This is a genomic window from Shewanella sp. ANA-3, assembly GCF_000203935.1.
GTDB lineage: Bacteria > Pseudomonadota > Gammaproteobacteria > Enterobacterales > Shewanellaceae > Shewanella.
The window spans coordinates 4896574-4954244 of the sequence record NC_008577.1 but is presented as its reverse complement, the minus strand read 5'-3'; the positions used below and the strand labels follow the sequence as shown (position 1 = coordinate 4954244).

The window sequence follows — 57671 nt, the reverse complement described above, 5'->3', positions numbered from 1 at the left end:
ATCTGGTTCGAAGAAAAACTCGAAGGTGCCCGTAATAAGCGCATTAAGTTAGATCAAATGCCATGGGGTTTCGACAAAATCTGGCGCAAAACGGCAAAACATACCGCATGGATTGTGCTTTCGCTCATCACGGCTATGACCTTTGTGTCCTATTTTGTGCCGAGCCGTGAAGTCTATGTCGACGTATTTACCCTTAATGCATCGGGTGCGATCTACTTCTGGGTTATCTTTTTTACCTTAGCGACCTACGGTAATGCGGGTTGGATGCGTGAAATCATGTGTATCCATATGTGCCCGTACGCGCGTTTCCAATCGGCGATGTTTGATAAAAACACCTATATCGTTGGTTACGATGCCAAACGCGGCGAGACCCGCGGCCCGCGCTCACGCAAAGCCGACCCCAAAGAAATGGGCTTAGGCGACTGTATCGACTGCGACCTCTGTGTCCAAGTTTGCCCAACGGGCATCGATATTCGTAACGGCTTGCAATACGAATGTATTAACTGCGGCGCCTGTATTGACGCTTGTGATCAAACCATGGAGCGCATGGGATACCCTCTGGGGCTGATTAGCTATACCACCGAAAATAAACTCGAAGGTATTAAAGAGAAAGTATTACGTCCTAAGCTGGTGGGCTATGGTGTGGTGTTAGCCGCGATGATCCTGATCTTTATCTATGCGAGCGCGACGATTGCCCCCGTGCGCATGGATATCATCCGTGACCGTAACCAACTCTATAGAGAAAACAATCAAGGGCTGATTGAAAACACCTTCACCCTGAAAATTCTCAACAAGACAGAACAAGCCCATGAATACACTATGAGTGTTGAAGGTCTCAACAACTATAAGTGGTATGGACCAACCTCAGTGACGATTGCGGGTGGAGAAGTATTAACTCTACCTATCAGTGTTGGGGTCGATCCGGTCGAACTTTCGCGTTCAGTGACTAACATTGAGATAAAAGTGAAAACCCATATCGATGGCGAAGAAGTCGAAGTCGAGCAAGAATCGCGATTCTTCAGTCCATAGTTACTGTTTCGTTAACCAAATGAATAAAAAAGGGGCTGTTTAGCCCCCTTTTTATTCATGTTGCTGGATATCTAGGCGTCTAGATGATTAAACGTAATTTTCTGACAAAAAGCCCTTGCACAAAAGTTTTCGGTGCCTATAATGCGCATCCACTGACACGGCAGACAGCGAAAGCGAATGCAGTTGCAGTGCGAATCGAATGCAAAATGTGCACTTGGTTCGAAAGCCTCAAGAAGTTTGCAAAAACGCCTTGACGCGATAGGGGAAATGCGTAGAATACGCAGCCCTGACCCGCTGAGCGGTAACGCGAAGTGAGTGGTCAAAATGCTCTTTAACAATCTAAACAAGAAATCTGTGTGGACACTCACAGGTGTTGAGTTAATCGAAATTACTCTGCCGTTTGGCGAGTAATCAAAATTTAAATCAATGAATGAGTGTTCATAGCAATATGTACAACGACTTATTAAGTTAAGTCGATTCAGAATTCATTGAGCCGAACCTTCGGGTTCACAAAACTTTTAATTGAAGAGTTTGATCATGGCTCAGATTGAACGCTGGCGGCAGGCCTAACACATGCAAGTCGAGCGGCAGCACAAGTGAGTTTACTCATGAGGTGGCGAGCGGCGGACGGGTGAGTAATGCCTAGGGATCTGCCCAGTCGTGGGGGATAACAGTTGGAAACGACTGCTAATACCGCATACGCCCTACGGGGGAAAGGAGGGGACCTTCGGGCCTTCCGCGATTGGATGAACCTAGGTGGGATTAGCTAGTTGGTGAGGTAATGGCTCACCAAGGCGACGATCCCTAGCTGTTCTGAGAGGATGATCAGCCACACTGGGACTGAGACACGGCCCAGACTCCTACGGGAGGCAGCAGTGGGGAATATTGCACAATGGGGGAAACCCTGATGCAGCCATGCCGCGTGTGTGAAGAAGGCCTTCGGGTTGTAAAGCACTTTCAGTAGGGAGGAAAGGTTAGTAGTTAATACCTGCTAGCTGTGACGTTACCTACAGAAGAAGGACCGGCTAACTCCGTGCCAGCAGCCGCGGTAATACGGAGGGTCCAAGCGTTAATCGGAATTACTGGGCGTAAAGCGTGCGCAGGCGGTTTGTTAAGCGAGATGTGAAAGCCCCGGGCTCAACCTGGGAATTGCATTTCGAACTGGCAAACTAGAGTCTTGTAGAGGGGGGTAGAATTCCAGGTGTAGCGGTGAAATGCGTAGAGATCTGGAGGAATACCGGTGGCGAAGGCGGCCCCCTGGACAAAGACTGACGCTCAGGCACGAAAGCGTGGGGAGCAAACAGGATTAGATACCCTGGTAGTCCACGCCGTAAACGATGTCTACTCGGAGTTTGGTGTCTTGAACACTGGGCTCTCAAGCTAACGCATTAAGTAGACCGCCTGGGGAGTACGGCCGCAAGGTTAAAACTCAAATGAATTGACGGGGGCCCGCACAAGCGGTGGAGCATGTGGTTTAATTCGATGCAACGCGAAGAACCTTACCTACTCTTGACATCCAGAGAATTCGCTAGAGATAGCTTAGTGCCTTCGGGAACTCTGAGACAGGTGCTGCATGGCTGTCGTCAGCTCGTGTTGTGAAATGTTGGGTTAAGTCCCGCAACGAGCGCAACCCCTATCCTTATTTGCCAGCACGTAATGGTGGGAACTCTAGGGAGACTGCCGGTGATAAACCGGAGGAAGGTGGGGACGACGTCAAGTCATCATGGCCCTTACGAGTAGGGCTACACACGTGCTACAATGGCGAGTACAGAGGGTTGCAAAGCCGCGAGGTGGAGCTAATCTCACAAAGCTCGTCGTAGTCCGGATTGGAGTCTGCAACTCGACTCCATGAAGTCGGAATCGCTAGTAATCGTGGATCAGAATGCCACGGTGAATACGTTCCCGGGCCTTGTACACACCGCCCGTCACACCATGGGAGTGGGCTGCAAAAGAAGTGGGTAGCTTAACCTTCGGGAGGGCGCTCACCACTTTGTGGTTCATGACTGGGGTGAAGTCGTAACAAGGTAGCCCTAGGGGAACCTGGGGCTGGATCACCTCCTTACCTATACGACTAACTCGATGTTTGTTGAGTGTTCACACAGATGGCTTGTTGAACTTCTCGAAAGAGAAGGGAGAGCGAAATGCACCGCTTGCCGGTAAGCATTGTTCTTTAACAATTTGGAAAGCTGATAGTAATTAATACAATGATGTCTGTCGTTGTGTTAATACGAAAAAAATTGAGTTCTTAAAACACTTTTTAAGTGTCTTGAATATTCAAGTCTAAGGCGAGTCCATCTTCTTGGTCGAAGATGAGACAAGTAAAACCAGCTGGTCGCAACGACGCAAGTGATGTGAAACTCATTTGGGTTGTATGGTTAAGCGACTAAGCGTATACGGTGGATGCCTTGGCAGTCAGAGGCGATGAAGGACGTAGTAACTTGCGAAAAGCGTTGGCGAGCTAGTAACAAGCATTTGAGCTAACGATGTCCGAATGGGGGAACCCGGCAGCATAAGCTGTCATCGTAACGTGAATACATAGCGTTACGAGGCAAACGAGGGGAACTGAAACATCTAAGTACCCTTAGGAAAAGAAATCAACCGAGATTCCCCTAGTAGCGGCGAGCGAACGGGGATTAGCCCTTAAGTCAGAGGGGTGTTAGTGGAATGGTCTGGAAAGTCCAGCGGCACAGGGTGATAGCCCCGTACACGAAAACTAACCTTTGATGAAAACGAGTAAGGCGGGACACGTGATATCCTGTTTGAATATGGGGGGACCATCCTCCAAGGCTAAATACTCCTGACTGACCGATAGTGAACCAGTACCGTGAGGGAAAGGCGAAAAGAACCCCTGTGAGGGGAGTGAAATAGAACCTGAAACCGTATACGTACAAGCAGTGGGAGCGGTTCTTGAGACCGTGACTGCGTACCTTTTGTATAATGGGTCAGCGACTTACGTTTTGTAGCGAGGTTAAGCGAATAGCGGAGCCGTAGGGAAACCGAGTGTTAACTGCGCGTTTAGTTGCAAGGCGTAGACCCGAAACCCGGTGATCTAGCCATGGGCAGGTTGAAGGTTGAGTAACATCAACTGGAGGACCGAACCGACTAATGTTGAAAAATTAGCGGATGACTTGTGGCTGGGGGTGAAAGGCCAATCAAACCGGGAGATATCTGGTTCTCCTCGAAAGCTATTTAGGTAGCGCCTCGGACGAACACCTTTGGGGGTAGAGCACTGTTAAGGCTAGGGGGTCATCCCGACTTACCAACCCTTTGCAAACTCCGAATACCAAAGAGTGCTATCCGGGAGACAGACGGCGGGTGCTAACGTCCGTCGTCAAAAGGGAAACAACCCAGACCGTCAGCTAAGGTCCCAAAGTGTATGTTAAGTGGGAAACGATGTGGGAAGGCTTAGACAGCTAGGATGTTGGCTTAGAAGCAGCCATCATTTAAAGAAAGCGTAATAGCTCACTAGTCGAGTCGGCCTGCGCGGAAGATGTAACGGGGCTAAACATACCACCGAAGCTACGGGTGCAATCCATTAGGGTTGCGCGGTAGAGGAGCGTTCTGTAAGCCGTTGAAGGTGAAGGGGTAACCCACACTGGAGGTATCAGAAGTGCGAATGCTGACATGAGTAACGATAAAGGGGGTGAAAAACCCCCTCGCCGAAAGACCAAGGGTTCCTGTCCAACGTTAATCGGGGCAGGGTGAGTCGACCCCTAAGGCGAGGCCGAAAGGCGTAGTCGATGGGAAACAAGATTAATATTTCTGTACTTCCGCTAACTGCGATGGAGAGACGGAGAAGGCTAGGCTAGCGCGGCGTTGGTAGTCCGCGTTTAAGGTGGTAGGTGGGTGACTTAGGCAAATCCGGGTCACTATACACTGAGAGCTGATGACGAGTCCCCAAGGGGATGAAGTAGTTGATGCCATGCTTCCAGGAAAATCTTCTAAGCTTCAGGTTAGCGGGAATCGTACCCCAAACCGACACAGGTGGTCGGGTAGAGAATACCAAGGCGCTTGAGAGAACTCGGCTGAAGGAACTAGGCAAAATGGTACCGTAACTTCGGGAGAAGGTACGCTGCTGTTGGTGATGGGACTTGCTCCCTAAGCTGACGGCAGTCGCAGATACCAGGTGGCTGCAACTGTTTATCAAAAACACAGCACTGTGCAAAATCGCAAGATGACGTATACGGTGTGACGCCTGCCCGGTGCCGGAAGGTTAATTGATTGGGTTATCGCAAGAGAAGCTCATGATCGAAGCCCCGGTAAACGGCGGCCGTAACTATAACGGTCCTAAGGTAGCGAAATTCCTTGTCGGGTAAGTTCCGACCTGCACGAATGGCGTAATGATGGCCACGCTGTCTCCAGCCGAGACTCAGTGAAGTTGAAATTGCGGTGAAGATGCCGTATACCCGCGGCTAGACGGAAAGACCCCGTGAACCTTTACTATAGCTTGGCACTGAACATTGACCCTACATGTGTAGGATAGGTGGGAGACTTTGAAGCGGGAACGCTAGTTCTCGTGGAGTCGTCCTTGAAATACCACCCTTGTAGTGTTGATGTTCTAACTTGGGCCCCTAATCGGGGTTAAGGACAGTGCCTGGTGGGTAGTTTGACTGGGGCGGTCTCCTCCCAAAGAGTAACGGAGGAGCACGAAGGTTGGCTAAGTACGGTCGGACATCGTACGGTTAGTGCAATGGCATAAGCCAGCTTAACTGCGAGACAGACACGTCGAGCAGGTACGAAAGTAGGTCATAGTGATCCGGTGGTTCTGAATGGAAGGGCCATCGCTCAACGGATAAAAGGTACTCCGGGGATAACAGGCTGATACCGCCCAAGAGTTCATATCGACGGCGGTGTTTGGCACCTCGATGTCGGCTCATCACATCCTGGGGCTGAAGTCGGTCCCAAGGGTATGGCTGTTCGCCATTTAAAGTGGTACGCGAGCTGGGTTCAGAACGTCGTGAGACAGTTCGGTCCCTATCTGCCGTGGGCGTTGGATGATTGAGGGGAGTTGCTCCTAGTACGAGAGGACCGGAGTGAACGAACCGCTGGTGTTCGGGTTGTCATGCCAATGGCATTGCCCGGTAGCTATGTTCGGAATCGATAACCGCTGAAAGCATCTAAGCGGGAAGCGAGCCCCAAGATGAGTCATCCCTTGGACTTTAAGTCCACTAAAGAGCCGTTCGAGACTAGGACGTTGATAGGTCAGGTGTGTAAGCGTTGTGAGGCGTTGAGCTAACTGATACTAATGACTCGAGAGGCTTAACCATACAACCCAGATGGGTTTTACTGAAAATGTTCCAGACATTTTCCAGTACTTCCTCCTTCCCTGGAGGTCGTACAGTTCTTAGCTTGAATACAAACACTTAAGAAGTGTAACTCAACCAGCTTTCCGAATTCATTTACTGCCTGCGACAATAAGACGGGTAGTGAATAACAAATTTGCTTGGTGACAATAGCATTGTGGTCCCACCTGATCCCATCCCGAACTCAGAAGTGAAACGCAATCGCGCCGATGGTAGTGTGGGGTCTCCCCATGTGAGAGTAGGTCATCGCCAAGCGCCTAATTTGATTTCACTTTTAAAAGTGAAGACAAACAGTCTCGAAAGAGAGCAGAAAGCCAGCTGAATAAGCTGGCTTTTTTGTTTTCTATTTTATTAACTTATTTTTTATTCTTCACTTTATCGCCTCGTTTGCTAGCGGTTCTTTCAATCGATTAGCGTATTTAGTCTAAAATAACTCCACTTATGTTAAGTCTTTTTGCTTAGTAACGGGTTTCCCGTTAGCATACTGGGCGTCCATCTTTTTATTAAAGACATTTGGCTACCCATGCTTCGCAAACTCTCGCTCGCAGTATTGATACCTGTCTGCATGCTGGCACTTTATTTAGTGTTGGTTACGGCTGAGTATTTCTATGAGAGCGAGCTGGTACGTAATGAACTGGCTGATCGCCAAGTGAGCCAGATAAAGCAGCAACTTTTACGTATGCAAACGATAGTGCAGTCGGCGCAAGCGTTACAAGATGTTGAACGTATCGAGCAGGAAGTCTCTCTGGCTACCTTAGATATGAATGTCATGGTTTATATCTTGCTGGATGCAAATAGTCGCATTCGCTTTGCGAATCATACTGTTTGGCGTGATAGCAATGCCATTGAAGTGATTGATGGTTACGATGTGGTCCGGCATCATGCCGTGGTGCAATCTGGACAGGCGAGTGTTTCAATAAATCCAGACCGATTATCGATTCAAGCCTATTATCCCGTCGATGCTCAATATCCTGGAGCGACAGAGCTTATCTATCTTGAGTCTGATCTCGCGCCGTTAGTGGCTAAAGCTTCAACCGAATTACAACAACGATTTATGCGTGTATGGGGGCTCGGAGCGCTGCTGTTAATCGGTTTCACCTTTGTTTTATATTACCTCTTGATCCGTCCATTCAAGATGTTAAGCGAATCGGCAAAGCATGTAGGCACTCCCGAGTTTTCGACCCAAGTGCCTTGGAGTGCCTCCGAGGTCTTGTCTCTACAAACGACACTGCAGCAGGTGCATGAACATCTAGGGCGTGCAGTTAAGCAGCTTAACGATAGTGAGCAACGTTGGTTGTTTGCGGTTGAAGGTTCACGCAATGGGATCTGGGATTGGAATATTCGTTCTGGCGAAGTGTTTCTTTCTGATCGTTGGAAGGAAATGATTGGTTATCAACCCGATGAGCTAGAGGAAGTGTTCCAGACCTGGGAAACGCGTTTGCATCCTGATGATAAGCAAGCCGTGTTGGACTGCCTGCAAGAGTATGTCAGCGGCAAGACTAAAGAATTTGAGAGTGTCCATCGCTTACAACATAGAGATGGGCATTATGTTTGGGTATTTGACCGTGGCATGTTAGTCGACTGGGATCACCTTGGTCGACCGACTCGGATGATCGGTATTCATGTCGATGTCTCTGAGAGTGAGCGAAACCATGCTGCGATTGCCGAATTAGTGAAGCAATCTGTGGCAGGGCCTAAGATGCTCCCCGAAACCTTTATGGCGCAGTTATCCCAATACCTTAATCAGCGAACCAGTGCGGGGTATTGGGGGGCTTTGTTATTACTCAATGTCGAAACCCTTGGAGCGAATGGCACTCTTACATCCCATGAGCTTGAGCGATTGTTGTCGCAATTAAGTGCAAGGCTTTCAAGTTATTTTGCTGAAAATATTGTCGTTGCTCATCTCGAATTGGGCCGGTTCGCCTTGTTAGCTAAGGAGTTGGCTGCCGATGCTAATATGGCCGGACGTCGAGCCTTGGCGTTGGCTACTGAGCTTAAACAAATCGCCACTCGTCCCTTCCATTATGGTGAACATGATTTTCGTTTAAATGCGAATATTGGGATTTGCTTATTAGATTCTGTGGATACGTTGGCGTCAGAACTCGCCGTGCGACGTGCCGAACTGGCGATGCAGCATGCTCAGTCTAGTGAACACGCAGGTTGCGCTTTCTATCACCCAGATTTAGAACGCTCGCAGGATCCTGAGTCGTCTTTATTGAACAGATTAGAGCGTGCGATAGCTGAAAATCAGTTGTCGTTAATGTTCCAGCCAGTGGTGGATATGCAAGGCAAGATAGTGTCGGCCGAGGTTCTGTCTCGCTGGCATTTAGCGGATGGGGAAATTGTCCCGGTCGCTAAATTTATTGATTTAGCCGAGCGCCATGGCTTGATTGCATCGCTCGATTTAAATGTGGCTACGCGCGTTTGCCAGTTGATTAAGCAATTTAAACAGCAGGGTATTAACCTGCCACGTTTAACTTTGAATATTAGTACCTTATCTTTCTGCCAGGCTGAATTTGTCGAGCAATTGGTTGCATTAACCCGTCGCTACGAGCTGGATGACAATCAGCTGGGAATTGAGTTAACCGAGAGTGCATTACTAACATCAGCCTCCTTTATTCTGCCGAGGATCAGTCTGCTCGCTGAGGCTGGGGTTGCGCTAACATTAGATAACTTTGGTGCGGGACAGGGCGCCTTGAGTTGCTTGCGTCACTATCCCTTGCGTGAGGTGAAGCTCGATTTACATTGTGCCGCCAATTTAACGAATGATGCGAGCTGGAGCCAAGCGCTGATTCAGTCGGTACACCCCTTTAACTTGCCTATCGTGGCCAAAGGTGTCGAATCACCGCAGCAACAACAGCTATTTAGCCGCTTAGGTTGTACCCACTTCCAAGGCTACAATATTGCTCGCGCCTTAAGTGTTAATGACTTTAAACAGCTTGTTTGTCCACGTCCCTTGTTGCGTAGCGTTTAAAAAAGTCGAGTGCGTAATTAAGCGCTTGATTACGGTAGCTATCTTTCTCCATAAAAATCTCATGGGCTGCCCCTGCAATCACTTTTAATTGGCAATTTGAGCTTACCGCCAGATTTTGGGCGGCATTGTCGACAATCTTATCCTCACTGGCTTGCAGGATCAGAATGGGCGTGCGGATATGTGCCGTGGCCAAAACACAGGCATCGGCCGCATCTAAGGATTCAGTCAACCAGCGGTTAGTCGGTGAGCCTAATTGCAGCTTCGGCGCCGCATCGTACAACTCTCGGTAGGCTTGATAACGGCTCTGGCAGTGGGTGAGATCATTTCCCTTAAAAGGAGCGGCCTTATAGTTTTGCCCGCTGAGGACATAGTTAGGCTCTCCGCCGTTGAGACTGGCATCGAGCTTACTCGCAAGCCAACGGACAAACCCTTTCGGCATAGGTAACTTAATGCCATACATGGGAGCTGAAAATGCCGCCGCCGTAAACACATCCGGATGTTGTTTGAGATACAAGGTACCGATGGCGCCGCCCATAGAATGCCCGAGCAAGAACAGTGGCGAAGTGGCATGTTTGAGCACAACGGTTTGCATAAACAGGGCAAAGTCGTCGATATAGTCGTTGAACCGCCGCACATGGCCTTGATGGGGATTGGCCGTCATGCGGCTCGATAATCCCTGGCCGCGGTGATCGATGGCAAATACCGAATAGCCTTGCTGGTACAAATCAAATACCAATTCTTGATACTTTAAGTAGGATTCAACCCGACCGCTGCTGATGACTATGCTGGCATGGGCCTTGGGATGCTTGACCATCATGTAGGCCAAGGTTAATCCATCGGGCGTTTTGAGAGTGTCTTGGACAACGGTTTGCCAGAAGGCTTGCTGTTCAGAAGTATTTAAATCGTGTTCCGTTGAAAAAGCTACCTTGGAAAACTCTTCCCTTGGAAAGTTTAGGGGCGTTTGGCTCATACTCTGTCGCACATCTCGGGCAAAAAGGTTTGCTAGAGTGTATCAGAGAACTGGGGGGGCAGGAAAGGGAGCAGGAAAATACCCGCTCCCTTGGGATGAGCTTAAATCGCGGCTTTTTGCGCTTCGATAAAGTCGTTTATTTGCTGCTCTAGCACCGACATAGGCACAGAACCATTTTCTAATACCGCGTCGTGGAAGGCGCGAATATCAAATTTATCGCCTAAGGCTTGCTCGGCTTTCGCGCGCAGGCGTTTAATGGTGAGCTCACCAATCTTGTAGGAGAGCGCTTGTCCTGGCCAGGTAATATAACGGTCAATCTCAGTCGTCACATTGTGGAGCGATAACGCCGTGTTGCTCGCCATAAACTCGATGGCTTGTTCTCGGCTCCAACCTTGGGCGTGCATCCCCGTATCGACAACGAGACGAGCGGCGCGCCACATCTCATAGGTTAGACGGCCAAAGTTACTGTATGGGTCTTGATAGAATCCCGCTTCTAAGCCTAAGTATTCGCTATACAATCCCCAACCTTCACCAAAGGCGGAAATATAGCTGTAGCGACGAAAATCAGGCAATGAGCTCAGTTCGGAGTTGAGTGAAATCTGCAGATGATGCCCAGGCACCGCTTCGTGCAGCGTTAGTGCTTCGAGTTCATAGAGAGGGCGCTTATCTAAGGCGTAGGTATTAACCCAGTAGTAACCCGGCTCGTCATCACGATTAGATCCTGAATAACGGCCTGAGGTGTATTTAGGAGCGATTTCAGCCGGCACTGGCGCGATACCATAGGGTTTGCGTGGTAATTTACCAAAATATTTGGGCAGCATGGCATCGGCTTTTTTGGCAATAAAGGCCGCTTCCTTCAGGAGCTGATCCGCACTAGTAGTATAAAACTGGGGATCGGTTCTTAAGAAATGTAAAAAGTCGGCAAAGCTGCCTTTAAAGCCAACAGACTTAATGACTTGCTCCATTTCCTGGCGGATACGTTTCACTTCTTTTAAACCAAGTTCGTGCACTTCGGCCGAGGTCATATTTAAGGTCGTGTAGTAACGAACGCGGTTCTCATAGAAGGCATCACCATCGGGTAAGCTGTTGGCGGCAATATTTTCCCGAGTGTTGGGCATATACTCCTGAGTCATAAAATCATAAAAAGCCTTATAGGTCGGGAGCACATTCTGCTCGACCGATGCTCGGCCTTCTTGGGTCAGTTGCGCTTTTTGCGCCTCAGTAAAGTGGCTTGGGTATTGAGTAAAAGGCTTGAAATAACTGCTTTTCTCTACCGGTAAGATGTAAGCACTAATGCTGTTTTCAAATCCCTTGAGCGTGGCTTTAGGCGGTGTAATGCCTTCCTTTAAGCCTTGTTTTAACCAATGGGTTTGCTGGGCAAAATAGGTCGGTAGTGCCTTGAGCTTACCTAGGTAGTTTTGGTAATCCTCTAGGGTATTGAACCGCCCTTGCGCAATGGAAGATATATAGGCGTGGAAGCCACTCTCTGCGGTGATCGGCAGGTAGTAATCCTTGTATTTATACAGGTCGACCTCATTTTGGATCTGATCTTCGAGGATTTGGGCGTTGATTTTATCCTCTTTACTCAGCTTGCTGCGATCCAGTGCTTTCAATTGGGCGAGAATGGCAATTTGTCCCTGATTGAGCTTAGCTAAGGCTTCGGGAGACAGATCTTGCAGTTTACCCGCAGCACTCTTATCCCCCATTCCATAGGCCATTTCAGGGCTGGCACTGAGTTGGAGTTGCCAACTTTGATCCACAATTGCTTGCAGTGCTGGGGCCATAGTCTTGGCCGTGGACTGCGCAACGGCTACCGTTGTTTGTTTGGTGGATTCGATTGGGGGCTGAACCGCGCTACAGGCACTAAGTGCGCAAATCAGTAAGCTTGGGGTAAAGAGTTTATGCATGATTTATCTCGGATATTTTCGTTGTTATTGAACTCATTATGCCTGAGGTTTACCCCAGATTGTTGTACGCATATTAAGCAGAATTGTGACTGAATGTGAATTTAAATCCCGCCCTTAGCTAAGTGCCACCAAAGAATGCGTGTTAAACTTAGGATCCGCCCTAGACCAAATAACAAAAGCATTGGCTGGGTAGTTCACATAGGGGTTAATTATGATCAATACATCCATTCCATTGGTGGATTTGCATCGTCACTTAGATGGTAACGTGCGAGTGAACACCATTTGGGAACTCGGACACCAACACGGCATTGCTTTACCTGCCGATTCTTTAGAGACTCTCGCGCCATTTGTACAAATTCAGGGGAAAGAAACCAGCTTAGTCGCCTTCTTGAAGAAGCTTGACTGGATGGTGGCAGTGCTAGCTGATTTAGATGCGGTAAAACGTGTCGCCTATGAAAACGTGGCCGATGCGGCGTTATCTGGCCTTGATTATGCGGAGCTGCGTTTTAGTCCATATTACATGGCGATGAACCATAAACTACCGATTGAAGGTGTGGTTGAAGCGGTTATCGACGGGGTGAAAGCGGGCCTGAAAGATTACCAAGTTAAAATCAATCTTATCGGAATTATGTCGCGCTCATTCGGCCAAGCTGCTTGTACTCAGGAGCTCGAAGGCCTGCTCGCCCATAAACAACATTTAGTCGCGATGGATTTAGCCGGCGATGAGCTAGGCTTCCCTGGCGAATTGTTTAACGAGCACTTTAAGCGAGTGCGAGATGCGGGCTTGGCCATTACCGCCCATGCGGGGGAAGCGGCGGGTTCACAAAGTATGTGGCAAGCGATTCAGGAGCTGGGCGCGACACGTATCGGCCATGGGGTGAATGCGATACACGATCCTAAGCTGATGGAATATCTCGCTAAACACCGTATCGGTATCGAATCTTGCCCAACCAGCAACCTGCACACGTCGACCGTGTCTTCCTATGCAGAACATCCCTTCAGAACCTTTATGGATGCCGGTGTGTTGATAAGCCTTAACACCGATGATCCAGGCGTGAGTGCGATTGATATCAAGCACGAATACCGCATTGCCAAGTCTGAACTGGGACTAAGCGATGCTGAGCTGGCTCAGGTGCAACGCAACGGGGTGGAAATGGCGTTTTTATCCGAGAGCGAGCGCAAGGCGCTATATGCGGCTAAAGCTTAAGTAAGCGGCTCTTTTGCCCAATAAAAAAATCCGACATTAGAGTCGGATTTTTTATTGGAGATGCGTCAGTGTTAGATCACACGGGAGAACTGTTGTTGACGCGCTTTTTGACGGTAGTAAAGGTCGAAGCACATACAGATATTGCGGATCAACAGACGGCCAGTGGGGCTGATAGTGATCTTTCTGTCGGTTACGTCGACTAACTTATCGTCGATAAAGGTTTGCAGCAGTTTTAAGTCTTCGGCGAAGTATTCCTCAAACTTAATACCTAGTTTTTCGTCCATTTTTGCCATATCTAAATCGAAGTGGCAGATCAGTTGTTTGATCACGACACGGCGAATTTCGTCGTCACGATTCAGGCTACAGCCTTTCCACAGTGCATGTCCGTCTTTGTCGATGGCTTCGTAGTAAGGACGAATGTCCTTCTGGTTTTGCGCATAACAATCGCCGATTTGGCTGATAGAAGACACGCCAAGACCAAGCAGGTCGCATTCTTCTTGGGTGGTATAACCCTGGAAGTTGCGGTGCAGTTTGCCTTCGCGTTGTAACTTAGCCAACTCATCATCGGGCTTAGCGAAGTGGTCCATGCCGATGTACTGATAACCCGCGCCAGTTAAAGTCTCGATTGTTTGATGCAACATCTCGAGTTTTTGTTTTGGCGAAGGTAAATGTTCATCTTTAATCTTACGCTGCGCGGCAAAACGCGCGGGTAAGTGGGCATAGTTGAACACAGATAGACGATCGGGCGACAGGTCTAACACGCGTTGCATGGTGGCGGCGAATGTTTCGGGTGTCTGATGTGGCAGACCGTAAATTAAGTCGATATTGGTTGAGACAAATCCCATGGCCTTGGCTTTGGCCATTAAATCGAAAATAAATTGCTCGTCCTGCTCACGGTTTACCGCGACTTGTACTTCTTTATTGAAGTCCTGTACGCCGATAGAAATGCGGTTAAAGCCCGCTTCTTTTAAGGTATCGAGCATTGAAAGCTCAATCTCACGCGGGTCAACTTCGATAGAGAACTCACCTTCAGCGGCAAAGTTAAAGTTAGCCTTAATTAAGTCGGTTAACTTCAGAATTTGCTCAGGATTTAAGAAGGTTGGAGTGCCGCCGCCCCAGTGCATTTGGGTGACTGTGTAGTGCTTAAACAGCGGAGCGCGCTTAATAATTTCGTGGCTTAAATACTCGATATATTGATCGGCCTTGTGGGCGTGGCGAGTGATAACTTTATTACAGCCACAGTAGTAGCAAAGTTTGGCGCAGAAGGGGATGTGAATATACAGCGACAGTTTGTCACTCTTACTGTTTTCAATCGCCGTTAACAGGTTTTGTTCAGTGAATGAATCATCGAACTCCAGCGCCGTTGGGTAAGAGGTGTAACGGGGACCGCTGTAGTTATATTTTTCGATCATCGACTGATCCCAGCTTATCTGAGTGGGCTGCTTCAAGGCGTGTCCTCCGAGGGTAAATTAGCAACAAGCGAAGTATGCAAGGTTCTTAGCCAAATAACCTTGATCTAGGTTGTAAAAATGATGTCTGTCCTTTTAGAAGTTACGCAATATCTATGAAAAAGGAGCTAATGTCTGTTGTTTTTTGGAGGTTTTGTGCACAGGCTCACGTGAAGCCGTACTCTGTGTGGGAAAAGAAATGCGGGAGCGATTGGGCCTCAAAGCCAAGGTTTTGGCCTTGAGGTTAATGTTGTCAGCTTAATGTGGGGCTTTTAATTGATAATTTGAGAGCTTTTTGGCATCGGCGGTAATACCTTCGGCCAGTTCAGCTTCAGATTTCATGCGGACAAAATCGAGCTTCATCCGTTCTTGCTTTGGCAGGGCTTGGCGAGCTTCCATAATCGGGTGATCTTTAATCAGCTCAAAGTGTTGGAAGAATGCCGGGAACTCAGGTGCCACGCGCTCGCTTAAGGATAAAATTTCAAATAAACGGCCAATCCTCACCACACCTTCAGAGATTTCGCAGCGGTCGTCAATCATGGCGGTGGCGATATAACGAATATCTTCTAGTACTTGGGCGCGCTTCGCGTTAGCCGCCGCTTCACGTTCGGCAGTGAGCGCCTGTTGGCGTTGTTTCTGTTGCTTGAGCTTGAGGAGTAAGAAAGTGGCGTAACTACTGAGGGCAACAATGATGATAAAACCAAGCAGGATAAGAGTGGTTGACACGTAAACTCCTTGTTTAGACTGCATAAAAACAAAGGCTGAGCGCTTTGTTTTTATGCATATTCTAAGATTTAAAACTTATCTTGATAATCTTTTAGTAGGTCGGCACCGGATTCAAAGCGATCGAACAGGTCATCATCTGAATCGACTTTAGATTTTTTCGCTGGCGCTTCATCTTCTAACTCATCGCTGATACCCAGTTTAATCATCAGGGCTTCAATCTTGTTCAGCTGCTGATCTAACCATTGTTGGTCGTCATTGCTTAAGTTACGGCCTTCTTCCAGCATATCGAGTAACTGGTTCAGTCTTGGATCTTCTTCTAACTTCAACAGTTTTTGCTCGTCGGTTAACTTGGGTTGCTTAACCTTTGGTGTGGCAGGTTTTTCTGTTGCAGTTGGTAAAGCCAATGCCACAGGCTTTTTGCTGCCATGGCGAGGATCTTTCTTCTGTGCAGCCTTTTTCTGTGGTGCTTGAGCCTGGATCAGCGCCTCATTATGACGACTGCCAGACTTGTTGCCCTTTTCGGCGCGCTTGCCAGTGACTTCTGCACGGTCCTGCTTTTTCACTCTTGGCTGTAATTTAGGGCTATTCTCGCCGCCCTTGCGTGTTTTCTTGCTACGAGACATGATTTTCTCAATTGTTTACAACGTGTGGCCTAGCCGATACGGGATCGACTCGGTACTAAATTCGGTCGGCTGTTATACCAGATTATGATGTTTTTTGCATCAAAACGAGGTCTTTCGCGGCAAATAATAGTTCAAAATCGCTATTACTCGCTAGGTATTCAAAGGTTTGTCTTTGGTAAAAACTCACGTGAGTGAGATTGTTTTTATAATGCCACTTAGCAAACCCTTCTAAATCAATTAATAAGGGTGTGCTAATCGCTAACCAGCCGCCCGATTTGAGTAAACGGGTCAGTAAACTCCATTCTCTACTGGGGTGCTGAAAATGCTCAAAGACTCGGTAGCAACAAATAAAATCATATTCTTGCTTAAGCGTTTCGTGGTCTGGTGCGAAGAAAGGATCATACTGCTTGAAAGTGTGTCCCGCCGATTCAATGGTCGCCAGACTGGTTTGATCTAACACGCGTCCAAAATTTAAGCCCGTGAGGCTCCCTTTCTGCTGCAATTGTATTTGTGTCAGTAGCGGTAGAATAAATTGCGAGAGTTGGCGCTGTTTGGCGGCAATTCGCGAACGACCATAACGCTGTTTTTCTGCCGCGGGAGGAAGATGACTGTTTGCGTCAGCAAAGGTGAGCCCGCATGTCTGGCAAACATAAAAACACCGTTTCTTGTCCTGAAGGAGCAACAGTGTTTGCGTGCTATGACAAAGGGAACATCTGCGCATTGAGTCAACTAGAAAAGTATTAAGGTCTTGATTGTAACAATTATATTGCGGAAGTGCACTTTCGGTGCTGGATGTATGCTGGTGGAGAATCACAAAGAAAAAAGGCGGCAGTTAAACTGCCGCCTTACAAACGGTGCATTTTGCACCCTATTCTGATTCCAAGTATCCTTACTTGCTATGCGACTTTCCCGGTCGGTATCCTTCTTTTTTTTACTGCTTTCCCTGCATCATTTTAGTTATCGGTCTTCCAGACACTTAATTAGTTTCTGTTGCCATCCAGACCACAGTTTCCGTAGATGGTCTCAAGACACATCTTTATTACAGCGTCATCAATGACGTTAAGTTAACCATCCATGTTGCTTGAAGTACCTTCCAGTGATAACAAGCTTCCAGCCAGTGCATCCAAAGCTATTAGCTTCCTTTGCTACAGTTTGAATCATTCAAACTGTGTCCTGATGGGGCAAGTTACCCTGAGTGTAAGGCGATTTGCTTATCGCAAATTGGCGTTATCGGCCATCCCTTACAAAAATGTACTGACCGGGATTTCAAGGCGAAATCACTGCTCTTATTATTATTAGAGAGTGGTCTTAGTTATATTATTGTTATTGAGAGTCTTTATTCTTATATCTTGAATGTTAATTATACCGAAATCTGCAAGTTATTATTAATTTATTTGTACAAACAGATGGGTTTATCTCGGTACGGGGCTTATTAAACCCAAATCTGTGATCTATGTCAAGCATGAATCTTTATCAGTTTACGTTAACGTAAACTTTGCGGCGATAAAAAAGGGTGACAGTGCACCCTTTTTTATCGCTAAAACCTATTTCAGGCTAGCAATGTACTTAGATAATGCTTCGATATCACTGTCGCTTAACTTTTTCGCGACATCTTGCATCATGCCGTTGAGGTCGTTGTGGCGACCTGCATCACGGAACTTAGTCAGTTGGATCTTGATGTAGTTAGCGTGTTGACCGGCTAATGCAGGGAAACCTGCTGATTCAGCACCTTTAGCATCTGGACCATGACATGCCATACAAGCTGTGATGCCGCGTGATACATCGCCACCTTTGTAAAGTTTTGCACCTAGCTCAGGAACATCTTTCGCTTCAGCAACTTGGATTGCTTGGCTAGAGAAATAAGCGCTGATATCAAGAATATCTTGATCGCTTAGAGGCATTGCCATACCACTCATGATAGGATCCATACGACCATCTTTACCGCCAGATTGCGCCGCACTACGGAAATCATGTAGTTGCTTTTGGAGGTATGTGGCGTGTTGGCCCGCAAGCTTAGGGTACATATCGATCATACTGTTACCGTCCATGCCGTGACATGCAGAACAAACGATAATTTTAGTTTTTCCCGCTTCAGCATTACCTTCAGCAATCGCAGGTGAAGATATGGCGGCAACTACAACAGACAGCGCAAGAGCTAACTTTTTCATGGCGTTCCAACTTCTGGTTAAGATTATTATCCTGAGCTTACTAGGGTGACCCGCAAGCGTGGTAAAATATGTTTAATGTGATCGGGGTAATATTTTACACGAAAACGTGGAAAAGTAAGCAATTCTTCATAAATTATGGTATTGCGCAGTAAATATATTGGAGTAAATAGTGACTGAATCTCATATAGATTTTCGCAGGGCGAAGTTTTTAATCAGTGCACCTGACATTGCACATTTGGATCAATATCTGCCCGGCGACGTTGGTGTTGAGATTGCTTTTGCTGGTCGCTCCAATGCCGGAAAATCGAGTGCGCTCAATGCATTAACTGAGCAGAAAAACTTAGCGCGTACCAGTAAAACCCCGGGGCGAACTCAGCTAATTAACGTATTTGAACTCGATGCGCAGCGCCGATTAGTCGATTTACCGGGTTACGGCTTTGCCCAAGTGCCTTTAGCCATGAAATTAAAGTGGCAACAATCCCTCGGCGAATATTTGCAGAAGCGTGCGTGCTTAAGTGGCGTTGTGGTATTGATGGATATTCGTCATCCGTTGAAAGATTTGGATATGCAGATGATCGAATGGGCGGTTGCGAGTGAAATTCCAGTACTCGCATTACTGACTAAGTCCGATAAATTGGCGCAAAGCGCGAAGATGAAAACCGTGAACGAAGTGCGTAAAGCGCTGGTTGAATTTGGTGATTGGGTACAGGTTGAGCCTTTTTCTGCGCTCAAAGGCACGGGCAAACCTAAAGTGCTGAGTATTCTAAATGAATGGTGTCATCCGCAATGGTTGGCCGATGAGTTAGAAAACCAAGACGACGCCGAGTAAGTCTTTTGCTTTATGGTCGGATGCCTTGAGTGCATTCGGCCATTTCTTTCTGCAATATCCCCTTATAAAACATCTATTTCACCCCGTAAATTTGGGGCAAAAAAATAGCCGATAACATTAGTCACCGGCCAAAATTTTAGCTCTTTTGGGGAGAAGCTAAATTCAACAAGACTCAAGCACCATCAAATTACCTTCAATGGTTCTCAATGAAGACAGCATACATCGAATTTACCTTTTATTAAAGTAAATACTCTAAAATTTACTCGCCTTTGTTGAAATCATCCCAACGCCGAAAAAAGAGCAAAAAAAAGCCCCAGCAAACAAGTTGCTGGGGCGCCAGAATTTGGCTCGTCACTATAAGTGAAATAAAGGTCTGAAAGATAGAACATCTTAACCTCTGTACCCTACGCAGAGAATAATACGCTATTTATCTCTAAATGGAAAACAGTTTTTTTGAAAAAGTGATAATTGTGTGCGGTAGATCTCAAGTTTTAGGTGAAAAAACCAGCGGTGTTTGATCTGATATTTTCACAAAAGACATTTAAACCACTGATTTCGCTAAATTGACCGTATTTTTAGTACAGAACTGATCAATTCTTCAGATTTAATGTTTTTACTCTATTTTGGTGATTGTTCTTGGTTGTATCCATCAGCGAACGATTGTTTAGGCTTGTATGGAGTGTCACGCGGATAGCAGGTTGTGCTTATGCCGGCGTTGAAGCTGCGAGAATTGAGGGGGGATTGTATTTAGTGACTGAGAACATTGTGCGGTGAGTCAAATGCTGCTTCCCATTCTTGAGGCGGTTTAGCCATCAGGGGATTCGCTTTAGTAAACAACCTCTCCTCATCTTGTTCTCTGCGGCGTCGAGTTTGCGGTACCGAAAACTCGCACCAAATATAAAGGCCCATCCTGTAAAGAATGAGCCTTAGTAAGTGTTAGCAACGAGTGTTAGAAGCTCAAGTCTAGAGCTTGAATGCTAGTGGGCTTGATCCCAGTTATCGCCAATACCAGCTTCTGCCAGAAGTTCCACGTCCAGATTGGCTGCTTTTGCCATGAGTTCACACACCTTGAGCTTGAGTGTTTCGGCTTTATCGGCATCGACTTCGAATACTAATTCGTCGTGGACTTGCATGATCATGGCGATTTCACCTTGGGTATCGGTTTTTATCCAATCGGCAATGCTGATCATGGCTTTTTTAATAATATCCGCGGCGGTGCCTTGCATTGGGGCGTTAATCGCGGCTCTTTCTGCTGCTTGGCGGCGCATTGCATTACGATCGCGAATTTCAGGTAAATAGAGACGGCGCCCAAATAGCGTAGAGACATAGCCAAGTTCTGCTGCACTGGCTCGTGTTTCTTCCATATACCTTAATACGCCTGGATAGCGGGCGAAGTAAGTGTCGATGTAAGTTTGTGCCTCGTTGCGGGGAATATCGAGCTGACGCGCCAATCCAAAGGCGGACATGCCATAGATAAGGCCAAAGTTAACGGCTTTGGCGCGGCGACGCTGCTCCGAGGTGACACTGTCAAAGTCGGTGCCAAATACTTCGGCGGCGGTGGCTCTGTGAATGTCTTTACCTTCGGCGAAGGCTTTAAGTAAGCCCGCATCTTGGGATAAATGCGCCATGATGCGTAATTCAATCTGCGAATAGTCGGCGGCCAAAATCTTACGTCCCTGCGGCGCAATAAAGGCTTGGCGAATACGACGACCTTCCTCGGTGCGGATAGGAATATTCTGTAGGTTTGGTTCGCTCGAGGACAAACGCCCCGTTGCGGCGTTGGCCTGATGGTAGCTTGTGTGTACCCGACCCGTTTTCGCGTTCACCATTAGAGGGAGCTTGTCGGTGTAAGTACTCTTTAGCTTGGTTAGGCTTCTATGTTCAAGGATCACTTTAGGCAGAGGGAAATCCAATGCCAACTCAACCAGTACTTCTTCCGCGGTAGAGGGGGCGCCCTTAGGGGTTTTTTTGATGACCGGATAACCCAGCTTTTCAAAAAACAGCACTTGTAGTTGCTTTGGTGAGCTTAAATTGAATTTTTCACCTGCAATATCATAAGCTTTTGTTTCTAACTCATCGATTTTGCGGGCAAGTTCATCACTCTGTTGGCCGAGCAACATACTATCGATAAACACACCTTGGCGTTCAATATCGGACAGTATTTGGATCAGCGGCAGTTCAATATCGGTAAAGACCGAGGCTAATTCGGTCTCTTTTTCGAGTCTTGGCCACAAATGTTGATGTAGACGTAGGGTAATATCGGCATCTTCCGCCGCATAGGGCGCAGCTGTTTCCAACGGAATTTGGTTGAAGGTCAGCTGTTTAGCACCTTTACCTGCGATATCTTCAAAGGCGATATTTTTATGGCCCAGATATTTTAGCGCCAACCCATCCATATCATGGCGTGAGGCGATCGAGTTAAACACATAGGATTCGAGCATAGTGTCGAATACCACGCCTTGGAGTTTTATGCCTGCATTGGCTAATACGCTGATGTCATATTTCAGATTTTGACCGACTTTTTTAATCTTGGCATCTTCGAGTAAGGGGCGCAGTTTTTCGAGTGCAGTCTGCTTATCTAATTGTTGAGGTGCGCCAACATAATCGTGGGCTAAGGGCAGATAGGCGGCTTTACCCGCTTCAACAGCAAAGGACAGGCCAACCAATTCCGCAACCATATAGTCGAGGCTGGTGGTCTCGGTATCTACGGCCATTAATGGCGCTTGTTTGAGTTTGGCAATCCACTCATCAAGCTGAGCTTCGGTCAGAATTGTATCGTATTGGGTTTCAATCGTGACGCTGGGCGCTGACTCTTCTTGGGTCTCTGTTGTTTCGGCTTTTGCTGCGACCGTCGCTGGCGCCTTATTATCTAAGACTTCGGCAAGCCAGCGTTTAAACTCCATCTCGCCGTAGCATTTGATCAGTTCGTCCCTGTCAGCGGGTTTGGCGGTGAGCTCATGCCAATCTTGTTCGAGTTCAACATCGGTTTTAATGGTGGCAAGCTCATAGGACAGCTTTAGCATGTCGGCATTGTCGATGATTTTCGCCGCCATGGTTTTTGCGCCCCTAAAGCCTAATTCGGTTACTTTTTCGGGCTCTGCAAGCAAATTGGCGACACTACCCGCCCCCGTGAGCATAGCTAATGCGGTTTTTTCGCCAACACCAGGTAAACCGGGAATGTTATCCGCCTTATCGCCCATCAGCGCTAAGAAATCGATAATTCTGTCTGGACCTACACCATATTTAGCCGCAACTTCTTCAGGGCCCATAATGGTATCTGTCATGGTGTTGATCAGCGTGATATTTTCATCAACCAGCTGCGCCATGTCTTTATCACCAGTGCTGATGAGTACAGCGCGGTTTTCGCGGCTCGCTTGGCGAGCGATTGTGCCGATAACATCGTCCGCCTCAACACCAGGAATAGAGATTAAGGGCAGGCCTAAGGCACGGATAATACGGTGTAGTGGCTCAATTTGTGAGCGCAGGTCATCCGGCATAGGCGGGCGATGTGCCTTGTATTCTTCATATAAGTCATTGCGGAAGGTTTTGCCTTTAGCATCGAACACCACAGCGATATGGCTAGGTTGATAACGGCTTAATAAGCTGCGGAGCATATTCACTACGCCATAAACAGCACCAGTAGCTTCGCCCTTTGAGTTTGTCAGGTGAGGAGGCGCATAATAGGCGCGATATAAATAAGAAGATCCATCCACAAGGACAAGTGGGTTATTGGCTATGGTAGGCATAAGTAATTTTCGTTTATCGATGACTTAGATGGCGGTAAGCATGCCACAGATACGGTATTTCAGCCACGGCAAATTGACTCTCAGCCTGTGGATAACTCTGTGAGTGAAAAAGTCAACTGTGAATAATGGCGATGTTTACGGCTTGGTGCGATATTTTTAAGTTGTTGATTTTTATGTTTTTAAAATATTTGTGTGAGTTCAATACTGTTTCTTGAAAAATCTTCCTGATTTGTGGATTTTTTCTTGACTCCGTAAAATACCTAAAGGCTGCGTTAATTTTCACCGACCCTTAGATTCGACGAACTAAGTTAGCATGATTTTTAAGCAGATCAACCATTTTGTTTACAGTTTGTTAAAACCAAATGACATAAGAAGGATATTTATAATGAAAAAAATCGCAGTATTGCTCAGTGGGTGCGGTGTTTTCGATGGAACAGAGATCCATGAATCGGTTTTAACGTTATTATCTCTGTCGAAAGCGGGGGCTCAATATCAATGTTTTGCTCCCGATATCAATCAGATGCATGTTGTTAATCACTTCACGGGCGAAGTAGACAAGACGGCGACACGAAATGTGCTGGTTGAATCGGCACGTATCGCCCGTGGCGAAGTAAAAGCAACCACCGAACTTGATATTACCGATTTCGATGCACTGGTTATCCCTGGCGGATTTGGGGCGGCGAAAAATCTGTGTAACTTCGCCACCAATGGTAGTGAGTGTGAAGTGAATCCACTCGTTACTGATTTTATTAATGAATTTATTCTAGCGAAAAAGCCTGTCGGCTTTATTTGTATCGCGCCTATGATGATCCCGCGTTTATATGGACACGGCGCTAAGGGCACTATTGGTAATGATGTGGATACGGTAGCAGCCTTTAATCTGATGGGCGGCCATCATCAGGCGGCGACTGTGCATGATATTGTGGTGGATGAGGCGAATAAGATTGTCAGCACGCCCGCTTATATGCTGGCGGGGAACATTGCCGAGGCGCACTCTGGCATCGAGAAGTTGGTCGCCAAAGTATTAGAGTTGGCCAAGTAACGGCACCTAAATGCAGCAGGGTAAGCCTTAAGGCTTACCCTGCTTTTTAATCGAGCATGGAAGCAATCGCGGTAAGTTAGCGAGTGGCTTTACTGCGACTATCGAACCAGCCTTGGGCGAGACCTATCAGTAATCCGCCAATATGGGCGCCATTCGCAACTGACACGCCTAAGAAATCCGTAAAGCCTAACATCAGCCAAATCAACATAAATCCCATGTAGGAGGGCGGTAAACCTATTCCTGCTGCGGGTTTACGGATCCCCATGACCCAAGTGTAACCGGCGACGGCATACACTACGCCCGACAGTCCGCCAAAGTTGGGGCCGCTAACATAGTATTGGACGACATTGGGTAAAGTACCGGCGACCAGTAGCAGGATTAACAGCGGGGCTGTACCTATGCGAGTCTCGATTTTTCCACCCAAATACCACCACCAGAGTAAGTTGAAGATGATATGCATGGCCGAAAAGTGCATCAGGCTTGGGGTAAACACGCGCCAGAATTGACTAATACTGGTGTCCGGCACCGCACCGAAATAGGAGAGTGTTTCATAAACCGGGCCGCCGAAGCCTAAATTCATCGCGGCATAAATCAGTACACAGAGGCCAAAGATGATAAGAGTAACTGGGCCTGCACCTGTGATAAATTGCGCAAAAAGCTGTAAAGAAGGGGCGCCATAGTCGAGCTTAGTATGAGTATCACCATGCTCCCACGAGGCTTGTAAGTATTTGTTATCGTAAGGATGAGCGATAAAATGGGCGAACTCTTTACGGGCTTGCTCGGCATCTTGATCGCGGATAACCAGAATAGCGACTCCCTGTGGCAATGGCTGAATCTGGCAGTCTATCTGTTCACCTTTAAGGTAATCGACAAAGGCCTGTGCGGCTCTGCTGTTGGGGAGTCTGCCAATCTCTATCATGCATTGGCCTCATGCCAAGCGCTAAAGCCACCATCTAGGCTATAGACATCATCAAAGCCTTGTTCACACAGATATTGCGCGGCATTTTGGCTGCTGATGCCATGGTAGCAAACCACCACTAAAGGACTATCCATATCCGCTTGGCCAATAAAGTGCGCCAGATTCTCGTTATTCAAATTAAATGCGCCATCAATGTGGCCGTTGTTAAAGCTGTGACCATCGCGAATATCGACGATTTGCACTGGCTTTGACTCGGTCATTTGCACTAATTGATTAACGCTAAGGTGTTTAAAGGAAGACATAATAAAACCTGAAATAACTGAAAAGGGATAAGCGATGGGATAAGTGTGCAACATGGGGCTGCATGTGTACAGCCCCGTGATTGGCATAGCTGAGAGAATTAATCCCAGCTGAGGATGACTTTACCTGATTGGCCCGAGCCCATAGCGTCGAAGCCTTTTTGGAAATCATCAATCTTGTAGTGGTGCGTGATGATAGGCGAAATATCTAAGCCAGATTGGATCAAGCTTGCCATCTTGTACCAGGTTTCGAACATTTCACGGCCGTAAATGCCTTTGATGACCAGACCCTTGAAGATCACTTTGCTCCAATCAATCGCCATTTCGCCACCTGGAATGCCGAGCATCGCGATTTTGCCACCGTGGTTCATGGTATCTAACATGGCGTGGAAGGCCGAAGGTACGCCTGACATTTCCAGACCCACGTCGAAGCCTTCGGTCATGCCGAGTTCTTTCATCACGTCTTTCAGACTTTCCTGAGCCACGTTAACGGCGCGGGTGGCGCCCATCTTGCGTGCCAGCTCTAAACGATATTCGTTAACGTCGGTAATGACCACATGGCGAGCACCAACGTGGCGACACACGGCCGCAGCCATAATACCGATAGGACCCGCGCCAGTGATTAACACGTCTTCGCCCACTAAGTCGAATGACAGCGCTGTGTGCACTGCGTTACCGAATGGATCGAAGATAGAGGCTAAATCGTCGCTGATATCATCGGGAATTTTGAAGGCGTTAAAGGCTGGGATCACTAAGTATTCGGCAAATGAACCTTCGCGGTTTACACCCACACCTGAGGTGTTGCGGCATAAATGGGTGCGACCAGCGCGGCAGTTACGGCAGTGGCCGCAGGTGATATGGCCTTCGCCAGAAACGCGGTCACCAATTTTAAAGCCACGAACTTCTTGACCGATATCAACCACTTCACCCACATACTCGTGACCTACCACCATAGGCACAGGAATGGTTTTTTGTGACCATTCGTCCCAGTTGTAGATATGCATGTCGGTGCCACAAATGGCGGTCTTTTTAATCTTGATCAGCAGATCGTTGTGGCCCATTTCAGGCTTAGGCGCATCGACTAACCAAATGCCTTTTTCGGCTTTTAACTTGCTTAGTGCTTTCATTTTGTAGGGTCCTAAATAATCGCCATTTCTTTAGCGATACGGGTAAAGGCTTCAATCGCTTTGTCGAGTTGCTCACGGGTGTGGGCCGCCGACATTTGAGTACGAATACGGGCTTGTCCCTTTGGCACGACAGGGAATGAGAAACCGATAACGTAAATATGTTCTGCTAATAAACGGTTAGCGAAATCGCTCGCCAGTTTGGCATCGCCAATCATCACAGGGATAATCGCGTGGTCGGCGCCGCCTAAGGTAAAGCCTGCCGCTGACATTTTTTCGCGGAAATAACGGCTGTTTTCCCATACGGCTTCACGCAGTGCTTGGCCCGATTTGAGCATCTCTAATACATGGATAGAGGCCGTTACAATCGAAGGCGCCAATGAGTTAGAGAATAGGTAAGGGCGAGAGCGTTGGCGTAACCAGTCGATGACTTCTTTTTTACCTGAAGTGAAACCGCCCGATGCGCCGCCTAAGGCTTTGCCTAAGGTGCCGGTGATAATATCGACACGGCCCATCACGCCACAGTGTTCGTGCGAACCACGGCCGTTGAGGCCAACAAAGCCCACGGCATGTGAGTCATCAACCATGACCAATGCGCCGTATTTATCGGCTAAATCACACACGCCTTGCAGGTTGGCGATGACGCCGTCCATTGAGAATACGCCGTCAGTGGCGATCAGAATATTGCGCGCGCCAGCGGCTTTTGCGGCGATCAATTGCGTCTCTAAATCCGCCATATCGTTGTTGGCGTAACGGAAACGTTTGGCCTTACATAAACGCACACCATCGATAATAGAGGCATGGTTTAGGGCGTCGGAGATAATCGCATCTTCGGCATCTAACAGGGTTTCGAACAGACCTGCGTTGGCGTCGAAGCAAGAAGAATACAGAATCGTGTCTTCCATGCCGAGGAATTCACTCAGGCTGGCTTCGAGTTGTTTGTGGATATCTTGGGTTCCACAAATAAAACGGACTGAAGCCATACCAAAGCCGTGGCTGTCTAAGCCTTGCTGTGCGGCTTTGATCAGTTCTGGGTGGTTAGCTAGGCCTAAGTAGTTGTTGGCGCAAAAGTTAACAACTTCTTGGTGATTAACTTGAATGGCAGTCTGTTGCGGTGAGGCAATAACACGCTCGCTTTTATATAAACCTTCGGCTTTAACATCGGCAAGCTGTTGATTAATCTGTGCGTAGAATGAGGTAGAGGCCACCTGATATCTCCTTAGTTAACTTTATTCTGATTCTGGGAGTTGCGGCATTCTAACGCTAAACCCTATCGGCCTACAGCCTTTTTTTCATGCAGGTTAGCTAGATAAATTAGTTTAGGGCTAAAGGGGTTGTTACATTATAAAAACTAATGTGCAACATGGTCGGCCTGTCGGTAGCATCACCGCCGAGGGCATAAATTGAGTCCGCATTTAGCACCTTTAACCTGTTGAGTTTAGTGCTAAATGCGACGGCGCGGGACGATTAGAGCGAATCTTGGGTCGCTAGCTCGTGATAATGTTGCTCTAAACGGCTAAAAGTTGCTTGAGACGTTGGGGTGGCGTAGGCCTTAAAAATCATCAATACCCGCAGTACACCTTCGTACAAAATGCCTTTCGTGATGGTGGAAGTGCTGGACTGGGTGAGTTGATAACCAATCCAAAAACTCACAATCATCTTAATGGTGTCGGCAAGTTGGGTGATTTTGTCATTGTCGATATTTAAAAAACCATCTTGCTTGAGTTTATCCAGCACATGGCTCGAGCGCGTTAATACTTGCTGCTGCGCCTGCAGATAACGGCTTTTTAATTCTTCATCGCGGGCGAGAATATCGGCCAGATTGGCGTACATAAAACGGAATTGCCACAGGGTATAAAACATCGCATCGAAATAGCCGATCAATTGTTCCACATTGACCTGCTCACCTTCATAGGGCTGGAATCCCGATTCGAGGTGCGCCTCGTAGAGACTGAAGATCGAGCGAATAATGTCTTCCTTATTACGGAAGTGGTAATAAAGATTCCCGGGACTCATATTCAGGTGAGCGGCAATATGATTGGTGGTGATATTTCGTTCGCCGTGCTCATTGAATAGATCAAGGCTGGCATAGATGATTTTGTCGCGGGTTTTCATATATTTTCCAAGTGGCTAGTGAACGCTACAAATTGATTAAAGAAGGCTAACCAACGACCGCTACACTGCTGGTAAATTATCCCTAATTTAAAATCGTATGGATTTATCCCAATGAACAACAATTCAATACGATTGATATGCCCAAACAATCTCAAGAGGCTGAAACTCTTATCTTGAGGTCGCTTGGGGATATTATGCTAACATTGCCGCTATTCATCAGGCAAAAACTCATAAGCACGATTTTTATGAATCGATTTTTTTACAGTGTGCTGCTTTATCTATTATCTCCTCTGCTCATTGTCTATTTGGCGTTCCGTGCCATTAAAAGCCCTGATTACCGTGGCCGCTGGGACGAACGTTTCGGATTAACGCGACTTAAATCGACGGATTTGCTGATCCACTCGGTTTCCATGGGTGAGACGCTGGCGGCGATTCCGTTAATCCGCCAGATCCAACAGGCGCATCCACAGCTTAAGATTACGGTTACAACCTCAAGCCCGACGGGTTCTGCTGAGGTGCGTAAAGCCTTTGGTGATCAAGTACAGCATTGCTATTTGCCCTTCGATTTGCCCTGGTGCGTGAACCGCTTTCTGCGTCAGTTATCCCCTAAATGGTGCATCATTATGGAGACTGAGCTGTGGCCGAATCTCGTGGCGCTGGCTGCTAAGCGCGGCGTGCGCTTGATGCTCGCTAATGCCAGGTTATCGGCCAAATCGGCGGCGCAATATGCCAAGCGTCCACACTTGAGTCGCCCCATGTTGCAACGCTTAGATGTGGTTGCGGTGCAGACCCAAGCCGAAGCGCAGCGGTTTATCGACCTTGGCGTGCCTGCTGATAGAGTCACTGTCTGCGGCAGTTTGAAGTTTGATTTGAGTATCACCCCTGAACGATTAACCCTAGCGCGAGAGTTAAGGCTGACTTGGGGGAAAGAGGCTGCGCCCGTGTGGGTGGCGGGGAGTGTTCACCCCGGTGAGTTTGATGCCATGCTGAGCGCCCATAAGCAGCTGCTCGCTAAATGGCCAGAGGCGTTATTGGTGATTGCCCCGCGTCATCCCGAGCAGTTTGCGGCGGTGGCCGATGTTGTTGCCAGCCAAGGTTTTGAATTTGTGCGCCGCAGTGATGCTCAAGCTATCACCGCCACGACGCAGGTGCTGGTGGGCGATACCATGGGGGAATTGTTAACCTTCTATGGCGCAGCCGATCAAGCCTTTGTGGGCGGGACGTTAATTGAAAATGGTGGCCATAATCCCTTAGAGCCCGTGGCCATGGGCGTACCTGTGATGGTGGGGCCGAATCATTGGGACTTTGCCCAAATTACCCAAATGTTGGCTGACGCGGGCGGCCTGCGAATTGTGAGTTCAGGCCAAGAGTTGGGTGAGAATTTAATTCAGTATTTTGAGCAACCTGCGTTACGCCAACAAGCCGCTGAAGCAGGCCTTGCTGTGGTAGAGGCTAATCGTGGTGCATTGCAGCGTCAGTTTGCTCTCGCCGAATCCTTACTCTCGCGCCAAACAACCTAACGCCGTTTAGTTGATTAGGCTTTGGGGGGCACTGAGTGATAGCCCGCTAGCAGACCTGTCCAGTCGGCGGGCGTAAAGGCGAGCGTAGGCTGTTTTCCTTGTTCTTTATTGAAGGAGCGTAGCAACCTATCAAGGTTCGCTTTCTGCCATTGGGCATGGGGGGTTTTGATTTCACCCCGGTCAAAATCAATCAGATAGAAACGCTCTTGTACGCCATCCGCTTGCTGTGGTTGCCACAAAATATTTTTCGCGTTTAAGTCGGCATGGTAAACGCCGCGGCGATGAAATTGGGCAATGGTGGCGCCGAGTGTTTGCCACTGCTCTGGAGTCATAGCGCCTTTGGTTAACTTAGCGACCAAGTCTTCGGCGCCATCGACTCGCTCGATAATAATGTCTGCACGGTAGAACAAGCCATCACGCACAATATTGGCGGCAATAGGTTTAGGCACCGCAAATTGCTCGCGGTAGAGCAGCTCGAGCAGCCTTAATTCGCCCATGGCGCGGGTATTTTCAAGCCCGGTATAGAAGTAGGCATCCTTACTGAATTTCTCCATCAGGCCACCACGCCAGTAATGTCGCAACACCCAATGACGCTCGCTAAAGGCCACAAACCAAGTGGTGTAACGTCCCTTGGATGATCCCACTACCGCGGCTTTTTCACGCCAGAAATCCACCGAAAACCAAGCCGGAGTAATGTCTTCAGGCGTATCTTGGCAAAGTGCCATATAGCCATCTGCGGTATTTATGATTTTGATTTGTGCGTTCATGGGAGATTTGTTGACTTAAGCGTGGCACCTGCGGCCATTCTACATTAAGATCCTTAGCTTGCGCCAAATAACCTTAAGAGCTATTCGCTTGAGTTTAAATCCCAACACCATGAATTCTCTCTGCCTGCTTAGGCTATCGGCTATCGGTGACGTCTGTCATGCCGTGGCTATGGTGCAGGCGATTCAACGCCAATATCCCCAGCTCAAAATCACTTGGGTGATAGGCAAGCTCGAATACCAACTATTAAAGCACTTGCCCGGTATTGAGTTTGTGATTTTCGATAAATCCCAGGGCTGGCGCAGTTACTTTAATCTGCATAAGGCATTGAAAGGCCGCCGTTTTGATGTGCTGCTGCATATGCAAGTGGCGCTGCGTGCGACCTTGGCCTCCCTCGCGATTTCGGCAAAGATTCGGGTCGGATTCGACCGTGCCCGCGCCAAAGAAGGTCAATGGCTGGTCACCAATCATAGAGTCGAACCTTTAGCTGAGCCCCATGTGCTGGACGGCTTTATGGGATTCGCCAAGGCGATTGGCGTTAGCGATATCACCCCGAGTTGGAATATTCCAGTCCCTCAGGCGGATACTGAATTTGCCCAGCGCCAGATTGCCGATGGCGAGAAGGTATTGGTTATTTGCGCGGCCGCCAGTAAAGCCGAGCGTAATTGGCTGCCCGAGCGTTATGCCGCAGTGGCACAACATGCGGTGAATAAGGGTTATCGAGTCATTCTCTGCGGTGGTCCAACAGCACTTGAAAATACATTGGCCAACGATATTGCCAATGCATGCTCTGCCAAACTCGATAACTTAGTCGGCAAAACCAGTTTGACTCAATTGCTGGCTCTGCTGAAACGCGCCAGCCTAGTGCTAGCGCCCGATACTGGCCCTGCACACATGGCGGTCACGCAAGGGACGCCAGTCATAGGTTTATATGCTCATTCTAATCCAGGTCGCACCGGGCCTTATTTATCGCAGCAGTATGTGGTGAGCGCCTACCAAGAGGCCATCGCCTTACAGCAAAGTGGTGAGGTGAAATGGGGTACCCGTGCTAAGGGTGAGCACCTTATGGCGCTAATTAGTGTCGAAGCCGTGATAGAGAAATTTGATCAGGTTATTCAGCAGACACACAGTTAACCACTGTTAGCCTGTCACCCTGAGTTTTAGATTATCGTTTAGGAGAAAAATCATGCGGATAGCCATAGCCATCGACAGTTTAGCGGGTGGTGGAGCCGAGAAGGTCATGATTACCTTGGCAAAGCAGTTTATTAGCCTAGGGCATGAGCCGCATTTTTTGGTCATGGAAGATAATCGTTATTACGAAACCCCAGACAATTTACCTGTTCATCAATGCTTTGCCGACAAAGATAAAGATTATGATCACTTCGGGCGCCTAGGGGCGTCGGTCGATAAGTTACGGGCCAAGATTGCCGAGATTGAGTCCCGAGTCGGTAAGTTCGATCTGTTTTTATCCAATCTTGATAAAACTAATTTGATGATGACCAAAACTGGGGTGACACCACTCTATGTGATTGTGCATTCGTCGGTTGAAGAAGAATTAAGTCGTCAGTTTAAGTTAGGCCCCTTCGCCTACTATAAGAAACTGCGGGCGAAAAAAGCGCTCAATGGCCAGCATTTGATCACTGTGTCCAACGGCATCGCCAAAGAGATTCAAGCTAAGGGACGCTTGCAGCCAGCATCCATGCGAACTATCTACAATCCATTTGAATTTAATGAGATTGTTGCTCAGTCACAGCAAGATAATCCGCAAATCCCTCAGGGTGACTATCTGATCCACGTGGGGCGTTTTGCTAAGCAGAAGCGCCACGATGTGTTATTTGAGGCCCTTAAACAGACCCAAAATCAGTTACCCGTGGTGCTGTTATGCCATAACCACAAGAAGGCGATTAAAGCGGCGAAGAAATACGGCATCGAGAAGCGTTTAATCATTCCTGGGTTCCAGAGTAATCCTTTTCCTTGGATCAAACGTGCGAAAGCACTGGTGCTGAGTTCCGATTTCGAAGGATTGCCGACGGTATTAATCGAATCCTTAGCCTGCGGCACGCCAGTGGTCAGTAGCGATTGCCCACATGGGCCGAATGAGATTTTGACTGGAAATTTGGCTCCCTATCTTGTTCCCCGTCGTAATCCTGCGGCCTTGGCCAAGATGATTGACGCCGTGGTCGCCCAGCCGCCATCCCTCGACAATGTGGAGATTTTAGCTAAGGTGGATGCGACTGCGATTGCCGAACAATATCTCGCGCTAGCGAAATAATTTACCCAAGGAGAAAGCGGTGGAAGCGCGTAAATCAAATAAAAGACGTTATTTGTTCTACATAGCACAGAACTATTCCTATGCGATGCTAAGGCCGCTGCAGCAAGTGATTCTGGCGCGAGGCGATGAGGCGTGTTGGTTCCTCGAAGGCCGTGAGGTCGACCCCAAATTCCTTAAAGCGGATGAAAAACGCTTACCCGATATCGATGCCGTTAAGGCATGGAAACCCGATGCCGTGTTCGTGCCGGGTAACGTAGTGCCAAGCTTTATCCCTGGAGTAAAAGTGGGGGTGTTCCACGGTTTTAATGCGGGCAAAATGAATCATAAGGGGCGAGAAGATCACTTCGAAATCCGCGATTGCTTTGACTTGTATTGCACTCAAGGGCCGGCGACGACGTTGCCTTTCCTTGAGCTAGAGAAAAAAATCGGCACTTTTACCGTGGCTGAAACGGGCTGGCCAGCGCTCGATCCTTTATTTATTGAAAATAAAGACAATCCTTACATTAAGCCCGATGATCCACGGCCCGTAGTGCTGTTTTGCTCGACATTCTCCCCCAGTCTGACCTGTGCGCCTGAGGTATTCGAGCAGATTAAAGCCCTGTCGCAAAAGAGCCAGTGGCGCTGGCTGGTACAATTCCACCCTAAGATGAAGCCAAGTATTGTTGAGCAATATAAGACTCTCGAAAATGACAATCTGCAGTTTGTGGAAACCGACAACGTGATCCCGCTTCTGCAGGCGGGTGATGTGATGCTCTGCGATACCTCCTCGATTTTATTGATGTTTTTAATGCAGCGTAAGCCTGTGGTGACCTTTAAAAATCAGTCTCCGAAGGCGCATTTAATCGATATTAACCGAGTCGAAGAGATTGAACCTGCACTCACTAGAGCGCTTAGCCGCCCCGATGATTTGATGGCGCATATCCATGATTATTGCAATCAAATCCACCCCACGGGAGATGGTCAGTCTAGCCAGCGTGTACTCGCGGCAACCGATGCCTTGATCGATAAGGGAACCGCTTGGCTGAAACCTAAGCCATTGAACCTACTGCGACACTTTAAAATGCGCCGCAAGTTAGGCTATTGGAGGTTTTGATAAAATATTGATTTATGATTAGTTTAAATTTATTTTGAGATAAAAATGAAAGAACTGACTTTTGTTGTGCAAGGACCTTACTTTCAGCATACAGATAGAAATCATATTTCTTCTGATGAATGCTTTAGAACTTTACGAAAATATTTTCCTGATTCCAAAATAATATATTCAAGGTCAGATAACGTCGTGATCCCTCTTGAAGTATTATCTTTGATAGATCTTATAGTTTGTCCTGATGACGTAGGTCCTAATCAGGCCGGATGTATCAACTCAATTCCAAAATTTGAGAATGTGAATAGACAAATACATGGTGTTGTAGCCGGATTGGAGTTAGTCGAATCTATTTATTGTTGCAAAGTTAGATCTGATTTTAAATTTATCAATAATAACTTGATAGATATTCTCCCTTCTTTATTGGTTAAAGCCAGTAGATTTAAAGGACGTTTGACCATATTGGATATATACAGTCGCACAGAGTACTTTAAATTTGGTGGAAGGAGTTATGTTGATTATCACTTAAGTGACTTTATATTTATAGGATATTCTGAAGATGTTATAAAGTATTGGAAAGGTGAGCTTTTTGGCGATACAGACAAAAATTATCTTCATTATGATGACTATAGGACTGTCGAACAAATGTTGGGGCGACGTTTTTATAAGAACTATTTTTCAAATATTGAAATAAATTCTGAGCGAAATGTTAGTCTTGAGGAGTGTTTGTTGGCAAAGTCAAGAATTCAAGAGGATTTTAATTTTTTGTCATTTAAAAAGCTAGGCTTAGATATTCCTCGTAGATTTAAACGACCTTATAGAGATCAGGCATACTTTATCAATGGAAATATATTTGGAAGATTAGTATATAATCTACATTTTATAAATAAATTTATTTTGAAAAAGTCTGGACTAAGAGATTTTTGGAATAAGTTAAAAAAATAAATTAAACCTACAATGCATGTTTTATGCATTGTAGGCTAAGATTTTTAATCATTTTTTGATAGAAAGTCTTTATATTCCGAAGGGACTCCGCAAAATATGACATCCTCTCTAGATATTAAATTATAATGTATTTTTTTATTTTTTCTTATGAGATAGTTATACAGCGGTGCTACATATAGCTCTCCCTTTTCCCATTCTTCTATAGGGAGACGTATGTAATTATCATATGCATCTATGTAATCTTTACTGCTTTTAAAATAATACAATCCAGTGCAGCATAATTTTGATATAGGTTTTTTCTCAGTAGTTAAGTCAATCAACGTTGTTTCATTGGAAATTGCTCTCACAAATGACCAGTTATCTCCTTCGCCCTGAAATACTTCTAAGTAGCCATCTCCGAGCGCTTCCAATTCCGGGTATATAAATCCTGGTCTAAATGTGTCTATATTAAAAATAGTGATTGGTTCTTCTGTTTTGTTAATCTCTTTTAAGCCGAGAAAAACTGTCTCAGCCTGTCCCTTTGTATTTTCATGAAGAACTATTATTTTGAAGTTTTTTATGCCTAGGATCTCTGATTTTTTTCTTACAAAATTAGGAGTTTCATAGCTATCTCGAACTATAAAAATAAACTCTTCGCTTTTGAAATATTTTTCAAAGCTTTTTACTGAGTGCTCAAACAGCGATAATCCATGGGCTAGTAGCATATATTTTGGTTGCTCATATCCTTCTTTAAAAAATCGACTACTTAGTCCTGCCATTGGTATTACAATCATTTTATAAGCTCCTTCATAATACTGTAAATTCTGAAAGCATTAGCAAATAGCCCTGATTGCCTATATTTATCATCAGAGTGTAATGTTAGCATGGATATGAAAAGTTGAATTTGCATGGCATATATATTTAACGGTGTTAGATTGTAATGTTTGCAAACCTTATTTAAAAATGACGATTTTATTTTATCGATTTTGTTATCGTTTGGTAAGGTTATTGATAATTCTCTTTTAGCGTGGTCTACACTTGTTTGATGGTAACCAGCAATAATCCAATCATACATTCCTAATACGGAGTGACTTAGCTTAGCTATATCATATAAAATATCACCATAAATGCTGATTTGTCCTTGATGTGTAATTCCTCTTGGGTCTATGACTTTTATCTTGTCAGCTCTGAAATCATACAAAATATTGCTAAAGCAAAAATCTCCATGCATTAATGTTGCGTGCTTACTTTCTGCTGGAAGATATTGTTTGCTTAGATCTAAAATATCTAAAATGCTACACTTGATGTTTTTGTTAAATGTCCACTTTTCGTCAATTTTTATTTTTTCACTCAAGAGATAATCATTTAATCTATCTTTTGTTTTTACGGTTAGTAATTCATTGAAAAATTTTTCATTTTTAACATTTTTTACTTCTTTACAATAGTCAATGAATTTTATGCAATGAGTGAAAATGTTATCCCAAATGCTAGTTGGAATCTCAGTGAAAACAAATAATTCATTCAAGGAAATGTTGTGAAGATATTCTAAAGAGTAGCAATAATTTCCTAGTTTATCTTCGGTGCAACCCAAATATTGTGGGGTATAAACTCTGAGCATTGGTGGTATTGATTCAAACCAGTTTGCTTCGGCAAGAATTTTATTATTATTTTTGCTAGATTTTGTAATCTGTGTTTGGTTTATTTTCAGATCATTGAAAGCTCTTTGTGTCGTAAATGCGGTTTTTGAGTGGTAATATGTGTTTATATGACCAAAATCATACCACTTTTTAACTTTAAAATTTGATAATCCATTTTCATTATTGTAACGATTTACTCCATTAATAAAGTCCCAGCGTTCAATTGTGATACATTTTATTAGTTTTTTTGGATGGGTGAAGTTAAAATAACCACATATAATTTGTTTGTTTTCTTTCCAGCTAATTTCGTTTTTTGTTGAGAAAGTGGACCATGTATAGTTATCTAGTGTATTAGCTGTTGCTATAATATCGCATTCTGTTGGATAACTCTCCAGTAATGTATCTCCAAAGAGAATGCTAAGTGAATTTGAAGACATTTCTTCTGCAATGTTTAAACTGGTGACAATAGCTTCGCCGATAGAAAGGTTTACTGGTGTACGAATAATGTTAATGTTATGGGCGGCTAGCCACGTATTGTCCACTTCAGGAATTTTATAAGAGTCTGGTAAGGAAAGATAAATACTCTTTCCCTTAGGAATTTTTTGTATTTGATGCTGAAATAGCCGTTTGTTACCTAAAGGTAGAAAGGCTGGTGGTATTGTTCCGAATTCAGCTTTAAGATCTTCGGTAACATATGCACCAGACATAATTAAAAACATATATTTTCCTTGTTTAGTAGACTTTTTATTTCACTTAAATCCATGCTTAAAAACTCAGATGGGCGAATAGCTTTATCATCAATATAAAATCCATCATTACCACACCAGGGTTTTCCTACTATAATTTCATCATAAGGAACTTCATGTTTATCTAGCCACTTTATTATTTTTGGTAAAGTATGTATGTTGATTTTTCCAATGTTTCCATCGTATGTTCGCATATTCCTTGCTGTTGCAATTACAATGCTAAATCCAGAGGTTTTATATTCTTTAAGTTTCTCAATTAACGCTATGTTAGGTAAAACTTTTTCATAGTCAGTAGTATTGGCTAGTGTAATAGTTCCGTCCAAATCGACAATTAATTTTTTCATATTAACTCCAAGTACTCTCATTGAGAATAATTTAAATTGTTAAATTAATATATTGAGCGGCAATATATTGGCTGTCTACGGCCTTTAATATTTCTAGATTGTCTAAAGCGGGTGGTGAGGCCAAACACTCCAGTGCCTTTTGTGCCAACAGCGCGGGTTGGCGAACGGGGACGAGATATTGTGCTAAATGCCCTGTGAGAATTTCATTGGGCCCATGTGGGCAGTCAGTACTGACGACAGGCGTACCACAGGCTAAAGACTCAATTACCACGGTCGGTAAGCCTTCAAAATCTGAGCTGAGTAACATCAACTCGGCCTTGGCAATCCAAGCGTAGGGATTGTGTTGAAACCCTGGTGTGATGATTCTGTGTTCGACACCGTATTTCTTAGCGAGTTTGCGTGCCTTCTTGGGGCGATTACACAGCAGGACAAGCTTAGGGGCTGTTGGCATATCCCTGAGTGCCTTAAACAAAATATCGTGGCGCTTTTGCCGTGTCACGCGGCCGACATGGATCATATAAGGCTCACTTGGGATCTCGGCAATTTCTTCCTGAGTCTTCTTGCGGATTTCCTCCAATCTAAAGGGATTATAGATTGTCTGAACGCTTTGTGGTTTGAGCCAGGAAGTGGCTCTGAGCTCATCGGCGATGCCATTGGAAACTGTAATGATCTTTTTGCCAATCAGTGCCTTAGCCTTTTTCCAGCGACGCCAGAAATGCACTGGACCACGCTTTAATTCCATCAAGAGTTCTTGCTTAAGGGCGCAGTGGCAAAAGTAATAGCAGGGATCGAAATCGCAGCCGGAAACAACGACATCGCAATCGGTCGAGTTACTTAAAAATAGCGAGAACTTACCCGATTGTTCCGCTTCGGCCACCTTGGCCTGCAGGCGTTGTCTTTGCTCCTGTAGGCTTGGCTTTTGGCCAGCTTCATAAAGATAATGAATCGTCACATTTTCTGGCGGCATAAAATCCCCCTCTTTATGGAACACAAAGAGGTGAACATCTTGCCCGGCTTCCTGCAGCACTTCGGCCTGGGATAAGGCGATTTTGACTGTGCCGTTCGAGAAAAAGTTATGGCAAAAAATGGCGATTTTTTTCATATAAGTGCTCTGATTACGTGGACTTAATCGGTTGTGGTGTGGTTTCAATCCATCGAGGTTGGACGAAAAGCCGTTGCCTACTTAATCCAATATATAGCGAGTCGGCATTATATCAGTTCATGCCTTTACATGGGCTTAATCCGAGGAATTCTTGCCAGTATTTCAATTTTTAACGGGATTTTCAGCGGTTTTTATCGGGATGATTCACTCAAGTGGCTAAAACGAGTAGACTGGCGGCAATGATTTTTGGGTATCTATCTGAGTCGAGTCAGCAAAGTGCATACAAGAGCGATTTATCCTGGGACATTCGATCCCATTACCAATGGTCATGCCGATTTGATTGAGCGTGCGGCTAAGTTGTTTAAGCATGTGATTATTGGCATTGCTGCCAATCCATCTAAGCAGCCAAGGTTTACCCTTGAGGAGCGCGTTGAGCTGGTAAACCGCGTCACAGCCCATTTGGATAATGTGGAAGTGGTTGGTTTTTCGGGCCTGCTGGTCGATTTTGCCAAGGAACAGCGTGCGAGCGTGCTGGTGCGTGGTTTGCGTGCGGTTTCCGACTTTGAGTATGAATTCCAATTGGCCAACATGAATCGCAGATTAAGCCCTGATCTTGAGAGCGTGTTTTTAACACCGGCTGAAGAAAACTCTTTTATTTCTTCCACCTTAGTGAAGGAAGTCGCGCTGCATGGCGGCGATGTGAGTCAATTTGTACACCCTGAGGTGGCAAGCGCGTTGACCGCCAAGCTTAACCTCGCAAAAGCCTGATAAGGCTGAGTATTTCCATAAAACCTTTGAGGCATCAGGCCTCGCGATGATAATGAAAAGGATGTTATGAAGGCTTTTTTGACCCCCACTATCCTCGCTGCTAGCGTTGCATCTGGTTTACTGTTTTCTGCTTCCGTTGCTGCCGCCCCTTGGGTGGATGCCTCGGATATTTATTTAAGAGCCGATATTCAAGCACTGGCCGATGCGGGCGTGATCCGTGTGCCAGTGAATACCTTTCCCTTGATGTGGTCTGGTATTGGTGGCGACTTAGCGAAAGTCGAACCCGAGCTATTGTCTCCCCGATTAGTGCAAGCCTTTGCCCGAGTTAACTTTTACTATCAAAATGCTGTCGATAACCGCGGCAATGCTAGGGTTAAACTCTCGGGGGCGACCGATCCCGCTCGCTTCCAGCATTATGGCTCCGACTACCGTGAAAAGGGTGAGGCTAAAGCCTCATACGAATACTTAGGCTCACGTGTGGCCTATAAAACCACAGTTGCTGAGACGTACGATCCGCAAGATAACAAAAACTTCCGTCTCGATGAGTCTTATTTTGCGGTAATCATGGGTAACTGGATTGCGACCTTAGGTACGGTTGAGCAGTGGTGGGGGCCGGGATTTGATTCGGCATTGCATCGCTCTAACAATGCGCGTCCAATGCAGTCACTGTCGCTCAGCCGTAATAATGCCGCCGCCTTCGAAACGCCATGGTTATCTTGGATTGGGCCTTGGACCTTCAAGACAGGTTTTAGCATGGCTGAAAAAGAGCGTGCTGTGCCTAAAATGGCTGAATGGGATATGCGTTTCAGCGCCAAACCCCTTCAGCAGCTAGAAATAGGCCTGTCTTGGTCGACGCTATTTTGTGGCGAAGGGCAGAATTGCGACTTCGACTCCTGGTGGGACTCGGTGGCAAGCAATGCGGTGTGCATCGACGGTTCGGATTCTTGCTTGGCCGATCAACGCCGTGATGCGGGCCATAGAACTCAGAGCATCGATTTACGTTATGCCGACACTTGGCAGGATATCCCCGTTGGTTTGTACCTTGAGCATAGCTGTGAAAACGGCAGCGATTGCGGCTCACTTTGGGGGATAGATACCCATTTCGGTACATCGGGTAAGCAATTCAAGCTATTCATGGAATACTCGGATACCTTTGTCGAGTGTGATGGCAAACCTAACTGCTTCTATGAAGATCCTGTTTACCTCAGTGGAGCGCGTTACTACGGCAGAGCTTTAGGTTCGACCTATGATAGCGATGCCCAAGTCTTTGTGTTTGGTTTGGTTGGTCAGTTCCATAACAGCCGTGGTTTTACTTCGCTACTGCGTTATGCCAAGTTGAATAAAGACGGCACCAATGTGGCGACCACATGGGCGCCACAGCCACCGAAGGAAGACTTGTTGATGCTGGAACTTTCTTACCGTATGCCGGTGTGGAAGGGCATGTGGAGTCTGGGCGGTACAGTATCGAGATCGGAATTTGATGTACAAGAAAACGATACTAATGCGACTTTCTTCAGCAGTTTTGAATACCGTTTTTAAGCGCTAATCCAATAAAGAGGCCTGCAAATCAGCAGGCCTTTTGGTTTTCTCAGAGAGCTTACTTCGCATAAAACGCGCGGTACCACTCGACAAATCTACCCACCCCAGTATTGATATCCACTTGGGGTTTATAACCCACCGCCTTAAACAGGTCTTCGGTATCTGCCCAGGTGGAATGCACATCACCGGGCTGCATGGGTAAGAATTGTTTATTAGCTTCAATGCCGAGTGCACTTTCGAGTGCGGTAATAAAATCCAGCAATTGCACTGGGCTGCCATTGCCGATATTGAATACGCGATAGGGTGCGCTGCTATTAGCCGGTGTACCGGTTTCTACACGCCAGTCCGGTGTTGGGCGAGGTGGTTTGTCTTGCACCCTGATGATGCCCTCAACGATATCGTCGATATAGGTGAAATCACGGCTGAGATCGCCATGGTTATACACATCAATAATATCGCCCGCGAGAATGGCTTTTGTGAATTTAAACAAGGCCATATCCGGTCGTCCCCAGGGGCCATACACGGTAAAAAAGCGCAAGCCTGTGGTGGGTAACTGATAAAGATGTGAGTAAGTGTGCGACATTAACTCGTTGGCTTTCTTGGTCGCTGCGTACAGGGATATCGGATGATCGACGCTGTCCTCGGTCGAAAATGGCATCTTTTGATTCAAGCCATACACAGAGGATGAAGAGGCATAGACTAGATGCTCAATCTTATGGTGGCGACAGCCCTCTAAAATGGTGAGATGCCCAACTAAATTGCTATCGGCATAGGCGAGGGGATTATCGAGGGAGTAGCGCACTCCAGCCTGCGCGGCGAGATGGATAACCCGTCGAAAACCTTGTTCTGCAAACAATGTCGCAATGCCGTCTCTGTCGGCTAAGTCTAGTTTGATAAAACGGAAATTGCTTAAGGCCTCGAGCGGTGCCAGTCGGGCTAGCTTTAGCCCAACATCATAATAGTCATTGAGGTTATCGATACCGACAACTTCATGGCCCTGTGCGCAGAGGCGCTCACTGACTTTAGCGCCGATAAATCCGGCGGCGCCTGTGACTAAGTATTTCATAGTAAACCTTTATATTTTGGACGCTTAGTCGTGATGAAACAGATCCCGGGTGTACACCTTAGCGGCGACATCTTCGAGTTCATTGGCCATACGGTTAGAAATAATTACATCGCACATGGCTTTAAATTCATGTAAATCGCGGATCACTTTCGAGTTAAAAAACTCCCCTTCCTTGAGTACGGGCTCATAGACCACGACTTCGATGCCCTTGGCCTTTATGCGTTTCATCACTCCTTGTACCGCCGAGGCGCGGAAGTTGTCTGAGTCGGATTTCATGATTAAGCGATAGATCCCCACTCGCTTCGGTTGCTTACTGATAATCGCGTTGGCGATAAAATCTTTGCGGGTCGTGTTGGAATCGACAATGGCGCTGATGAGATTGTTAGGCACATCGTTATAGTTGGCCAGCAATTGCTTAGTGTCCTTGGGCAGGCAGTAACCGCCATAACCGAAGGAAGGATTGTTATAGTAATCGCCGATGCGCGGATCTAAACATACGCCTTCGATAATCTGGCGGGTGTTGAGCCCTCGACTCTCCGCATAGGTGTCCAACTCATTAAAGTAGGCGACGCGCATGGCTAAAAAGGTGTTGGCAAACAACTTAATCGCCTCTGCCTCAGTGCTGTCTGTGAGTAAAATCGGAATATCTTGTTTAATGGCGGCGCGAGCAAGCAGATCGGCAAAGGCTTGGGCGCGCTCGGAACGTTCACCCACTATGATCCGCGAGGGGTGCAGGTTATCGTAAAGCGCCTTACCTTCGCGCAAAAACTCAGGCGAAAATAAGATATTGTCACTGTTGAGTTTACTTCTCAGCCCTTCGGTAAAACCCACTGGCACAGTCGATTTGATGACAATGGTGGTGTCAGGATTCAGGGCGAGCACTTCCTTCGCCACCCGTTCGACCGACTGAGTATTAAAGTAGTTGGTTTGTGGGTCGTAATCCGTAGGAGTGGCTATGATGACAAAATCGGCTTCTTTAACGACGTTTTTGTCGCTCGTGGCACTGAGATTTAAGGCTTTATGCTGCAGGTATTCTTCAATCAGACTGTCGGCGACCGTTGGTTTACGCGCATTAACTAACGCGATGCGCTCGGGCATCAAATCAATCGCTACTACATGGTTTTGCTGGGCGAGTAAAACCGCGTTCGATAGGCCAACATAGCCCATTCCAACTACCACTATGTTCATAGGTTTTATACAGTTTGGCATTTTGTTTCTCAAACTAGCATTTTCTGCGGCATTAGAATATGTCATTTCGATGAAATTCACAGTTCCAAATTAAGTGCTCTTTTCTCGATTTTCACCCGTATACAATGCTGGGCTCGCGTTCCGTTTAATTCATAACATCCTATCAATGCAGATTTTTGTTTGCCACAATCCTATGTTACCGTACTCATGGTTATTAAGCTTGGAGCCTTAACGTGATTTCAGTCGTGATCCCCGCCAAAGATGAAGTGGGCAATATTGGCCCATTAATGAAAGAGATATGCCAAGCCCTGCAAGGGGTGACTGAGTTTGAAATTCTTGTTGTCGACGACGGTAGTCAGGATGACACTTTTGGTGAAGTTATGCACACCGCAGAGGTGATGCAATGCGATGCTAAAGCCATTCGTCACGAGCGCAGTACGGGCCAGAGTACCGCTATTTCCACTGGCGTTTTACATGCCCGCGGTAAATACATTGTCACCTTAGATGCTGACGGGCAAAACGACCCTGCGGATATTCCCGCCATGTTGGCCCAATTGCCGCAAATTCATGCCGAACACTTTTGTATTGCCGGTTATCGCAAAAACCGTAAAGACACGGCGTGGAAGCGATTCCAGTCCCGCTTTGCGAATAAAGTGCGTGATGCACTGTTACACGATGGCGTGCCTGATACCGGATGTGGCTTAAAACTCTTCCCCCGCGAAACCTTCCTGCGCATGCCTTACTTCGACCATATGCACAGATATATCCCGGCACTCGTGCGCCGCATGGGGGGCGAAGTGTTTATTTCTGTGGTTAATCATAGGGATCGCCAAGTCGGCGTGTCTAAATATACCGCTTGGAATCGGGTCTGGGTCGGAATTGTCGACATCATGGGCGTCATGTGGCTCGGTCGTAGGGCGAAAATCGCTAAGGTCGCCCGTAGCGAAACCAGCTGGCACGATTAAGATGAAGCGACTCTATAAGGCGATTTTTATCGTCTTTATTTTGCTGGTGTTAATGTTTGCGGCCCAGCAAGGGTTATTCGAGCATGTGACCGATAGCAATTGGGTAGCACACTTTATTGCCGCTCAAGGGGCTTATGCGCTGGCGGTATTGCTGATGGTTGGCGCCTTGTTTACTGCTGTAGGTGGGCCGAGGCAGGTGATCGCCTTTGTATTCGGCTTTGCCCTCGGTGGCATCTATGGTGGCTTATTTTCCACCTTAGCGGCATTGCTGGGTTGTGTGCTGGCGTTTTATACCGCGAGATTAACCATTCGAAACAGTCTGCAACGACGTTTTGGCAATCGTTTACAAAAGTTTGAGGCGCTGATCATTCAGCGGACTTGGTTAAAAGTCTTAATGATCCGTCTGTTGCCCGTGGGTAGTAATCTGCTGACGAATCTGTTTGCGGGTGCTACACACATCCCCGCTGGTGGATTTATGTTTGGCAGCGTGTTGGGTTATTTGCCGCAGATGCTGATATTCAGTTTTGCGGGCGCGGGCATTGGCTTATCTGATCATAACCAACTGGGGATCAGTATCGGGCTGTTTATTATCTCGAGTCTTATCGGCGCTTACCTTTACCGTTCTAGCCTGCGTAAGCAGGTGGATGAATTGGAAAACTAAATAGGGATTAGGAATGGATGCATTGAATCGTCGTTTCAATAGCGAAGATTATTACCAAGTACTCTGGCCGTTGTTGCTGATGAGTTTGCTGATCTTGTTGGTTGGCATAGGTTTTCGTTCCCCTTGGCCCGCCGACGAGCCGCGGTTTGTTGAGGTCGCGCGGGAAATGGTGGCCTCGGGTCAATGGTTATTCCCTACCCGGGGCGGGGAATATTATCCTGATAAGCCGCCAGTGTTTATGTGGGCGATTGCCCTGTTTTATCAACTCACTGGGTCGTTAAAACTCTCCTTCTTACTCCCCAATGCCTTTTGTGGCTTGCTGACGGTATTTCTTGTCTATGATCTGGGTGCCAGATTGTGGAATGTGCGGGTTGGCCGCAACGCTGCACTATTGCTTCTTATCGTGCCGCAGTTTTTGATGCAGGCGAAAAATGCCCAGATAGATGCCATGGTGATGTGCTGGATAACCGTGGGATGTTACGGATTAATCAGACATTTTATGCTTGGGCCTAAGTGGCATTGGTATTTTATTGGCTGGGCATTTATGGGGCTTGGGGTGATCACTAAGGGGGTTGGTTTCTTGCCCCTGTTGTTGCTCATTCCAATTGGGATTTACGCCTTCAAAGATAAGACCCGTTTCGAGGGCCGCTTAACTTGGCTTTGTCTGGCAGGGCCTTTGGCCATGCTGGCCGTGATTGCCTGTTGGCTAGTGCCAATGGTGATGACGGTTCAAGCCCATGGCACGCCCGAGATGGTGGCCTATCAAAATAACATTTTGTTTAAGCAAACGGGCGAGCGTTACGTCAATGCTTGGCACCATATCAAGCCTTGGTATTTCTTCGTGCTGAGTGTGATCCCTTGGATGTGGTTCCCGATTTCGTTGCTGGTGGTCGCCTATTGGAAACAGTGGCTGCAAAAGGTGAAAGCCGATCCCACCATTGCGATTCTGCTGATTTGGGTCGGACTCGTGGTGCTGTTTTTCAGTATCAGCCCGGGCAAGCGCAACGTGTATATTCTGCCAGCATTACCTATGTTGGCCTTGGCGGCATCGGCGGTATTAACGGGTGTTTCACCCAAAGCTTGGTTTGAAAAACTAGTCACTGGTGTGCTGTGGTTCTTGGGCGCGCTCGTGTTAGTGGCCGGCGTGCTGGCATTTATTCATCACCCTGCACTTGTCAAAGCGCTGGCGGATTATACCGATGATCTCACTGGCATTGGTTACTTATTTATTTTGCTCGGGGTGCTTTGGTGTGCCTTGCTGTGGCTGGCGCGTCGTCAGTTTGCACTGGTGAAAGTGGGGTTAGTTTCAGCCTTGGGCTGGGTGCTAGTGAGCACTTGGGGTTACGCTATGCTCGATGAAATGCGCACTCCCAGAAGCCTGATGCTACACACTGCCGAGGTGATAGGTGAGGATGCCGAACTTGGTTTGGTGAACTTTAAAGAACAATTTATTTTGTTCTCGCCCATGAGTGTGACGCACTTTAGTTATCTCGCGCCGGTAGAAGAACAGGAGCGTAACGCGTGGCAATGGATGCAGGAGAACAAACAGCGTTATGTGTTAGTGCCTAGCGGTGCTGAGCTGAGTTGTTTCGATATCAAAGGCGGTAAGAGCATGGGGATTGCCCACCGTGACGAATGGATTTTGTTATCCGCGTCAGAGCTTAAGCCTCAGTGCCAAGCGCCAGAGCGTGTGTACCGCTACTTTACCGACCATCCAGGTCGTTGGTTAAAAGAGTAATCAACAGCCATATCGAAGAAGCTAAAAATGCCTGCAATTGCAGGCATTTTTATCGGCGAGATTAACGCGTCTGGCAGATGCCGCAAAATACTGTGGTGCGTTGACCCAGGCGGATTTCGCTGAGTAGATTGCCGCACTGAGTGCAGGTTTCGCCGCCGCGGCCGTAAACATGCAGCTTTTGCGCGAAATAGCCGGGTTTACCCTCGGCATTGGTGAAGTCTTTAAGCGTAGTGCCGCCCTGCTTGATGGCGTGGGCGAGGATTTGTTTGACCTCGGCAACCAGTACCGTTAAGCGTTCAATATCTATCTTGCCTGCCTCCGCCTCAGGGTGTATTCCTGCGGCAAAGAGTGCTTCGTTGGCGTAAATATTTCCCACACCCACCACAATATGGTTGTCCATCAGGCAGAGTTTGATGGCCTTCTTCTTGCCCGCCAGTGCGGCAGCTAACTGATTGACGTTAAAGGCGTCGGTCAAAGGTTCTGGCCCGAGTTTTTCCAGTAGCGGATGGGCTTCCTCAGGCAATTGGCACCATAACCAAGCGCCAAAACGTCTAGGATCGTTAAATCGCAGAATTCGGCCATTGGCGAGGACAAGATCGATATGGTCGTGCTTCTCCACTGGCGTGTCATGGGGCAGGATCCGCAAGCTGCCCGACATCCCCAAATGCACTATGCTGGTGCCAGCATCGGTATCGATTAACAGATATTTAGCGCGGCGACGCACTTGGCGTATGGTTTGGCCGATGATCTGTTTGGCAAGTTCGGGAACGGGCCAACGCAGTGAGGCGTTACGGATTACGAGGTCAACTACAGTTTGTTCGACAAGATGTGGGGCTATGCCCTGACGGGTGACTTCGACTTCTGGTAATTCCGGCATGATTGAGTTCTTTTAGGTAATAGATTAGCTGGTGGATTTTGCATCGAGGATTGGTTGTAAATCGGCCCTTAGGCTGGGGGGCACTAAATACCAGTTGCCAGCGGGTGACTTGAGTACACCATCCTCGGGGAAATAAATCCAACGTTGCGATTGGCGAATCTCGGCAATTTGGATCACCAGTTCCTGCGGCTTGCCAGTGGGTTGTGGTGCCTCGCTGAGGGGCGAGACTCTTAGGCCTTGCCAAGCCTTGGCCCATTGGGGGCAGTTGAGCACAAGCGGATCGCATTCCCAACCTGAGGCCTGTTTATGCAGCCACACACCATCTAGCTGCAATTGCGCCAGCGGCGCATTGTCATCAAATAACAGTTGGGCATCACTCGGCACATTATGGGTTTTCTTATCCATAAACGTCAGCACCGCAATGATAAAAATGCAGGCAAGAATAATGATGTTATTCCACTGTTTACGAGTAAGCGCCATAGGAAGAGTGACACAAAAAATGGGACTGATGCCATGAGTGTATCACGGCAAAATAGAGATGCTAGCCCTAGGACGAAGGGGTTAACCGCCAGTGCTATTCATAAAGCGCAGGATTTGCACGCCACTATTATCGAAAACATGCTGCTTAGGCTTGAGCTTGATACCTTGGAGAATCGCGGTTTTAAGGCGCTCAATATCCCCGGGGTATTCTCGCACAATGCTTTTTAAATCAATGGAGTGTTCATTACCTAGGCAGAGCAATAATTGCCCCTCTACAGTTACGCGCACTCTATTACATTCGTGGCAAAAGTTGTGGCTATGGGGTGAGATAAACCCGATATGAATCGGACTATCCGCCATGGTGTAGTAACGCGCGGGGCCGCCAGTACGTTTATTGGAAAGTTGCAGGGGATAATGCTCGTTAATCATGGCCTTAACTTCATCACTGCTGCAATGACGCGCGTCTTTGCGCTCGTCCATTTCACCCAGCGGCATTTCTTCAATGAAGGCGATATCTAGGTTTCGGTCACGGCAAAAATTAACCAGATCAATCACTTCATGGTCATTTTGCTGCTTAAGGATCACGGCATTGATTTTAATGCGCTCAAAACCTGCGGCGATGGCCGCATCAATCCCTTCGATAACGCGTGCTAATTTGCCGTTACGTGTCAGTTGGGTAAAGAGCTCGGGGTTAAGGGTATCTAGGCTGATGTTTAAGCGCTTAAGACCTGCATCAAACATAGGTTTGGCAAACTTACTGAGCCTAGAACCATTAGTGGTCATCGATAAATCTTTGAGCCCTGGGAGCTTGCCCAGTAAGTGCACCAGTTGATCGCAATCGCTACGCACCAAGGGCTCGCCGCCGGTGAGGCGAATTTTAGTCACCCCCAGTTCAGTAAAGGCTTGGGCAATCCAAGCCAACTCTTCGAGGTGCAGAACATGATCTTTGGGCAAGAAGCAGGGGTCTTCCGTCATACAGTAGACACAACGGAAGTCGCAGCGATCCGTCACTGAGAGTCGTAAATATTCGACCTGACGGCCAAAGGCATCCACGAGTTGGCTCATAGGGACTCAGTGGCTCTTATAGAAGATCGGCAAAAGGTTGAATAAACACGGTTTCACCCGCATTCACCGCCTCAGCATCATCTCCAATGATAATAAGGCAATTGCCTTTGACCATAGAGCTGAGCATGCCCGAACCTTGGTTACCTGTGCTGGTTACGTGCAGCCTGCCATCATTACCGAGGCGATAAATTCCGCGGATAAACTCAGTGCGGCCCGTGCGGCTACGCAGGGTTTCATCGGTAATCGCCGGGAATAACGGCGCCTGCCAGTTTGTTTCACCGCCGAGTTTACGCAGCGCAGGTTGCACAAATTGCAGGAACGACACCATCACAGCCACCGGATTGCCGGGTAAGCCGAAGAATAGGCTATCGCCGACCTTACCAAAGGCGAGTGGGCGACCGGGGCGCATATTGATCCGCCAGAAGTCGATATTGCCAAGGCGTGCCAGCACGGCCTTGATGTAGTCGGCATCGCCAACGGAAACACCGCCTGAGCTGATCACCACATCGGCCTGCGCCGCGGCTTTGGTTAAGGTCGCTTCGAGTGCGCTTTCGGAATCTTCGATAATACCTAAGTCAATGACTTCACAACCTAAACGTTTTGCCATCGCCTTGATGGTGTAACGGTTCGAGTCATAGATACAGTTTGGATTCAAAGCCTCGCCGGGTTGGCTGACTTCATCCCCGGTTGAGAACACGGCCACGGTCGGGCGACGATAAACCGTCACTCGGTCAAGGCCGAGGGAGGCTAATAAGCCCTGTTCGGCTGCGCTTAGGCGTGTGGCTTGGGTGAGGGCAACTTGGCCTTGGCCTATGTCTTCACCCGCAAGGCGAACGTGTTGGCCCTGTTGAATACGGCCATCGAAACTGACCTTGGCATTGGCCTCGTTAGCCAGCTCTCGAGGTTGAACTGTATCTGCGCCTGCGGGTACGGGCGCGCCCGTCATAATGCGCACGGTTTCACCCACTTTAAGTGTACCCGAATATTGATGACCGGCGAGGACTTCACCGACTAAGTTGAAGCTCGCTGGCAGCGGATCTTGATAGACAAAGGCATAGCCATCCATCGCCGAGTTGGTTTGCTGCGGCACATCCACGGGCGAAATGCTGTCGCGGGCGAGCACGCGGTTATCTAATGCATCTAAACCAACCTCTTCCACCTCAGAGACTGGGGCGACATGGGATAAAATCTGCGCCAAGCCTTGGCTCACGCTGAGGTTTTTATCGCTGCCCAAGGTGCAGGCATCGACAGTCGCTATTGGTAATGCGGGGTTGGGTGCTTGCCAGCTATTGGCATATTCCATCACAAAGTCAGCAATTTGCGCGACATTGTTAAGGTCGAGTCTTCTTAGCTCGCTCGGCAGCTCTGTGTCATCACAGCAAGCGATGGCGAGAATATTGTCGTCTTGGGTATAGATAAACGGCTTACCGTGGGCAGCTCGGTGCAGCTCAATTTTCGGTAGCGAGAGTTTTTTAAAGCCTTCGACTAAGACGATATCGACTTTATCGGCTTCAATTTGCTTGAGTAGGTGGACTAACTCTGGGTCGCCATCGCGGGCATCTTCGGTCATTAGCGCCCAACGCACATGGGAGGCGACTAGCATTTGCCGCGCGCCGGCTTTGCGCATCTCGTAACTGTCTTTACCGGGAATATCGACATCGAAATTGTGGTGAGCATGTTTGATCACCGCCAGACGCAGGCCGCGCTGATTTAATTCGGGGATCAATTGCTTGAGTAGGGTGGTTTTCCCCGTGCCGCTATAGGCACAAAATCCGAGAACGGGAATAGATAGCGGATTGACGAAGGGAGTACTCATTTGCACCTCTAATCTAGGAAATTTGAAGCCTTAGCTTTGGTTTATCTCTGCTGCCAGTCGTTGTTTTTGTTCTGGCGTGTTCACATTGACGAAGGCATTGGGTTGATCGGCAAAGGCCGCCACGGCAAAGCGATGTTTGGCATACCAAAAATCAATTTTACGCTCACCCGCTTCGAGAAAGGCGGTCATCGACTCGCGCAGACTTGGCTTTAGTAACATCACCACCGGCTGCTCACGCTCACCATCGCTGGCAACGGCAAGTTCAGCATCGTTTGCCTCAATGGCGGCCAATAAACGGGCGACTAAATCCCGCGGCAGCAGCGGACAATCGCAGGGCACCACGAGCAGATAGTCTGCTTGAGTGTGACCCATAGCAGTGATCGTGCCCGCCAAGGGGCCGAGAAACCCAGTATGCTCATCGCTCAACACCGTAAAACCGAACTCAGCATAACGTGTTTGGTTACGATTTGCGTTGATCAGGATCTCCTTAACCTGAGGTTTTATCCGCTCGATAGTGTGTTCAATCATGGCCTTGCCGTTTAGCTCGACGAGGCCTTTATCGTCCCCGCCCATACGGCGCGCCATACCACCGGCAAGAATTACGGCATCAATTTGCAACGACATATAAAGATCCCTGTGTGGAGTTTGTGGGCGTTTGCTGACGGGAGGTTATCACCTGTTGGTCTTCAATGTGCCACTGCTGCTCGCAAATGGCGGTGAGCGCACAGTTTTGGTGGCTGCTTAAGAGCATTCCCGTCCCTTGCTGTTTGAGCTGCTGGATCATTTGCAGCACTAAGGCTTGGGAGTCTTTATCCATGTTGGAGGTCGGCTCATCGAGCATCAGTAACTTTGGCTGCAATATCCAAGCGCGGGCGATGGCGAGGCGTTGCCTTTCGCCGCCGGATAAATTGCTGGCTCTGGCTTGCAATAGCGAGCCTAGTTGCGCCATCTCAATTGCTTGACCAATTCTACGTTTGGCTTCGGTTTTTGAGGCCGCAAAGGGTAAACCGTAGGTCAGGTTGTAATTGACTGTACCATCGAATAGATAGGGATGCTGGTGGAGGTAAACGGCTTTGCCCAGCAAAGGATTGCGTGTCCACCATGCATCCTTTTTAAAGCCGCTGACTTCAATCTTGCCCTTAGATGGCGGCTGTAAACCCGCGAGGATCTTCATCAGGGTCGACTTGCCCGAGCCGTTGTCACCCTGCAAATAAATGACGTTCCCTTGGCACAACTCTAGGCTATGGGCTTTGAATAATAAGCGCGGGCCAAAGGACATTTCCAAGTCACGGGCGATCAGTTTGGCTTGGGTCATAAGTTAATGGCTCCTTGGCGTTTCTTTGCCGCGTAAACTACCTAAGGCAAAGTTGAGGATCAAGGCCAAGATTAGCAGCACTAATCCGAGGGCGATAGCTTGGGCGAAATCACCTTTACTGGTTTCCAGTGCGATAGCCGTCGGGATATTACGTGTTACGTTTAAAATGTTGCCGCCGACCATCATAGAACAGCCGACTTCGGTGAGAATACGGCTAAAGGCTGCGACAATTGCCAGTAATAACGGCATACGCAGTTCGCGGCACACGGTCCAGACCGCGCTAAACCAAGAGGCGCCTAGGGTGCGTGAGGTTTCCCATGCACGGCGATCGACACTAGTGAAGGCCGCTTGACTCATGGCTATCATCACGGGGGCGCAAATCATCATTTGGCCGAGGATCATCCCCTCTTGAGTGAACAACCACCTTAAATCCCCAAGCGGGCCGTTGCGGGTCAAGATGAGATACACCAACAGGCCGATGACGACCGTGGGGATCGATTGCAGCGTTTGTACTAAGTTAGTGACAAACCACTTTCCGGGGAAATGGGCAAACGCCAACACAAAACCGAGCACCATAGAGGGGACTAAGGTGATGAGCAGCGCCGCGAAGGATACCGAAAACGAGACAGAGATGATGGACCAAACGTCGGGGTCCAATGAAAACAGCAGGCTTAACGCCTGCTGTAACAGTGCTAACCAGCCTTCGCTCATTCGCTATAGGTTGCCTTGAACAGTTGCTCGCCTTCAACTTTGAAGTTGTTGATCATGGCTTGACCTTCTTTGCTGATCAGCCAGTCACTGAAGGCTTTAGCGCCTTTGTGGTTCAGATCTGGGTATTTAGCTGGGTTGATCAGAATCACTTGGTATGGGTTCGCCAGCGTTTTACCGCCATCGAAATCCACACCTAAGTCCAGCTTGGTTTTGTACGCCACGAAAGTACCACGGTCAGACAGAGTGTAACCTTGTAATTCGTTTGCCATCAGCAGGGTTTTACCCATGCCTTGACCTACTGAAGTGTAACCTTTGAAGTCAGGAGTCACGCCTGCGGCTTTCCATACTTCTAACTCTTTGATGTGGGTGCCAGAGTTGTCACCACGAGAGACGAAAGGTAAGCCAGATTTGGCGATTTTCGCGAAGGCTTCTTCGGCAGTTTTGCTTTCACGTAGTTTTGCTGGGTCGTTTTTAGGACCTAACACCACGAAATCGTTTTCCATAATGCCACGTGGCTCAACACCAAAACCGTCGGCAACAAATTTTGCTTCAGCACTTGGGGCGTGGGTCATCACTAAATCCACATCGCCTTGCTCGCCCAGTTTCAGCGCTTTACCCGTACCCGTTGCGATAACTTGTACTTTGTAGCCTGATTCACTTTCAAACTTAGGCAGTAATTCTTTCAACAGACCTGAGTTTTCAGTACTGGTGGTGGTGGCTAACTTGATCACTTCAGCCGATTGAGCGGGTAACACTGTGAGCATGCTGGCTGCAACAACCAGGCCCAGTAATGACTTCATATGGGATTTCACGTTTAGCATGGATACTCCTTGGCGAAAAATAGGGTTCCGACTCAATTGCCTACTGAGTGGGAGGTTCCGTAAATTGTAATGCGTTCGATTGAAAGCAAATAGGATGCCAAACCAACAATGACGCATTTACGTTCACAGCTTGATCTAAATTGTGACCCTGATCTCAGGCTCAACAAATAGTTTGCAGACAAATTGTCTCAGCGCATGCTTCTTATGGTTCATAGTGACCTATTTGTCTAGTTTCAATGCTAGAATTGGTCGCAATTGAGTCAAAATGTCCAGAAGTGAGCACTATGAGCCAGATAGATAATAACCTCAAGCCCCTTCCTTCCGCTGTGTCTGTCCTGATCGTCGATGACGAGCCCGGGATGCGTAGCTTTTTGAATAAGGCGCTCTCGAAAAAATTCGCCTTAGTCGAAACGGCGGGCAGTATTGAAGATGCTGAGCAGTTACGTAGTCGCTGCCACTTCGACCTATTGATTGTCGATATCCGTTTACCGGGTCGCTCGGGCATCGAGTGGCACGAAGCCTTAGATGAACAAGGCCGCCGATCTGATGTGATTTTTATGACTGGCTATGCGGATTTAGAAGTCGCGATTAAGGCGCTGCGGGCTGGTGCCTCAGACTTTATTATGAAGCCCTTCCACCTCGAGCAGATGATGTCGGCGGTTGACCGTTGTATTGAACGCCGTTTGCTGCGCCGCGAAAACTTAATGCTGCGCCGTGAAGTCTCCATTGGCTATTCCTCCACCATTATAGGTAGCAGCGAGGCCATGAAGTCGGTCAAGCAAGTGATTGAGCGCGTGGCACCAACCAATGCCGTGGTGTTAATTCAAGGCGAATCGGGCACGGGTAAAGAGCTGGTCGCGCGCCAATTACACTTACTCAGCGGCCGCCAAGGGCCATTTGTACCCGTTAACTGCGGCTCTATCGCCCCCGAACTACTGGAGAGTGAACTCTTTGGCCATACGGCAGGGGCATTTACTGGCGCTAAGGGAAATCGCGAAGGCTTATTCAGTTTTGCCTCCGGCGGCACTATTTTCCTCGATGAAATTGGTGAGATGCCCCTCAAGATGCAGACGGCATTGCTCAGGGTATTAGAGCAAAAGGCGATTCGCCCCGTCGGCAGTGAGAAGGAAGTCAATATCGATGTCCGGGTGATTGCGGCCACTAACCGTACGCTGGTGGATGAAGTCGAGGCGGGTAACTTCCGTCGTGATCTTTATTATCGCTTGAATGTGCTGGATATTTTAATTCCTCCCCTGCGTGAGCGTCCGGAAGATGTGGTCGAATTGACCCATCACTTTACTCGCCAATTGGCAGCCGAATTGGGTGTGCGCGAAGTCGTGTGGAGCCATGAGGATATGGTGAAGCTGCAACAGCACGAGTGGCCAGGCAATATCCGTGAACTGCGCAATATGATTGAACGCTGCATTCTGCTTGGCAAGCCGCCAGCGGAATACTGGAAGCAGCAGGTCAAGACAGAGTCTTCGGCCTCCCAAGGTTATCCCTTAGATTGGCCGTTGAAAGAAGTGGAAAAACACCATGTGACCAGCGTGGTGGATCTGCACTCTGGCAATAAATCAGCAGCGGCGAGGGACTTAGGCGTTTCCCGTAAGACCTTAGATCGCAAGTATAAAGAGTGGTTTGACGTTAGCGACGAGCAGGAGTTCTAAGTGTCGTTTTTTACTCACTTTTTTGGTGTCAGTTGGCAGCAAATGCAGGCCAAAGTGCGTTATCGCATTCTGATCCTCACCTTGCTGCCGATTTTGCTCACCTTGGTGAGTTTAGTGTTTATCACTATTTACTGGAATATCAGTTACACAGGCAAGCAACTGTTTATGAAAGTAAAAGCCGATCTGGCTGTGGCTGAAAATACCCTGCAACAGGTGCAAGTTCGTCAGGAGAAACAGCTCGAGAGAGTCATGACCTCATGGACTTTTCAAAATGATTTTCGGCCCATTCTCACTGGCGAGTTGGCACACAGGGCGAGTATAGATGCCTTTCTAAATGAGCAAAAAAAGCAACTCGATCTGGATTTTCTAAGGCTTGTCAGTGTGGCCGAGGCCGCGTCAGACCCGGATTTGCGACAAATTTTACCGAAAATGGGTGGTCTCTTGCCCTATTCGGGGCTGATGGTGTTATCGCCTGAACGTTTGGCGCGGGTTGATCCGGATTTAGCTCAAAGGGCGGCGATTCCCTTACTAGCGACACTGCGGGCGCAAAGCCCGAATAAACAAGTGGAAGACCGTGGTCTACTGAGCCGCAGTTTGCTGCCGATCCCCGATTTTGAGGGCAAAGTGGCTTGGTATCTCGATGGCGGCGTGCTGTTTAATCGGGATACGCGCATCGTCGACCATATCCGCGACCTCGTCTACGACAAGGGCACGCTGCCGGAGCGTTCTATCGGCACTGTGACCATCTTCCTCGATAATATTCGTGTCTCAACCAACGTGCCTTTGCATTTTTTCCCGCAGTCGAATGAATCCCAAGGGCGGGCGCTCGGCAGTTTAGTGTCGGAGGAAGTGCGCGAAAAAGTGCTGAATCACGGTGAGTTATGGGTCGATCGCGCCTTTGTGTTTAACGATTGGTTTATTTCCGCCTATGCGCCTTTAGAAGATATCCGTGGGCAACGTGTTGGCATGATCTATACCGGATTCTCTGAGTCGCCCTTTATTCATAACTACCTGCTTAATATCATTGAGTTAGGCACGATTCTGATGCTGGTGCTGCTAATCTCCGGCTTATTGGTTTATCGCGGTGCTTACAGCTTGTTGCAACCGATTGAGCGTATTCACCATGTGGTGCAAGCGGTGCAGTCTGGTCGCAATGTGCGTATTGGCGCCTTGGGGCTGGACAGGGATAACGAATTGTCGAATCTTGCCGAGCAGTTCGATCGTATGCTCGATTTATTGCAGCGGCGCAACGCGCAAATCCAAGCCGCCGCCGAACAACTCGAGATGAAGGTCGAGGAGCGGACTCGTAGCCTGCAGGATAAGACCTTAGAGTTGCAGCGCAACGTGGCGCTACTCAATGAAACTCGCCAGCAGTTAGTGACCAATGAAAAGTTAACCGCGCTGGGTGAGCTTACTGCTGGGATTGCCCATGAGATCAATAATCCAACGGCGGTGATCCTCGGTAATATGGAGCTGCTGCGTTATGAGCTTGGAGATAATGCCGAGTCGGTAAAAGAAGAAATCGACCTTGTTATCCAACAGGTTGGCCGTATTAGCACTATTATCCGCAGCCTGCTGCAATACAGTCGCCCTGGTGAGTTTAACGCTCCCTTAGAGATGCATCCTATTACGCCTATCATCGAGGAAATGCTGGTATTAGTGCGGCACTCGATTCAGAAACAAGAAGTGGTGCTGATAACTGAACTGAACGCCAGCTGCCCTGTGCAGGTTAATCGCCCGCAGTTGCTGCAAGTGCTGATTAACCTTGTGGTTAACGCCGCCCATGCGATGGACGGTAAGGGCAGGATTTGGGTGCGAACCTATGATTGGCTACAGCAAGATATGCCGATTGGGGTGAAAATTGAGGTTGAGGACGAAGGTTCGGGGATTGCGCCTGAGCAACTAGGGCGGATTTTTGATCCCTTCTACACCACGCGTAAAGACGGCACAGGCCTTGGATTATCCTTAAGTTACGGCATTATCAAGCGTATCGGTGGCACCATAGAGGTGAGTTCTGTACTGGGTAAGGGGTCTATCTTCACTATTGGTTTGTACCATGAGGCGAAGGAAGATCAGCAAAACAACCCCTACGATGGCTTACATTTTTCCGGCCAAAGCACCGAAATGTCATCTTAAAAGCGACTCTGCACTAAATGCTATGAGATTGATTC

At 47.7% G+C, this 57671-nt stretch carries 45 protein-coding genes and 3 rRNA genes (1 of these 48 running past the window's edge); 20 read left to right on the top strand and 28 right to left on the bottom strand.

The window, feature by feature from the left end:
- The 5 genes from ccoG to SHEWANA3_RS21510 all read left to right on the top strand — a co-directional run.
- Positions 1–1029 carry the 3' portion of a cytochrome c oxidase accessory protein CcoG gene (ccoG, locus tag SHEWANA3_RS21530; RefSeq protein WP_011718825.1) on the top strand. Its footprint begins 399 nt before the window's first position, so only the last 1029 of its 1428 coding nucleotides appear in the window; the start codon falls outside the window, past its left edge; its stop codon occupies positions 1027–1029.
- 519 nt (positions 1030–1548) lie between these two features.
- Positions 1549–3091 (top strand): 16S ribosomal RNA (locus SHEWANA3_RS21525).
- Positions 3092–3402: 311 nt separating this feature from the next.
- Positions 3403–6296 (top strand): 23S ribosomal RNA (locus tag SHEWANA3_RS21520).
- Between the two features lie 175 nt (positions 6297–6471).
- A 5S ribosomal RNA gene (gene rrf / locus SHEWANA3_RS21515) occupies positions 6472–6587 on the top strand.
- The 16S, 23S and 5S rRNA genes sit together here, the layout of an rRNA operon.
- A 268-nt stretch (positions 6588–6855) precedes the next feature.
- Complete coding sequence (locus SHEWANA3_RS21510; protein WP_011718824.1) at positions 6856–9306, top strand: EAL domain-containing protein; 2451 nt, start codon at positions 6856–6858, stop codon at positions 9304–9306.
- On the opposite strand, the gene SHEWANA3_RS21505 is transcribed toward SHEWANA3_RS21510, so the two are convergent.
- Together SHEWANA3_RS21505 and SHEWANA3_RS21500 are read right to left on the bottom strand one after the other, a co-directional pair.
- Complete coding sequence (locus tag SHEWANA3_RS21505; protein WP_011624635.1) at positions 9263–10276, bottom strand: alpha/beta fold hydrolase; 1014 nt, start codon at positions 10274–10276, stop codon at positions 9263–9265. The two genes, SHEWANA3_RS21510 and SHEWANA3_RS21505, sit on opposite strands and share 44 nt — an antisense overlap.
- A 101-nt stretch (positions 10277–10377) precedes the next feature.
- A complete protein-coding gene (locus SHEWANA3_RS21500) occupies positions 10378–12183 on the bottom strand; it encodes a DUF885 domain-containing protein (RefSeq protein WP_011718823.1) in 1806 nt (601 codons plus the stop codon).
- Positions 12184–12394: 211 nt separating this feature from the next.
- Here SHEWANA3_RS21500 and add point away from each other — a divergent pair, with 211 nt between their 5' ends.
- On the top strand, positions 12395–13390 hold the full coding sequence (add, locus tag SHEWANA3_RS21495) for an adenosine deaminase (protein WP_011718822.1): 996 nt from the start codon (positions 12395–12397) through the stop codon (positions 13388–13390).
- 71 nt (positions 13391–13461) lie between these two features.
- Here the strand turns inward: add and hemN are convergent, their stop codons facing one another.
- From hemN to SHEWANA3_RS21465, 5 genes are all read right to left on the bottom strand, one after another.
- Positions 13462–14838, bottom strand: a complete 1377-nt coding sequence (gene hemN, locus SHEWANA3_RS21490) for an oxygen-independent coproporphyrinogen III oxidase (protein ID WP_084796735.1) — start codon at positions 14836–14838, stop codon at positions 13462–13464.
- Positions 14839–15096: 258 nt separating this feature from the next.
- A complete protein-coding gene (locus SHEWANA3_RS21485; RefSeq protein WP_011624631.1) occupies positions 15097–15564 on the bottom strand; it encodes a DUF2489 domain-containing protein in 468 nt (155 codons plus the stop codon).
- A 68-nt stretch (positions 15565–15632) separates the two neighbouring features.
- Positions 15633–16187 carry a Der GTPase-activating protein YihI gene (gene yihI / locus SHEWANA3_RS21480; protein ID WP_011718820.1) on the bottom strand — a complete coding sequence of 185 codons (555 nt, stop codon included), beginning with the start codon at positions 16185–16187 and terminating at the stop codon, positions 15633–15635.
- Positions 16188–16269: 82 nt separating this feature from the next.
- Positions 16270–16908 carry a class I SAM-dependent methyltransferase gene (locus SHEWANA3_RS21475; RefSeq protein WP_011718819.1) on the bottom strand — a complete coding sequence of 213 codons (639 nt, stop codon included), beginning with the start codon at positions 16906–16908 and terminating at the stop codon, positions 16270–16272.
- An 823-nt stretch (positions 16909–17731) separates the two neighbouring features.
- Positions 17732–18355 carry a c-type cytochrome gene (locus tag SHEWANA3_RS21465; RefSeq protein ID WP_011718817.1) on the bottom strand — a complete coding sequence of 208 codons (624 nt, stop codon included), beginning with the start codon at positions 18353–18355 and terminating at the stop codon, positions 17732–17734.
- Positions 18356–18524: 169 nt separating this feature from the next.
- Between SHEWANA3_RS21465 and yihA the strand changes: the two genes are divergently transcribed.
- On the top strand, positions 18525–19184 hold the full coding sequence (gene yihA / locus SHEWANA3_RS21460; protein ID WP_011624627.1) for a ribosome biogenesis GTP-binding protein YihA/YsxC: 660 nt from the start codon (positions 18525–18527) through the stop codon (positions 19182–19184).
- A gap of 977 nt (positions 19185–20161) precedes the next feature.
- On the opposite strand, the gene polA is transcribed toward yihA, so the two are convergent.
- Positions 20162–22930: a DNA polymerase I gene (polA, locus tag SHEWANA3_RS21455; protein ID WP_011718816.1), complete on the bottom strand. Its 2769-nt coding sequence runs from the start codon at positions 22928–22930 to the stop codon at positions 20162–20164.
- Positions 22931–23315: 385 nt separating this feature from the next.
- On the opposite strand from polA, the gene elbB reads away from it, so the two are divergent.
- Entirely contained in the window at positions 23316–23972 is a 657-nt protein-coding gene (gene elbB, locus SHEWANA3_RS21450) for an isoprenoid biosynthesis glyoxalase ElbB (protein WP_011718815.1), read from the top strand.
- A gap of 76 nt (positions 23973–24048) precedes the next feature.
- Here the strand turns inward: elbB and glpG are convergent, their stop codons facing one another.
- The 5 genes from glpG to SHEWANA3_RS21425 all read right to left on the bottom strand — a co-directional run bounded on the left by glpG (position 24049) and on the right by SHEWANA3_RS21425 (position 28429).
- On the bottom strand, positions 24049–24891 hold the full coding sequence (gene glpG / locus SHEWANA3_RS21445) for a rhomboid family intramembrane serine protease GlpG (RefSeq protein WP_011718814.1): 843 nt from the start codon (positions 24889–24891) through the stop codon (positions 24049–24051).
- The gene (gene glpE / locus SHEWANA3_RS21440) at positions 24888–25193 is read right to left on the bottom strand and encodes a thiosulfate sulfurtransferase GlpE (protein WP_011718813.1); all 306 of its coding nucleotides are present in this window, start codon (positions 25191–25193) and stop codon (positions 24888–24890) included. The genes glpG and glpE overlap by 4 nt, the downstream gene beginning before the upstream one ends.
- 98 nt (positions 25194–25291) lie before the next feature.
- A complete protein-coding gene (gene tdh, locus SHEWANA3_RS21435) occupies positions 25292–26317 on the bottom strand; it encodes an L-threonine 3-dehydrogenase (RefSeq protein ID WP_011624622.1) in 1026 nt (341 codons plus the stop codon).
- An 11-nt stretch (positions 26318–26328) separates the two neighbouring features.
- On the bottom strand, positions 26329–27522 hold the full coding sequence (locus SHEWANA3_RS21430; protein ID WP_011624621.1) for a glycine C-acetyltransferase: 1194 nt from the start codon (positions 27520–27522) through the stop codon (positions 26329–26331).
- Positions 27523–27781: 259 nt separating this feature from the next.
- Positions 27782–28429 carry a TetR/AcrR family transcriptional regulator gene (locus tag SHEWANA3_RS21425; RefSeq protein ID WP_011718812.1) on the bottom strand — a complete coding sequence of 216 codons (648 nt, stop codon included), beginning with the start codon at positions 28427–28429 and terminating at the stop codon, positions 27782–27784.
- 245 nt (positions 28430–28674) lie between these two features.
- Here SHEWANA3_RS21425 and waaA point away from each other — a divergent pair, with 245 nt between their 5' ends.
- The gene (waaA, locus tag SHEWANA3_RS21420) at positions 28675–29949 is read left to right on the top strand and encodes a lipid IV(A) 3-deoxy-D-manno-octulosonic acid transferase (RefSeq protein ID WP_041413194.1); all 1275 of its coding nucleotides are present in this window, start codon (positions 28675–28677) and stop codon (positions 29947–29949) included.
- A gap of 14 nt (positions 29950–29963) precedes the next feature.
- On the opposite strand, the gene SHEWANA3_RS21415 is transcribed toward waaA, so the two are convergent.
- Positions 29964–30716 (bottom strand): 3-deoxy-D-manno-octulosonic acid kinase, encoded by a 753-nt coding sequence (locus SHEWANA3_RS21415; RefSeq protein WP_011718810.1) that lies wholly within the window; start codon positions 30714–30716, stop codon positions 29964–29966.
- A gap of 88 nt (positions 30717–30804) precedes the next feature.
- Here SHEWANA3_RS21415 and SHEWANA3_RS21410 point away from each other — a divergent pair, with 88 nt between their 5' ends.
- From SHEWANA3_RS21410 to SHEWANA3_RS21395, 4 genes are read left to right on the top strand one after another with little or no spacing between them, the layout of a single operon-like run.
- The gene (locus SHEWANA3_RS21410) at positions 30805–31848 is read left to right on the top strand and encodes a glycosyltransferase family 9 protein (protein ID WP_041412883.1); all 1044 of its coding nucleotides are present in this window, start codon (positions 30805–30807) and stop codon (positions 31846–31848) included.
- 52 nt (positions 31849–31900) lie between these two features.
- Positions 31901–32986 carry a glycosyltransferase gene (locus SHEWANA3_RS21405; RefSeq protein ID WP_011718808.1) on the top strand — a complete coding sequence of 362 codons (1086 nt, stop codon included), beginning with the start codon at positions 31901–31903 and terminating at the stop codon, positions 32984–32986.
- A 19-nt stretch (positions 32987–33005) separates the two neighbouring features.
- Positions 33006–34079, top strand: a complete 1074-nt coding sequence (locus SHEWANA3_RS21400; RefSeq protein ID WP_011718807.1) for a CDP-glycerol--glycerophosphate glycerophosphotransferase — start codon at positions 33006–33008, stop codon at positions 34077–34079.
- 45 nt (positions 34080–34124) lie between these two features.
- Complete coding sequence (locus tag SHEWANA3_RS21395) at positions 34125–35015, top strand: WavE lipopolysaccharide synthesis family protein (protein WP_011718806.1); 891 nt, start codon at positions 34125–34127, stop codon at positions 35013–35015.
- 44 nt (positions 35016–35059) lie between these two features.
- Here the strand turns inward: SHEWANA3_RS21395 and SHEWANA3_RS21390 are convergent, their stop codons facing one another.
- The 4 genes from SHEWANA3_RS21390 to SHEWANA3_RS21375 are packed head-to-tail and all read right to left on the bottom strand — an operon-like array spanning position 35060 to position 38823.
- Positions 35060–35788 (bottom strand): glycosyltransferase family 2 protein, encoded by a 729-nt coding sequence (locus tag SHEWANA3_RS21390; RefSeq protein ID WP_011718805.1) that lies wholly within the window; start codon positions 35786–35788, stop codon positions 35060–35062.
- Positions 35785–37350, bottom strand: coding sequence for a hypothetical protein (locus tag SHEWANA3_RS21385; protein ID WP_011718804.1), 1566 nt, complete (start codon positions 37348–37350; stop codon positions 35785–35787). Before SHEWANA3_RS21385 ends, SHEWANA3_RS21390 begins: the two co-directional genes overlap by 4 nt.
- The gene (locus tag SHEWANA3_RS21380; RefSeq protein WP_011718803.1) at positions 37341–37721 is read right to left on the bottom strand and encodes an HAD hydrolase family protein; all 381 of its coding nucleotides are present in this window, start codon (positions 37719–37721) and stop codon (positions 37341–37343) included. The genes SHEWANA3_RS21385 and SHEWANA3_RS21380 overlap by 10 nt, the downstream gene beginning before the upstream one ends.
- 31 nt (positions 37722–37752) lie before the next feature.
- Positions 37753–38823, bottom strand: a complete 1071-nt coding sequence (locus SHEWANA3_RS21375) for a glycosyltransferase (RefSeq protein ID WP_011718802.1) — start codon at positions 38821–38823, stop codon at positions 37753–37755.
- 276 nt (positions 38824–39099) lie between these two features.
- Between SHEWANA3_RS21375 and coaD the strand changes: the two genes are divergently transcribed.
- Positions 39100–39591 carry a pantetheine-phosphate adenylyltransferase gene (coaD, locus tag SHEWANA3_RS21370; protein WP_011718800.1) on the top strand — a complete coding sequence of 164 codons (492 nt, stop codon included), beginning with the start codon at positions 39100–39102 and terminating at the stop codon, positions 39589–39591.
- Between the two features lie 66 nt (positions 39592–39657).
- Positions 39658–41130 (top strand): capsule assembly Wzi family protein, encoded by a 1473-nt coding sequence (locus tag SHEWANA3_RS21365; protein ID WP_011718799.1) that lies wholly within the window; start codon positions 39658–39660, stop codon positions 41128–41130.
- A gap of 58 nt (positions 41131–41188) precedes the next feature.
- On the opposite strand, the gene SHEWANA3_RS21360 is transcribed toward SHEWANA3_RS21365, so the two are convergent.
- Complete coding sequence (locus tag SHEWANA3_RS21360; RefSeq protein WP_011718798.1) at positions 41189–42196, bottom strand: NAD-dependent epimerase; 1008 nt, start codon at positions 42194–42196, stop codon at positions 41189–41191.
- A 24-nt stretch (positions 42197–42220) separates the two neighbouring features.
- Positions 42221–43384 carry a nucleotide sugar dehydrogenase gene (locus tag SHEWANA3_RS21355; RefSeq protein ID WP_041412880.1) on the bottom strand — a complete coding sequence of 388 codons (1164 nt, stop codon included), beginning with the start codon at positions 43382–43384 and terminating at the stop codon, positions 42221–42223.
- Positions 43385–43617: 233 nt separating this feature from the next.
- On the opposite strand from SHEWANA3_RS21355, the gene SHEWANA3_RS21350 reads away from it, so the two are divergent.
- The 3 genes from SHEWANA3_RS21350 to SHEWANA3_RS21340 are packed head-to-tail and all read left to right on the top strand — an operon-like array spanning position 43618 to position 46748.
- Entirely contained in the window at positions 43618–44349 is a 732-nt protein-coding gene (locus SHEWANA3_RS21350; protein ID WP_011718796.1) for a glycosyltransferase family 2 protein, read from the top strand.
- A 1-nt stretch (position 44350) separates the two neighbouring features.
- Entirely contained in the window at positions 44351–45010 is a 660-nt protein-coding gene (locus SHEWANA3_RS21345) for a VTT domain-containing protein (RefSeq protein ID WP_011718795.1), read from the top strand.
- A 13-nt stretch (positions 45011–45023) separates the two neighbouring features.
- The gene (locus tag SHEWANA3_RS21340; RefSeq protein ID WP_011718794.1) at positions 45024–46748 is read left to right on the top strand and encodes a glycosyltransferase family 39 protein; all 1725 of its coding nucleotides are present in this window, start codon (positions 45024–45026) and stop codon (positions 46746–46748) included.
- Positions 46749–46809: 61 nt separating this feature from the next.
- Here SHEWANA3_RS21340 and mutM read toward each other — a convergent pair whose 3' ends face one another.
- The 8 genes from mutM to SHEWANA3_RS21300 all read right to left on the bottom strand — a co-directional run bounded on the left by mutM (position 46810) and on the right by SHEWANA3_RS21300 (position 53833).
- Positions 46810–47625, bottom strand: a complete 816-nt coding sequence (mutM, locus tag SHEWANA3_RS21335; RefSeq protein ID WP_011624602.1) for a bifunctional DNA-formamidopyrimidine glycosylase/DNA-(apurinic or apyrimidinic site) lyase — start codon at positions 47623–47625, stop codon at positions 46810–46812.
- A 24-nt stretch (positions 47626–47649) separates the two neighbouring features.
- Entirely contained in the window at positions 47650–48105 is a 456-nt protein-coding gene (locus tag SHEWANA3_RS21330; RefSeq protein ID WP_011718793.1) for a hypothetical protein, read from the bottom strand.
- Between the two features lie 81 nt (positions 48106–48186).
- Entirely contained in the window at positions 48187–49170 is a 984-nt protein-coding gene (gene moaA / locus SHEWANA3_RS21325; protein ID WP_011718792.1) for a GTP 3',8-cyclase MoaA, read from the bottom strand.
- Between the two features lie 16 nt (positions 49171–49186).
- On the bottom strand, positions 49187–50986 hold the full coding sequence (locus SHEWANA3_RS21320) for a bifunctional molybdopterin-guanine dinucleotide biosynthesis adaptor protein MobB/molybdopterin molybdotransferase MoeA (protein ID WP_011718791.1): 1800 nt from the start codon (positions 50984–50986) through the stop codon (positions 49187–49189).
- Positions 50987–51016: 30 nt separating this feature from the next.
- Entirely contained in the window at positions 51017–51610 is a 594-nt protein-coding gene (gene mobA, locus SHEWANA3_RS21315; RefSeq protein WP_011718790.1) for a molybdenum cofactor guanylyltransferase MobA, read from the bottom strand.
- Positions 51594–52301, bottom strand: coding sequence for an energy-coupling factor ABC transporter ATP-binding protein (locus SHEWANA3_RS21310; RefSeq protein ID WP_011718789.1), 708 nt, complete (start codon positions 52299–52301; stop codon positions 51594–51596). The genes mobA and SHEWANA3_RS21310 overlap by 17 nt, the downstream gene beginning before the upstream one ends.
- Before the next feature lie 3 nt (positions 52302–52304).
- Positions 52305–53012, bottom strand: a complete 708-nt coding sequence (locus SHEWANA3_RS21305; protein ID WP_011718788.1) for an ABC transporter permease — start codon at positions 53010–53012, stop codon at positions 52305–52307.
- Positions 53009–53833, bottom strand: coding sequence for a substrate-binding domain-containing protein (locus tag SHEWANA3_RS21300; RefSeq protein WP_011624595.1), 825 nt, complete (start codon positions 53831–53833; stop codon positions 53009–53011). Before SHEWANA3_RS21300 ends, SHEWANA3_RS21305 begins: the two co-directional genes overlap by 4 nt.
- 284 nt (positions 53834–54117) lie before the next feature.
- Between SHEWANA3_RS21300 and SHEWANA3_RS21295 the strand changes: the two genes are divergently transcribed.
- Positions 54118–55500 carry a sigma-54 dependent transcriptional regulator gene (locus SHEWANA3_RS21295; RefSeq protein WP_011718787.1) on the top strand — a complete coding sequence of 461 codons (1383 nt, stop codon included), beginning with the start codon at positions 54118–54120 and terminating at the stop codon, positions 55498–55500.
- Positions 55501–57636 carry a cache domain-containing protein gene (locus tag SHEWANA3_RS21290; protein ID WP_011718786.1) on the top strand — a complete coding sequence of 712 codons (2136 nt, stop codon included), beginning with the start codon at positions 55501–55503 and terminating at the stop codon, positions 57634–57636. It begins immediately after the preceding gene.
- The last annotated feature ends 35 nt before the right edge of the window (positions 57637–57671 follow it).

Excerpts from the sequence above, each read along its gene's own strand:
- SHEWANA3_RS21390 (WP_011718805.1), bottom strand. The coding sequence starts at position 35,788 with ATGATTGTAATACCAATGGCAGGACTAAGTAGTCGATTTTTTAAAGAA.
- SHEWANA3_RS21330 (WP_011718793.1), bottom strand. The coding sequence starts at position 48,105 with ATGGCGCTTACTCGTAAACAGTGGAATAACATCATTATTCTTGCCTGC.
- SHEWANA3_RS21475 (WP_011718819.1), bottom strand. The coding sequence starts at position 16,908 with ATGCGCAGATGTTCCCTTTGTCATAGCACGCAAACACTGTTGCTCCTT.
- glpG (WP_011718814.1), bottom strand. The coding sequence starts at position 24,891 with ATGATAGAGATTGGCAGACTCCCCAACAGCAGAGCCGCACAGGCCTTT.
- SHEWANA3_RS21340 (WP_011718794.1), top strand. The coding sequence starts at position 45,024 with ATGGATGCATTGAATCGTCGTTTCAATAGCGAAGATTATTACCAAGTA.
- SHEWANA3_RS21320 (WP_011718791.1), bottom strand. The coding sequence starts at position 50,986 with ATGAGTACTCCCTTCGTCAATCCGCTATCTATTCCCGTTCTCGGATTT.
- SHEWANA3_RS21380 (WP_011718803.1), bottom strand. The coding sequence starts at position 37,721 with ATGAAAAAATTAATTGTCGATTTGGACGGAACTATTACACTAGCCAAT.
- mobA (WP_011718790.1), bottom strand. The coding sequence starts at position 51,610 with ATGTCGTTGCAAATTGATGCCGTAATTCTTGCCGGTGGTATGGCGCGC.
- yihI (WP_011718820.1), bottom strand. The coding sequence starts at position 16,187 with ATGTCTCGTAGCAAGAAAACACGCAAGGGCGGCGAGAATAGCCCTAAA.
- SHEWANA3_RS21375 (WP_011718802.1), bottom strand. The coding sequence starts at position 38,823 with ATGAAAAAAATCGCCATTTTTTGCCATAACTTTTTCTCGAACGGCACA.
- add (WP_011718822.1), top strand. The coding sequence starts at position 12,395 with ATGATCAATACATCCATTCCATTGGTGGATTTGCATCGTCACTTAGAT.
- SHEWANA3_RS21355 (WP_041412880.1), bottom strand. The coding sequence starts at position 43,384 with ATGAACATAGTGGTAGTTGGAATGGGCTATGTTGGCCTATCGAACGCG.
- polA (WP_011718816.1), bottom strand. The coding sequence starts at position 22,930 with ATGCCTACCATAGCCAATAACCCACTTGTCCTTGTGGATGGATCTTCT.
- glpE (WP_011718813.1), bottom strand. The coding sequence starts at position 25,193 with ATGTCTTCCTTTAAACACCTTAGCGTTAATCAATTAGTGCAAATGACC.
- SHEWANA3_RS21505 (WP_011624635.1), bottom strand. The coding sequence starts at position 10,276 with ATGAGCCAAACGCCCCTAAACTTTCCAAGGGAAGAGTTTTCCAAGGTA.
- SHEWANA3_RS21465 (WP_011718817.1), bottom strand. The coding sequence starts at position 18,355 with ATGAAAAAGTTAGCTCTTGCGCTGTCTGTTGTAGTTGCCGCCATATCT.
- SHEWANA3_RS21300 (WP_011624595.1), bottom strand. The coding sequence starts at position 53,833 with ATGCTAAACGTGAAATCCCATATGAAGTCATTACTGGGCCTGGTTGTT.
- SHEWANA3_RS21425 (WP_011718812.1), bottom strand. The coding sequence starts at position 28,429 with ATGAAAACCCGCGACAAAATCATCTATGCCAGCCTTGATCTATTCAAT.
- moaA (WP_011718792.1), bottom strand. The coding sequence starts at position 49,170 with ATGAGCCAACTCGTGGATGCCTTTGGCCGTCAGGTCGAATATTTACGA.
- SHEWANA3_RS21500 (WP_011718823.1), bottom strand. The coding sequence starts at position 12,183 with ATGCATAAACTCTTTACCCCAAGCTTACTGATTTGCGCACTTAGTGCC.
- SHEWANA3_RS21310 (WP_011718789.1), bottom strand. The coding sequence starts at position 52,301 with ATGACCCAAGCCAAACTGATCGCCCGTGACTTGGAAATGTCCTTTGGC.
- elbB (WP_011718815.1), top strand. The coding sequence starts at position 23,316 with ATGAAAAAAATCGCAGTATTGCTCAGTGGGTGCGGTGTTTTCGATGGA.
- SHEWANA3_RS21385 (WP_011718804.1), bottom strand. The coding sequence starts at position 37,350 with ATGTTTTTAATTATGTCTGGTGCATATGTTACCGAAGATCTTAAAGCT.
- SHEWANA3_RS21295 (WP_011718787.1), top strand. The coding sequence starts at position 54,118 with ATGAGCCAGATAGATAATAACCTCAAGCCCCTTCCTTCCGCTGTGTCT.
- SHEWANA3_RS21395 (WP_011718806.1), top strand. The coding sequence starts at position 34,125 with ATGAAAGAACTGACTTTTGTTGTGCAAGGACCTTACTTTCAGCATACA.
- SHEWANA3_RS21365 (WP_011718799.1), top strand. The coding sequence starts at position 39,658 with ATGAAGGCTTTTTTGACCCCCACTATCCTCGCTGCTAGCGTTGCATCT.
- SHEWANA3_RS21305 (WP_011718788.1), bottom strand. The coding sequence starts at position 53,012 with ATGAGCGAAGGCTGGTTAGCACTGTTACAGCAGGCGTTAAGCCTGCTG.
- tdh (WP_011624622.1), bottom strand. The coding sequence starts at position 26,317 with ATGAAAGCACTAAGCAAGTTAAAAGCCGAAAAAGGCATTTGGTTAGTC.
- SHEWANA3_RS21360 (WP_011718798.1), bottom strand. The coding sequence starts at position 42,196 with ATGAAATACTTAGTCACAGGCGCCGCCGGATTTATCGGCGCTAAAGTC.
- SHEWANA3_RS21510 (WP_011718824.1), top strand. The coding sequence starts at position 6,856 with ATGCTTCGCAAACTCTCGCTCGCAGTATTGATACCTGTCTGCATGCTG.
- SHEWANA3_RS21405 (WP_011718808.1), top strand. The coding sequence starts at position 31,901 with ATGCGGATAGCCATAGCCATCGACAGTTTAGCGGGTGGTGGAGCCGAG.
- mutM (WP_011624602.1), bottom strand. The coding sequence starts at position 47,625 with ATGCCGGAATTACCAGAAGTCGAAGTCACCCGTCAGGGCATAGCCCCA.
- SHEWANA3_RS21415 (WP_011718810.1), bottom strand. The coding sequence starts at position 30,716 with ATGAACGCACAAATCAAAATCATAAATACCGCAGATGGCTATATGGCA.
- waaA (WP_041413194.1), top strand. The coding sequence starts at position 28,675 with ATGAATCGATTTTTTTACAGTGTGCTGCTTTATCTATTATCTCCTCTG.
- SHEWANA3_RS21345 (WP_011718795.1), top strand. The coding sequence starts at position 44,351 with ATGAAGCGACTCTATAAGGCGATTTTTATCGTCTTTATTTTGCTGGTG.